General features: G+C 44.8%; 61 protein-coding genes, 1 tRNA gene and 1 pseudogene (1 of these 63 running past the window's edge). 30 read left to right on the top strand and 33 right to left on the bottom strand.

Annotation, left to right across the window (positions count from 1 at the left end; genetic code table 11):
- The 3 genes in view from DK846_RS13100 to DK846_RS13090 are tightly spaced (at most 41 nt apart) and all read right to left on the bottom strand, a layout consistent with a single transcriptional unit that may run on beyond the window.
- Positions 1–653 carry the 5' portion of an ABC transporter ATP-binding protein gene (locus DK846_RS13100; RefSeq protein WP_109969415.1) on the bottom strand. 37 nt of this gene lie to the left of the window's left edge, so only the first 653 of its 690 coding nucleotides appear in the window; it begins with the start codon at positions 651–653; its stop codon lies beyond the left edge, outside the window.
- Positions 650–1,774 (bottom strand): ABC transporter permease, encoded by a 1,125-nt coding sequence (locus tag DK846_RS13095; RefSeq protein WP_181391778.1) that lies wholly within the window; start codon positions 1,772–1,774, stop codon positions 650–652. Before DK846_RS13095 ends, DK846_RS13100 begins: the two co-directional genes overlap by 4 nt.
- Before the next feature lie 41 nt (positions 1,775–1,815).
- The gene (locus DK846_RS13090) at positions 1,816–2,196 is read right to left on the bottom strand and encodes a hypothetical protein (protein ID WP_146201226.1); all 381 of its coding nucleotides are present in this window, start codon (positions 2,194–2,196) and stop codon (positions 1,816–1,818) included.
- Positions 2,197–2,438: 242 nt separating this feature from the next.
- Between DK846_RS13090 and DK846_RS13085 the strand changes: the two genes are divergently transcribed.
- The 4 genes from DK846_RS13085 to DK846_RS13070 all read left to right on the top strand — a co-directional run bounded on the left by DK846_RS13085 (position 2,439) and on the right by DK846_RS13070 (position 6,109).
- The gene (locus tag DK846_RS13085; RefSeq protein ID WP_245926551.1) at positions 2,439–3,041 is read left to right on the top strand and encodes a thiamine-phosphate synthase family protein; all 603 of its coding nucleotides are present in this window, start codon (positions 2,439–2,441) and stop codon (positions 3,039–3,041) included.
- Positions 3,041–4,084 (top strand): AIR synthase family protein, encoded by a 1,044-nt coding sequence (locus DK846_RS13080; RefSeq protein WP_109969411.1) that lies wholly within the window; start codon positions 3,041–3,043, stop codon positions 4,082–4,084. Before DK846_RS13085 ends, DK846_RS13080 begins: the two co-directional genes overlap by 1 nt.
- Positions 4,085–4,243: 159 nt before the next feature.
- Complete coding sequence (locus tag DK846_RS13075) at positions 4,244–5,449, top strand: aldo/keto reductase (protein WP_109969410.1); 1,206 nt, start codon at positions 4,244–4,246, stop codon at positions 5,447–5,449.
- A gap of 57 nt (positions 5,450–5,506) precedes the next feature.
- Positions 5,507–6,109: a TetR/AcrR family transcriptional regulator gene (locus DK846_RS13070; protein WP_109969409.1), complete on the top strand. Its 603-nt coding sequence runs from the start codon at positions 5,507–5,509 to the stop codon at positions 6,107–6,109.
- 109 nt (positions 6,110–6,218) lie between these two features.
- Here DK846_RS13070 and DK846_RS13065 read toward each other — a convergent pair whose 3' ends face one another.
- Complete coding sequence (locus DK846_RS13065) at positions 6,219–6,923, bottom strand: MBL fold metallo-hydrolase (RefSeq protein ID WP_109969408.1); 705 nt, start codon at positions 6,921–6,923, stop codon at positions 6,219–6,221.
- A 225-nt stretch (positions 6,924–7,148) separates the two neighbouring features.
- Between DK846_RS13065 and DK846_RS13060 the strand changes: the two genes are divergently transcribed.
- Together DK846_RS13060 and cysS are read left to right on the top strand one after the other, a co-directional pair.
- Positions 7,149–7,222, top strand: a tRNA-Cys gene (locus tag DK846_RS13060).
- A 21-nt stretch (positions 7,223–7,243) separates the two neighbouring features.
- Entirely contained in the window at positions 7,244–8,503 is a 1,260-nt protein-coding gene (gene cysS / locus DK846_RS13055; RefSeq protein ID WP_109969407.1) for a cysteine--tRNA ligase, read from the top strand.
- Between the two features lie 92 nt (positions 8,504–8,595).
- On the opposite strand, the gene cysK is transcribed toward cysS, so the two are convergent.
- Positions 8,596–9,546 carry a cysteine synthase A gene (gene cysK / locus DK846_RS13050; RefSeq protein ID WP_109969406.1) on the bottom strand — a complete coding sequence of 317 codons (951 nt, stop codon included), beginning with the start codon at positions 9,544–9,546 and terminating at the stop codon, positions 8,596–8,598.
- 660 nt (positions 9,547–10,206) lie between these two features.
- Here cysK and DK846_RS18360 point away from each other — a divergent pair.
- Together DK846_RS18360 and DK846_RS18050 are read left to right on the top strand one after the other, a co-directional pair.
- Positions 10,207–10,476 (top strand): annotated as a pseudogene (locus tag DK846_RS18360) (tetratricopeptide repeat protein); the annotation flags it as partial.
- 169 nt (positions 10,477–10,645) lie between these two features.
- Complete coding sequence (locus DK846_RS18050; RefSeq protein WP_245926550.1) at positions 10,646–11,236, top strand: hypothetical protein; 591 nt, start codon at positions 10,646–10,648, stop codon at positions 11,234–11,236.
- Between the two features lie 89 nt (positions 11,237–11,325).
- Here the strand turns inward: DK846_RS18050 and cysE are convergent, their stop codons facing one another.
- The 18 genes from cysE to DK846_RS12955 form a co-directional block, all read right to left on the bottom strand.
- Complete coding sequence (cysE, locus tag DK846_RS13035) at positions 11,326–12,363, bottom strand: serine O-acetyltransferase (protein ID WP_109969405.1); 1,038 nt, start codon at positions 12,361–12,363, stop codon at positions 11,326–11,328.
- Positions 12,364–12,367: 4 nt separating this feature from the next.
- Positions 12,368–12,535, bottom strand: coding sequence for a hypothetical protein (locus DK846_RS17735; RefSeq protein WP_181391776.1), 168 nt, complete (start codon positions 12,533–12,535; stop codon positions 12,368–12,370).
- A 179-nt stretch (positions 12,536–12,714) separates the two neighbouring features.
- Positions 12,715–13,737: a tetrahydromethanopterin S-methyltransferase subunit H gene (gene mtrH / locus DK846_RS13030; RefSeq protein WP_109969404.1), complete on the bottom strand. Its 1,023-nt coding sequence runs from the start codon at positions 13,735–13,737 to the stop codon at positions 12,715–12,717.
- Between the two features lie 13 nt (positions 13,738–13,750).
- Positions 13,751–14,494: a tetrahydromethanopterin S-methyltransferase subunit A gene (mtrA, locus tag DK846_RS13025; RefSeq protein WP_109969403.1), complete on the bottom strand. Its 744-nt coding sequence runs from the start codon at positions 14,492–14,494 to the stop codon at positions 13,751–13,753.
- Positions 14,494–14,697, bottom strand: coding sequence for a tetrahydromethanopterin S-methyltransferase subunit F (locus DK846_RS13020; RefSeq protein WP_109969402.1), 204 nt, complete (start codon positions 14,695–14,697; stop codon positions 14,494–14,496). The genes mtrA (DK846_RS13025) and DK846_RS13020 overlap by 1 nt, the downstream gene beginning before the upstream one ends.
- Positions 14,698–15,435 (bottom strand): tetrahydromethanopterin S-methyltransferase subunit A, encoded by a 738-nt coding sequence (gene mtrA / locus DK846_RS13015; protein WP_109969401.1) that lies wholly within the window; start codon positions 15,433–15,435, stop codon positions 14,698–14,700.
- A 10-nt stretch (positions 15,436–15,445) separates the two neighbouring features.
- On the bottom strand, positions 15,446–15,733 hold the full coding sequence (gene mtrB / locus DK846_RS13010; RefSeq protein WP_109969400.1) for a tetrahydromethanopterin S-methyltransferase subunit MtrB: 288 nt from the start codon (positions 15,731–15,733) through the stop codon (positions 15,446–15,448).
- Positions 15,733–16,629 carry a tetrahydromethanopterin S-methyltransferase subunit MtrC gene (gene mtrC, locus DK846_RS13005; protein ID WP_109969399.1) on the bottom strand — a complete coding sequence of 299 codons (897 nt, stop codon included), beginning with the start codon at positions 16,627–16,629 and terminating at the stop codon, positions 15,733–15,735. The genes mtrB and mtrC overlap by 1 nt, the downstream gene beginning before the upstream one ends.
- Before the next feature lie 9 nt (positions 16,630–16,638).
- Positions 16,639–17,484 carry a tetrahydromethanopterin S-methyltransferase subunit D gene (gene mtrD, locus DK846_RS13000; protein WP_109969398.1) on the bottom strand — a complete coding sequence of 282 codons (846 nt, stop codon included), beginning with the start codon at positions 17,482–17,484 and terminating at the stop codon, positions 16,639–16,641.
- Positions 17,481–18,380, bottom strand: a complete 900-nt coding sequence (mtrE, locus tag DK846_RS12995) for a tetrahydromethanopterin S-methyltransferase subunit E (protein WP_109969397.1) — start codon at positions 18,378–18,380, stop codon at positions 17,481–17,483. Before mtrE ends, mtrD begins: the two co-directional genes overlap by 4 nt.
- 416 nt (positions 18,381–18,796) lie before the next feature.
- Positions 18,797–19,432 (bottom strand): hypothetical protein, encoded by a 636-nt coding sequence (locus tag DK846_RS12990; RefSeq protein WP_146201225.1) that lies wholly within the window; start codon positions 19,430–19,432, stop codon positions 18,797–18,799.
- A gap of 120 nt (positions 19,433–19,552) precedes the next feature.
- A complete protein-coding gene (locus DK846_RS12985) occupies positions 19,553–19,876 on the bottom strand; it encodes a hypothetical protein (protein ID WP_109969395.1) in 324 nt (107 codons plus the stop codon).
- Between the two features lie 210 nt (positions 19,877–20,086).
- Positions 20,087–20,722: an FmdE family protein gene (locus tag DK846_RS12980; RefSeq protein WP_109969394.1), complete on the bottom strand. Its 636-nt coding sequence runs from the start codon at positions 20,720–20,722 to the stop codon at positions 20,087–20,089.
- 8 nt (positions 20,723–20,730) lie between these two features.
- The gene (locus DK846_RS12975; RefSeq protein WP_109969393.1) at positions 20,731–21,516 is read right to left on the bottom strand and encodes an ABC transporter ATP-binding protein; all 786 of its coding nucleotides are present in this window, start codon (positions 21,514–21,516) and stop codon (positions 20,731–20,733) included.
- Positions 21,513–22,583 carry a FecCD family ABC transporter permease gene (locus DK846_RS12970; RefSeq protein ID WP_109969392.1) on the bottom strand — a complete coding sequence of 357 codons (1,071 nt, stop codon included), beginning with the start codon at positions 22,581–22,583 and terminating at the stop codon, positions 21,513–21,515. The genes DK846_RS12975 and DK846_RS12970 overlap by 4 nt, the downstream gene beginning before the upstream one ends.
- A 50-nt stretch (positions 22,584–22,633) precedes the next feature.
- Complete coding sequence (locus DK846_RS12965) at positions 22,634–23,770, bottom strand: iron ABC transporter substrate-binding protein (protein WP_109969391.1); 1,137 nt, start codon at positions 23,768–23,770, stop codon at positions 22,634–22,636.
- A gap of 36 nt (positions 23,771–23,806) precedes the next feature.
- The gene (locus DK846_RS12960; RefSeq protein ID WP_109969390.1) at positions 23,807–24,901 is read right to left on the bottom strand and encodes an FmdE family protein; all 1,095 of its coding nucleotides are present in this window, start codon (positions 24,899–24,901) and stop codon (positions 23,807–23,809) included.
- A gap of 443 nt (positions 24,902–25,344) precedes the next feature.
- Positions 25,345–27,732, bottom strand: a complete 2,388-nt coding sequence (locus DK846_RS12955; RefSeq protein WP_109969389.1) for a right-handed parallel beta-helix repeat-containing protein — start codon at positions 27,730–27,732, stop codon at positions 25,345–25,347.
- A gap of 646 nt (positions 27,733–28,378) precedes the next feature.
- Between DK846_RS12955 and DK846_RS12950 the strand changes: the two genes are divergently transcribed.
- From DK846_RS12950 to DK846_RS12925, 6 genes are all read left to right on the top strand, one after another.
- Positions 28,379–28,810, top strand: a complete 432-nt coding sequence (locus tag DK846_RS12950) for a DUF134 domain-containing protein (protein ID WP_109969533.1) — start codon at positions 28,379–28,381, stop codon at positions 28,808–28,810.
- A gap of 189 nt (positions 28,811–28,999) precedes the next feature.
- Positions 29,000–29,539, top strand: coding sequence for a hypothetical protein (locus DK846_RS12945; protein ID WP_109969388.1), 540 nt, complete (start codon positions 29,000–29,002; stop codon positions 29,537–29,539).
- Between the two features lie 256 nt (positions 29,540–29,795).
- Entirely contained in the window at positions 29,796–30,275 is a 480-nt protein-coding gene (locus DK846_RS12940) for a DUF2124 family protein (protein ID WP_109969387.1), read from the top strand.
- Between the two features lie 20 nt (positions 30,276–30,295).
- On the top strand, positions 30,296–31,900 hold the full coding sequence (atwA, locus tag DK846_RS12935) for a methyl coenzyme M reductase system, component A2 (protein WP_109969386.1): 1,605 nt from the start codon (positions 30,296–30,298) through the stop codon (positions 31,898–31,900).
- Positions 31,897–32,823 carry an MBL fold metallo-hydrolase gene (locus DK846_RS12930; RefSeq protein WP_109969385.1) on the top strand — a complete coding sequence of 309 codons (927 nt, stop codon included), beginning with the start codon at positions 31,897–31,899 and terminating at the stop codon, positions 32,821–32,823. Before atwA ends, DK846_RS12930 begins: the two co-directional genes overlap by 4 nt.
- A 205-nt stretch (positions 32,824–33,028) precedes the next feature.
- Positions 33,029–33,910, top strand: a complete 882-nt coding sequence (locus DK846_RS12925) for an Mrp/NBP35 family ATP-binding protein (RefSeq protein WP_109969384.1) — start codon at positions 33,029–33,031, stop codon at positions 33,908–33,910.
- A gap of 45 nt (positions 33,911–33,955) precedes the next feature.
- Here the strand turns inward: DK846_RS12925 and DK846_RS12920 are convergent, their stop codons facing one another.
- A complete protein-coding gene (locus DK846_RS12920) occupies positions 33,956–34,558 on the bottom strand; it encodes a hypothetical protein (RefSeq protein ID WP_109969383.1) in 603 nt (200 codons plus the stop codon).
- Between the two features lie 193 nt (positions 34,559–34,751).
- Here DK846_RS12920 and DK846_RS12915 point away from each other — a divergent pair, with 193 nt between their 5' ends.
- Complete coding sequence (locus DK846_RS12915; RefSeq protein WP_181391775.1) at positions 34,752–35,360, top strand: tetratricopeptide repeat protein; 609 nt, start codon at positions 34,752–34,754, stop codon at positions 35,358–35,360.
- 194 nt (positions 35,361–35,554) lie between these two features.
- Entirely contained in the window at positions 35,555–36,127 is a 573-nt protein-coding gene (locus DK846_RS12910) for a flavodoxin family protein (protein WP_109969381.1), read from the top strand.
- A gap of 140 nt (positions 36,128–36,267) precedes the next feature.
- Here the strand turns inward: DK846_RS12910 and DK846_RS12905 are convergent, their stop codons facing one another.
- Together DK846_RS12905 and DK846_RS12900 are read right to left on the bottom strand one after the other, a co-directional pair.
- On the bottom strand, positions 36,268–36,594 hold the full coding sequence (locus DK846_RS12905) for a hypothetical protein (protein ID WP_109969380.1): 327 nt from the start codon (positions 36,592–36,594) through the stop codon (positions 36,268–36,270).
- A 14-nt stretch (positions 36,595–36,608) separates the two neighbouring features.
- The gene (locus DK846_RS12900) at positions 36,609–36,836 is read right to left on the bottom strand and encodes a hypothetical protein (RefSeq protein ID WP_146201224.1); all 228 of its coding nucleotides are present in this window, start codon (positions 36,834–36,836) and stop codon (positions 36,609–36,611) included.
- A gap of 64 nt (positions 36,837–36,900) precedes the next feature.
- Between DK846_RS12900 and DK846_RS12895 the strand changes: the two genes are divergently transcribed.
- The 4 genes from DK846_RS12895 (at position 36,901) to DK846_RS12880 (ending at position 41,625) form a co-directional block, all read left to right on the top strand.
- Positions 36,901–37,764, top strand: a complete 864-nt coding sequence (locus DK846_RS12895) for an FHA domain-containing protein (RefSeq protein WP_109969378.1) — start codon at positions 36,901–36,903, stop codon at positions 37,762–37,764.
- A 12-nt stretch (positions 37,765–37,776) separates the two neighbouring features.
- Positions 37,777–39,033 (top strand): serine/threonine-protein kinase, encoded by a 1,257-nt coding sequence (locus DK846_RS12890; protein ID WP_109969377.1) that lies wholly within the window; start codon positions 37,777–37,779, stop codon positions 39,031–39,033.
- Positions 39,034–39,180: 147 nt separating this feature from the next.
- The gene (locus DK846_RS12885) at positions 39,181–39,720 is read left to right on the top strand and encodes a ferritin-like domain-containing protein (RefSeq protein WP_181391774.1); all 540 of its coding nucleotides are present in this window, start codon (positions 39,181–39,183) and stop codon (positions 39,718–39,720) included.
- A gap of 144 nt (positions 39,721–39,864) precedes the next feature.
- On the top strand, positions 39,865–41,625 hold the full coding sequence (locus DK846_RS12880; protein ID WP_109969375.1) for a PAS domain S-box protein: 1,761 nt from the start codon (positions 39,865–39,867) through the stop codon (positions 41,623–41,625).
- 9 nt (positions 41,626–41,634) lie between these two features.
- On the opposite strand, the gene DK846_RS12875 is transcribed toward DK846_RS12880, so the two are convergent.
- Positions 41,635–42,270 (bottom strand): class I SAM-dependent methyltransferase, encoded by a 636-nt coding sequence (locus DK846_RS12875; protein ID WP_109969374.1) that lies wholly within the window; start codon positions 42,268–42,270, stop codon positions 41,635–41,637.
- 177 nt (positions 42,271–42,447) lie between these two features.
- Between DK846_RS12875 and DK846_RS12870 the strand changes: the two genes are divergently transcribed.
- The 7 genes from DK846_RS12870 (at position 42,448) to DK846_RS12830 (ending at position 49,691) form a co-directional block, all read left to right on the top strand.
- On the top strand, positions 42,448–43,860 hold the full coding sequence (locus DK846_RS12870) for a hypothetical protein (protein ID WP_109969373.1): 1,413 nt from the start codon (positions 42,448–42,450) through the stop codon (positions 43,858–43,860).
- A 178-nt stretch (positions 43,861–44,038) separates the two neighbouring features.
- Positions 44,039–44,296, top strand: coding sequence for a hypothetical protein (locus tag DK846_RS12865; protein ID WP_109969372.1), 258 nt, complete (start codon positions 44,039–44,041; stop codon positions 44,294–44,296).
- Positions 44,297–44,308: 12 nt separating this feature from the next.
- A complete protein-coding gene (locus DK846_RS12860) occupies positions 44,309–44,614 on the top strand; it encodes a hypothetical protein (RefSeq protein WP_109969371.1) in 306 nt (101 codons plus the stop codon).
- A gap of 200 nt (positions 44,615–44,814) precedes the next feature.
- Positions 44,815–45,903, top strand: coding sequence for a 4Fe-4S binding protein (locus tag DK846_RS12855; RefSeq protein ID WP_109969370.1), 1,089 nt, complete (start codon positions 44,815–44,817; stop codon positions 45,901–45,903).
- Positions 45,904–46,840: 937 nt separating this feature from the next.
- Entirely contained in the window at positions 46,841–48,010 is a 1,170-nt protein-coding gene (locus DK846_RS12845) for an ABC transporter substrate-binding protein (RefSeq protein WP_109969368.1), read from the top strand.
- Between the two features lie 17 nt (positions 48,011–48,027).
- A complete protein-coding gene (locus DK846_RS12840; protein ID WP_146201222.1) occupies positions 48,028–48,606 on the top strand; it encodes a putative immunity protein in 579 nt (192 codons plus the stop codon).
- Positions 48,607–48,833: 227 nt separating this feature from the next.
- Positions 48,834–49,691 carry a type II CAAX prenyl endopeptidase Rce1 family protein gene (locus DK846_RS12830; RefSeq protein WP_146201221.1) on the top strand — a complete coding sequence of 286 codons (858 nt, stop codon included), beginning with the start codon at positions 48,834–48,836 and terminating at the stop codon, positions 49,689–49,691.
- Between the two features lie 11 nt (positions 49,692–49,702).
- Here DK846_RS12830 and DK846_RS12825 read toward each other — a convergent pair whose 3' ends face one another.
- Entirely contained in the window at positions 49,703–50,293 is a 591-nt protein-coding gene (locus DK846_RS12825) for a DUF2115 domain-containing protein (protein ID WP_109969364.1), read from the bottom strand.
- A 3-nt stretch (positions 50,294–50,296) separates the two neighbouring features.
- Entirely contained in the window at positions 50,297–50,716 is a 420-nt protein-coding gene (locus DK846_RS12820; RefSeq protein WP_245926549.1) for a winged helix-turn-helix transcriptional regulator, read from the bottom strand.
- A 100-nt stretch (positions 50,717–50,816) separates the two neighbouring features.
- Here DK846_RS12820 and DK846_RS12815 point away from each other — a divergent pair, with 100 nt between their 5' ends.
- On the top strand, positions 50,817–51,701 hold the full coding sequence (locus DK846_RS12815) for a 4Fe-4S ferredoxin (RefSeq protein ID WP_109969362.1): 885 nt from the start codon (positions 50,817–50,819) through the stop codon (positions 51,699–51,701).
- A 110-nt stretch (positions 51,702–51,811) separates the two neighbouring features.
- Here the strand turns inward: DK846_RS12815 and DK846_RS12810 are convergent, their stop codons facing one another.
- Together DK846_RS12810 and DK846_RS12805 are read right to left on the bottom strand one after the other, a co-directional pair.
- Entirely contained in the window at positions 51,812–52,645 is an 834-nt protein-coding gene (locus DK846_RS12810; protein WP_109969361.1) for a DUF169 domain-containing protein, read from the bottom strand.
- 2 nt (positions 52,646–52,647) lie between these two features.
- Entirely contained in the window at positions 52,648–53,082 is a 435-nt protein-coding gene (locus DK846_RS12805; protein ID WP_109969360.1) for a MarR family winged helix-turn-helix transcriptional regulator, read from the bottom strand.
- A 165-nt stretch (positions 53,083–53,247) separates the two neighbouring features.
- Here DK846_RS12805 and DK846_RS12800 point away from each other — a divergent pair, with 165 nt between their 5' ends.
- Positions 53,248–53,952, top strand: coding sequence for an epoxyqueuosine reductase (locus DK846_RS12800; protein ID WP_109969532.1), 705 nt, complete (start codon positions 53,248–53,250; stop codon positions 53,950–53,952).
- 297 nt (positions 53,953–54,249) lie between these two features.
- Positions 54,250–56,088 carry a methyl-accepting chemotaxis protein gene (locus DK846_RS12795; protein ID WP_109969359.1) on the top strand — a complete coding sequence of 613 codons (1,839 nt, stop codon included), beginning with the start codon at positions 54,250–54,252 and terminating at the stop codon, positions 56,086–56,088.
- 230 nt (positions 56,089–56,318) lie between these two features.
- Here the strand turns inward: DK846_RS12795 and DK846_RS12790 are convergent, their stop codons facing one another.
- Both DK846_RS12790 and DK846_RS17730 read right to left on the bottom strand, forming a co-directional pair.
- Positions 56,319–56,684 carry a hypothetical protein gene (locus DK846_RS12790; RefSeq protein WP_146201220.1) on the bottom strand — a complete coding sequence of 122 codons (366 nt, stop codon included), beginning with the start codon at positions 56,682–56,684 and terminating at the stop codon, positions 56,319–56,321.
- Positions 56,681–57,671 (bottom strand): hypothetical protein (locus DK846_RS17730; protein WP_181391773.1); only part of this gene is annotated, 991 nt, incomplete at its 5' end. The genes DK846_RS12790 and DK846_RS17730, both read right to left, overlap by 4 nt.

Genomic DNA, 57,671 nt, shown 5'->3' with positions numbered 1-57,671 from the left:
AGTATACCATCTCTTATTGTAATTACCCGGTCTGCCCGTTTGGCAAGGTCGGTGTTATGAGTGACAACGATAAGGGTAAGTCCTTTGTTTCGGAGTTCTCTGAAGAGGTTGTAGATCATTTCTGAACTTACAGAATCAAGATTTCCGGTTGGCTCATCTGCAAGTATTACCTCCGGATCATTCATCAGGGCACGTCCGATGGCAACACGTTGCATCTCACCCCCTGAAAGCTGGTATGGAAGGTGATCACCCCGGTGAGCAAGTCCGAGCATTTCAAGGATTGATTCTGTCTTTTTTGGATCTGGTTTTGTTCTGCTGAAGAGCAGGGGAAGTTCAAGATTTTCCCTTGCTGTCATTGTTGGAATTAGGAAGAACTGCTGAAATACAAACCCTATAGTGTCCCGTCTTAACACTACCCGCTGTTTCTCCTTCAGATGAGTCACATCGGTTCCGTGTACTTTCACGCTCCCACCAGATGGATCATCCAAAAGTCCCAGGATATTTAGAAGGCCGGTTTTTCCTGATCCTGAAGGTCCCACGATGGAGACAAATTCTCCTGCCTTCACTGAAAGACTCACCCCTTTCAGGGCATGAATCTCTTCACTTCCCCTGTGGTAAACCTTTGAGAGATCTTGGGCTTCAATCAGGTTCATTCAAACTCACTCCTGATGGCTTCCATCGGGCTCAGTCTTGATGATCTAAAGGCTGGATATAATCCACATATCAGCCCCAGCACAACCGAGAAGAGCAGGCACTCTCCTATCAGAAAAGGATCAACGGTTATCAGGCTTCCGACCGGTGCATATGGAATATTTGACCTGACAAACTTCTCAATCATACCAGCACCAACAAATGATCCATAGATCCCCAGAATTCCACCAGCAGTGGTTACGATGATTGTCTCTATCATGACCATGATTCCTATGTCAACTCCTGATGCACCGATTGCTTTCATCATCCCGAATTCACGGGTTCGCTCATGTACAGACATCAGCAGGGTGTTCATGATACCAAATGCACTGATAACTATTGCTACTGCAATGAGCGAAAAGAGCAATGTACGTGCTGAACCCACCAGATTCATAATGGTCCCGGATATCTGTGACATCGTGACGACCTGGGTGTCTGGTATCTTCTCGATCTCATCAGATACAGAAGCAACCTCTTTGGGATCCTTCACAAGTACCGCTATTGTGTTGATCTTGCCTTCTTTCTTGAAGATCCTCTGGGCTTCATCGATTGGTAAGAAGTGAGACTGATCATCCTGACCTCCAGTCCGCTCAAGTATCCCGACGATAGTGAAAGGTTCTTTTATTGGACCTATTGGAATTGTGTCTCCTACTTTGGCACCATCAAGTTCTGCGAGACCCGCTCCGATCACCATGACGTTCTTTTCATCGTCTGAGAAAAATCGCCCCTGAACTTTCCACCATGGCTTGATCTTCTGCATCTCGGCACTTTCGATGCCATACACTACATGGGATGTCCCGTTATTGGTAAATTGCTGCAATAGCATCGGAGTTGCTATCTCAACACCAGTGGTTTTCCTGATCGTCTGCAGATTAGATTCATTCAGATACTTTGGAATAACTCCTCCATGCATGACAAGACTTGCAGCCTCATACGGGCACCCTTTTGGAACTGCGAGAAGACTTACTCCAAGACTATTCATCTCTCCGGAGAGTTGCCTCTCGTATCCGGCATTGAATGATAAGAGTGAATAGAGGACTGCAATAGCGATGGCTACCCCCACTATGGTCAGCAGTGTTCGCATCCTCCTTCTGCTCAAGTTCTTAATCGCCAGAGTCCAGAAGTTCATGGGTAGGTTTTCCCATCCAGATTGACGCTGCTTCCGACCAGGGCGAGATCGTTATCCTTGATAATGACATTTCCAATAACGGTTACTTTTTTGCCCATCGCCGGTGGAATTACGAAGTTATTTGGTTTCAGATTGACATAGAGATCGCCGTTATCATCTGACATGATAAACCAGCAGCCAGATCCACATTGCGAGGAGATCTTCCCTTCTACCATGACAGGTTTATCTGCAAACTTATCCGCACTGTTTAACAGGTCACTGATGGTTACCTTTTCTGGTGCAACAGGGGTCTGGTTTTCTGATTGGTCTGCTAAACATCCGGTAATACAGATTGTAATAACTATAATGATTCCTGCTATGATCACTTTTGAATTCATGATTTCTCCTAGATTGAGTGAATAAACGATATTTCCATGGCTGCCCGGTTTCCTATCAAACTGGAGCGTTCGTTTATCACTCTGGTATGAATCAGATTCATTCTGTGTTAATAAATGAATTCTCACAAGTGTAGCTACATATTCCGGATCTGTTTGAATTGGGATGAATCTTCGTGTTCTGGGTATCTCTTGTAAGAACCTACAATATGGATTTTCACCAATCTGATAATGAGTGAATGTTTGTGGCAGATGATCTCATTGAATTATATGGAAAATTTTCCCTGGCCCTGGAAAAGATTGAGCAATGCAGGGAATTCGTCTCATTTATCCCGGAAGTGAGAACCAATATGGTGTATGCAAGGCAGGGTGCAAAAACCAGGGCTGATGTCCTTGCAGTGGACGGGAGAATAACAGTGGTGCGTAATATGCCATACGCTGCAGGACGCCCCCGGTTAGGTGCATCCAGTCATATGGCCCGGTTGATCATCGAGCTTGCGAAAGTAGATCCCTCATACCGGGCGGGAATTGATTTCATGAACAATCCTGCATTTGCGGTATGGCTGAAACAATATTGTGCAGAAAAAGGATGGGTCTTTTCAGTCATTGACCGGAGTAATGAGCCTGAAGAAGTAAAAGAGAAAGAATGTGGTTCGATGCCCTGGAAAGTGGCAGAAGCTGTCCGGGCATGTGGAGGGGTTGCTCCCAAAATCTTTTATGAAACCGGAGCGGTTGGCAAGGAACCGGTCACCGTTCTGGTAGGCAGAGATCCTATCGAAGTTGTGGATCAGATTATCGAGATTGCGCAGAGATATACCGCTGAATCGGCATCTCAGTCAGAGGTATAATGACTGGCAACGGGCAGAAGATTGGAAAGATAGATGTTGGGATCTTTAATTCATTTCTTCAGCACCGGCTTGGTGCTCCCGATTCATCAGTTATTGTTCCGCCTAGGACCGGGATTGATGCAGGGGTAATCTCTCTTGGTAACGAAGAGGTCCTCATTGTAGCAGAAGATCCGATATTCGCGATACCCGGTCAGCCTCTTGAGATGTTTGGGTGGTATACCGTTCACATTGGTGCAAGTGATGTTGCAGTGATGGGTGTTCGCCCCCGGTATATGACCTATTCACTGCTCCTCCCTCCTGAAACACCAGATGAGGATCTGAAAGTCATTGTTCAATCAATTCATGAAGCTGCAAAAGAACTTGGAATTGCAATTGTTGGTGGTCACACCGGATATTATCCGGGTTTTGCAGCACCAACGATTGGAGGCGTAACAGTATTTGCAACTGCAAAGGAGGGCTCATATGTCACTCCGGCTGGAGCACAACCCGGAGACGTGGTTATTCTAACCAAAGGTCCGGCAATCGAGACTGCAGGGATTTTATCAGTTCTCCGGGAAAAGGATCTCCTTGAGCATCATGATCCCGATCTTGTGAAGCGGGCACAGGCACTCTGCAGGAAGATGAGTGTTGTTGAAGATGCCCTGACTGCAATGGATACCGGTGGTGTAACCGGGATGCATGATGCCACAGAGGGTGGGGTTATCGGAGGATTATTTGAGATTGCTGATGCAAGTGGTGTCGGAATGGAGATTGATGAATCACTGTTTGTATATCCTCCAGAGGTCAGGATGGTATGCGACCATTTCAGGATTGATCCCATCAAAGCTATTGCTGAAGGTTCTCTCCTCCTCACCGCGAAGAAGGAATATTCAGATGCTATTCTTGCATCACTCGCAAAAATCGGTATTGCGGGATCGGTGATAGGGACAGTAACCATCAATCCGGAGCACCGTATATTAAAGCGTCTTGATGGTTCCACAGTCCCCTTGGAAGTTCCAGCCCAGGATCCCTTCTGGCCGGTTTTCTTTGAAAGTGTCGCATAATCTTTCAAAATCTCTTTTTTTCAGTCCTGATTGTTACACCATCTAATATGGATATTTGATTCATACGATACCAGAAAATATATGTGGTTCATTCTGCATATTGAGTAGTCAGTCTATACCTCATACTCTTACACGTATCGGGTATTTCAGGAGAGGCATATGCAATATCGGCAAGTCCCAAAAAATGGTGATTTATTATCTGTTCTTGGATTTGGAGCAATGCGACTTCCAACAAAAAGGGGCCGGATTGATGAAGAGCGTGCGAAGAACCAGATTCGAAGTGCCATCGATGCAGGTATCAATTACATTGATACTGCGTTTATGTACGGCGAAAGTGAGCGGATATTAGGCCAGGTTCTTCAGGATGGATATCGGGAAAAGGTAAAACTTGCAACCAAACTTCCTCCTTGGCATCTGCAAAAGCCTGAAGACATGGAGACAATTCTGAATGGTCAGCTCAAAAAACTTCAGACCGATCACATTGACTACTATCTTCTCCATGCCCTGGACTCAAGTACCTGGAAAAAATTTCAGGATCTTGGAGTTTTTGAGTTTTTGGAAAAAGCCAGGGAATCAGGGAAAATTATCAACATCGGGTTCTCGTTTCATGGGGATCGTAAAACATTTAAAGAGATTATTGACGCCTATGACTGGGGTTTCTGTCAGATTCAGTACAATTTTCTGGATGAAGATATTCAGGCCGGGAAAGAAGGGCTGCAATATGCAGCATCCAAGGATATTGCAGTCATAATCATGGAACCTCTGCGGGGGGGTGTCCTGACCCGGAAAATCCCTTCTGAAGTTGCAAAGATCTACAATTCTGCAGATAAAAAGCGTTCACCCGCAGAATGGGCTCTCAGATGGGTCTGGAATCATCCTGAAGTAACTGTGGTGCTCTCCGGGATGAATGATGAAGCACACATCGCAGAAAACATTGCAGCATCAGAAGATGCTTTTGCTGGATCCCTGACTCCTGAAGAACTCTCCATGATGAATGAGATAAAAAATGTGTACCGAAAACTGATGAAGGTGTCATGTACTGGTTGTTCATACTGTATGCCCTGTCCGTTTGGAGTAAACATTCCTGAATGCTTTTCATTTTATAATACATACCACATGGCAGGAAACCGGCTGGTTACAAGAGGGATGTATGGGTTTCGACTCATGGGAGCGATGGGTGGAACGCCTTCTCATGCCTCGCTCTGTAAAAACTGCGGTAAATGTGTCTCACTTTGTCCCCAGCACATTCCTATACCCGGTGAACTTAAAAATGTATCAAAGACGCTCAGTGGCTGGAGAACAAAAATACTACTCCCACTGGTGAAAATGATGTTTAGCAGGAAAAAACTGGATGACTCAGCATAGACTCAGGATATTCTCCTGGAATAAGTTTTCAGTAAAAAAAAAATAATTAATAAGAAGATGAGTCCACCCCGAGCTGAAAGGCAATCAGAAACCGGAAACATTCCACTTGGTAAACGTGATATAATATTGAATGTTGCCCTTCATCTCTTTACAAGCCAGGGATTTCATGCAACCCCTACATCACAGATAAGCAAGGAAGCCGGGATATCTACCGGAACACTGTTTCATTATTTTCCAGATAAAAATACACTCTTTGATCAACTCTATCTGACGATAAAAAAAGACATGGCAGAAGCAATCAGGATCTGTGATAATCCTGCTCTTGATCCAAGGACCAGGCTTGAGCGGTGTTTTCATGGTTTTGTCACCTGGGGGATTTCTAACTACGAGAAATTTCTCTTTGTCGAGCAGTTTTATCACTCTCCAAGTATCTCTGAAGAAGTCAAGCGTGAAGCCCATGCTGAATTTGCCTGGATGAATCAGATATCTGAAGAAGCGATTGACAAAGGACTAATCCGTGATCTCCCTCATGAGTTCTATCTTGTCATGGTCTCCCAAATTATGTTTGGTATTATAAAGTTAATCAAATCCGGGAGTACAGGTTTATCTTCTGAAGAATTGATCAGACTCGGGCTCGATCTGGTAATGAAACAGCCATAAAAATCTAATTGAAGTCCTTTCAAAGTATTTATGGCCGTTTTTTAGTTATCACCATGGAATAAATTGTTTTTTCAAATTATGAGTTAAAAATAATCATTTTGGTTAAAAATTAGAATATATTAATAAATTTGTTTACAATATTGGAAGCATTTTCCAAAATGGGATCTCCATGACCAAATAAAAGAATATTGTAATCTAATGCACGTAATTTTTTCATTGATTCCCTTGTAATGTCTAGCGTTCCCATGGTTTTCATTCTCTCCTGTATTCCCTGTGGAATATCCACTTTTCCATCTATTCCAAAGATGGTATCTCCACAGAAGAGTATCTTACGTTTTGAGTCAAAAAAAGCAACATTTCCGGGCGTATGGCCTAGTACGTGAATACATTGCATCCCTGCAATTATTTCGCCATCATTCAAAAGGATATCCGGAGTAAAGTTTAAGAATTTCTCCTTATTCAAAATCTCCTCTTCAGATTTTATTTCTTTTTGTTGAAAATTCTGTTTTATTTGATCAGATAACAGTTTAGCATCTGCTATATGAATAGCTATTTTAGCTCCAGTTATCTGCTGTAATTCGATTATATTGCCTGTATGATCCTGGTGGTAATGAGTGAGGATAATGGTATGGATATCTTGCGGATCCAAGTGAATAGTCCCGGTGATATATGAAAGAATTTTCTCTGTGTTTCCAGGAAGACCTGTATCAATAAGAATCAGTCCATCCTGCTCAATAAGAAAACAATTTGTGTAAAAACCAAAATCAACTGTCTTTCCTGCTTCTATTTGATGAATTCCCTGAATAATTTCCATTGATGTCGTCCTGCATTATATAATTATTTTGAATAATATTATATATTTCATAAAAATGAAGCCTAAATATGGCCACTTCTGAAAGGATTATTATCTGAAAAAACCTACATTTGACGTCGTACTACGGTACGCACGATATATATGTCAGATGAGATTGTTGAATTAATATCTGTATTCCGATCTTTGCACAATGTAACAGCAGAATAAAAACTGAATGTCCTTGGTGCCGGTGTGGCAGAGTGGATTAATGCCTTCGCCTGCAAAGCGAATGTTTGGGGGTTCGATTCCCTCCGCCGGCGTATCAAACAGGAGAGATTTTTTTGAATTTATACAGCACACTCACGCGATCTGTTGAGCCTTTTGAGACATTGTATCCAGACCGGGTTTCACTGTTTGTCTGTGGTCCGACAGTGTATGACTACTCTCATCTGGGCCATGCAAGAACGTATGTCGTCTTTGATGTGCTGGCTAAATATCTCCGTTCAACCGGAAAAGAGGTATTTTATCTGCAGAATATCACCGATGTCGATGATAAGGTCATTGATCGTTCTGTTCGCGAACAGGTGTCCCAGGCATATCTGTCACGAATGTTTGAGCGTGAATATCTCAACGACATGCAGTCACTTGGCATCGATGCTGTAAGTTACTACGCCCGGGCAACAACCCACATTCCTGAAATAATCAACCAGATTGAACGGTTGGTTCGAAAAGGAGTTGCTTACGGTACTGAAACCGGAGTTTACTTTGATATCGATACATTTGAACGGAATGGTGAGTTGTCAGGACAGAAGCGGGATAACCGGGTAAGTCGTGTTAAAGACACTACCAAGCACAATCCTGAAGATTTTGCTCTCTGGAAGATTGGGGAGTATGGAGAATACACATGGGATTCTCCCTGGGGAAGAGGCAGGCCTGGCTGGCATATCGAAGATACTGCAATATCAGAAAAGTACTTTGGTCAGCAGTATGACATTCATGGAGGAGGCCTTGACCTCATCTTTCCTCATCATGAGGCTGAAATTGCCCAAATGGAATCCCTTGAGGGAAAGCACCCCATGGTCAGATACTGGCTCCACACCGGTTATCTCACCGTTGAAGGGGAAAAGATGTCTAAATCACTGGGCAATTTTGTTACGATAAGGGATGCCCTGAAAAGATGGAGTAAAGATGTATTGCGATATTATATTCTCCTCTCTCATTATCGTTCCCCGCTGCAGGCGACTGACGAAGGCCTAGCAAACGCTGAAAAGGCCCTTGAACATATCCGGGCAGTAGCTATCAAAGATAACGGTGTTTCCATTGAAGGAAGGAAGGCATTTGTTGATGCAATGAATGCAGATCTCAATACGCCAATGGCACTTGCAGCAATCCAGTCTCTTGCAGCGGAAGGGGATCTCACTGCGCTTGTTGAATATGGTAAAATTCTAGGAATTAACTTTTTGCGGGAAAACAGTGTTCCGCTCACAATATTACAGGAGATCAGGGCAGAACTGAGAGCACGGAAACAATTCGAACTAGCAGATCTTATCCGAGAAAAGATGGTTGGTTCGGGAATTACTATTACTGATCCCCCTTTGTAATTACATTTTTATTTATGTAATTATTTTAACGAAAATCTTTGATTATGGGAACCTTCAAAAAAAGATTGGTTTGTTCCCTGTTTCTATCTACTCTATTCTGAATATTCAAAGAGATCTGTTGAGAGATACCGTTCTCCCGTGTCCGGGAGGATGGCAACAATCAGCTTTCCGGCGTTTTCCGGAAGAGATCCGAGTTTCATTGCTGCTGCCACTGCTGCACCCGATGATGGCCCTGCAAGAATTCCTTCTTCTGATGCTAGTCGTCGTGCATACTCGTAGGCCTCTTCATCTGTGATCTGAATTACCTGGTCAAGCAGATTCACACCAAGAACATCTGGAACAAACCCCGGGCTTATACCCTGGATCTTGTGCTTTCCTGGTTTTCCACCCGAGATTACGGGAGATGCTGCAGCTTCCACAGCGATTGCCCTGAATGATGCCTTTCTGGACTTTAATACAGAAGCAATGCCAGTGATGGTTCCCCCTGTTCCTGCTCCCGCAACAACGATGTCAACCTGCCCGTCTGTGTCATTCCAGATCTCTTCTGCTGTTGTTCTCCGGTGGATCTCCGGATTTGCTGGATTTTTGAATTGTTGCGGGACAAGATAACTGTCAGGGTGCTCACTATGAATCTTTTCAGCGAGGTTTACTGCACCAGTCATACCCTCTGTCGCCGGGGAGAGGATAAGTTCTGCTCCAAGTGCCTTGAAAAGTTTCCTCCTCTCAATACTGAATGATTCTGGCATCACGAGGATCAGGCGGTACCCTTTGGCAGCAGCAACAAATGCCAGTGCAACCCCGGTATTCCCACTTGTGGGCTCAATAATTGTCGTTCCCGGTTTAATGAGACCATCTCGTTCTGCTGCCTCGATCAGGGCAACGCCTATCCTGTCCTTCACACTCCCGAGAGGGTTTCGTGACTCCTGTTTTACCAGGATTGTTGGTGGAAATGTCTGTGTGTTTAATCCCTTGGTTATACGGTTAAGGCGGATAAGTGGGGTATTTCCTATCGTTTTGGTAATATCATTGTAAATTCGTCCCATAATGCCCTCCGGCAGAATACTACGTTCTCCAGGATGATTAAATGCCCTGGCGTAATATCACAATTGTGACATTCAAACATAATATTCTCAAGGTTATGGTATATACTATTCCAAACCGGAAAAAAAAGCCTCGATGCCTGTGGCAGTATCTCGGTCAAATTGGGCCCATAATATGGCTTTTAACGTCTACATGAAGAGATGGTAAGGGAGGTAATAACCCAATTATTATGTCATAATCAGATGAAGCAATCAGTAATAGTTCACCACAATTATTGAATTCTGGTTTTTTCTAAAAGTAGGAGTTGCATCTATATCGATCCTTATTGTTTCATAAATTTTTACGCGATTTTTTGGCAGATACTATTTCCGTTCAAGTAATTCTGGTAACTGTTCAATACGTATCCTATTCACTACCCAGTCGGTATCAATCTCTTTTCTTTTCCGATGGAATTAAAAAAGTTTAGAATTCTTCTGGTTCATTTATTGATTATGGGATAAGGTATATGTTCGCATTTTCCAGAGATATTCCATCTGTAGGTCTGACTACGCCATTTATTGCTTTTGAAGTAATATTATGACGAAATTCATCTTAAATGGGGAGAATGGAACGAGTGTTATAATGATATTTTTTAGTTTTCGACGAATCATTTTTATATTTTAATGATAAGGGAGGTTATGATTCATATGAATTCGGTTTCAAAGTCATACCAATCTATTCAACAAATGTTTCCATCTGTTGTATTAACTCTCATTATAATTTGTTTACTGCTCTCCATCGGGTTCAGCTCTGCTGATAGGACTGCTACACAATGGAATGAAAGAGGGAAGCAATATTACAGTGAAGGTAATTATGATGCTGCATTGTCTTCTTTTATGAGAGCTATTTCGATCGACCCTGTTGTTCCATCAGTATGGAATAATTTAGGATTCGCATATGGAGCTAAAAATATGCAAAACCAGGCCTGGTTTGCATTCAGGCGTGCTGTAGAACTAAGTGGGGGATATGATAACAGATGGTACAATGTTGGATATGCTTATCATATGATAGACACATCTAGCGATTCGTCCGAAACAACATCTACTGGCCCCGGTCTTGGTAATGGCTATTCCGGCATGGGTCCCGGTTCTGACAGTTACCGTTCCGGTACTAGCCCTGGAATTGGTAATGACTATTCCGGCATGGGTCCCGGTTCTGACAGTTACTATTCCGATACTAGCCCTGGAATTGGTAATGGCTATTCCGTCACTGGTCCCGGCTCTGGCAGTTACCGTTCCGATACTAGCCCTGGAATTGGTAATGGCTATTTCGTCACTGGTCCCGGTTCTGACAGTTACTATTCCGATACTAGCCCTGGAATTGGTAATGGCTATTCCGTCACTGGTCCCGGTTCTGACAGTTACTATTCCGATACTAGCCCTGGAATTGGTAATGGCTATTCCGTCACTGGTCCCGGTTCTGACAGTTACCGTTCCGGTACTAGCCCTGGTCTTGATAATGGACATTCCAGTAGGGATTCTGGTTCTGTTAGTGATCGTTCCGGCACAGGCTCAAGTATTGAGAGCGGTTATTCCGGTAGGGATTCTGGGTTTGGTAGTGATCGTTCCGGTACTAGTCCCGATTCTGGCAGTAGTCATTCAGGCGGAAATTTTGGATAAAAACCTGTCGATATTACGGGAGTTTGAAACCTGAATAAAAAAAATTTTAAAGTGGAAAGAGACTGATTGGTTATTGTCCGTGATTTTCTGGATATTACGCACACCCAATTATTTCATTATCATTCATCCAACTGAAGGAGGATGGTTCTGGTTTAACATTTCGAAATCTTCAGGTTGTTTCTCACCTTCAGATTTTTCATTGTAATGAATTAATGTATTCTGGCAAGTTTCAGATTCCCAAGGGTCATGAATTACTTCTACCTTGACAATACGAACCCATTCGATGAGTTTAAGCCTGTTTTCTACCTGATTTACCAGGTATTCAAGTAGTGGACATGACTCGGTATTGAGTGACATTTCAACATTAACATCTTCCTCGGTTATCTCCACCAATTTTATCAGACCCACATCGACAATATTATGACCGATCTCAGGATCAATGATCTGTCTGAGTGCTGCCCAGATTTCGGCTTCACGATCTGATATCGGAGTAACAGGTGCCTGTTGTCTGATACAGACCAGATCCTTCTCAAGTTTTTGGATCTTCTCCTCAAGTGAACTCTGGCGTTCAAGCATTCTGCTGATAACCCGGAGTGTGGGATCAGGCATTTCATTATCCCTGATATCATCCTGAGTAGGGTGTCTCTTGAGTCCGGCAATTCTTCCTGGAACACCGACAACTGTAGCACCTGGTGGAACATCCCTGACAACAACAGCACCTGCCCCAACCTTTGCATAATCACCAAGAGTCACCGGGCCAAGAACTGCAGCACCCGAACCGATAACAACACCTTTTCCAAGAGTTGGATGCCTTTTAACTTTAGTTAATGTTGTCCCACCCAGAACAACTCCCATGTAAAGTAGTACTTCATCACCAACTTCTGCAGTCTCTCCGATAACAACCCCCATACCATGATCGATAACAACTCGTCTTCCTATTGTTGCTCCCGGATGGATTTCAATACCTGTAAAAAATCTGGAAATATGAGAGAGAAAGCGTGCAGCAAGCCGGTGTTCTCTTAACCAGAGCCTGTGAGCCACCCTGTGTATTGTTAGGGCATGTAGACCCGGGTAGCAAAATAATATTTCAATTCTGCTCCGTGCTGCAGGATCTTTCTGTAGGATACTACTAATATCTTCCCTGATTTGTGCACCAATCATTCTTTCATATCCCGATATGGCTCATGAAGAGATGCTCATCTCTGAAATTCGGCACAAATATCAGAATTTGTTTGCCCGCAATATCAGAACGTACCAGAGGTAGCACTTTAGAGACTACCATACCAGATGAGCGTTCTGCAGGGATTTCATGGTCATTATTTATTCGTGGCATGAGTTACTCCGGTATGTTATCCTGACAACCGTTTCGGGTCGCGTCACAATTGTGACTATTAGGGTACAGATTACCGTGATATATGAATAATAATTCGCATCGCGGAAAAGAATTACCTTACAGATCAGCAGGACTCAATCGTGTATACAATTGACCGTGTATCAAAAAAAGAGCTGGGATTATACCAGCTTGTTGATTGGGTGGTTTGGCTCTTTGATGTCGCCACCAAGTTCACGGAGGGTCTCGGCGAGAACGATATCAGTGAATGCCATTGAGGTTGCAGCGGCTTCACAGTTCTCGATTGGACCGAACATAAGCAGATCTGCACCGAGCGTTCCTGCCATAATGTTACATCCGATATCTGGTGCGGACCAGGCTGCCTGACGGATACCCTCAACACCGCCGAAGTGGTGGTGGCCCATCTGTTCAAGCAGTACGCCTGCATCTTTGTACCGGTCAAGAATACCGTTCTTTCTCCAGCGCTTGAGCCAGGTCCAGGACACGGTCATGTTGTGGTATGCACCACCGGTTGGCAGACCGTGGATTGCCTTGCATGCAAGGATCTCACGGAATGAGCCACCAGAACCGAGACCGAGCGGGGTTGCTGCTGTGTCGAGGATTGGGCGTTTGATACCTGCTTCCTCGGCAATTGCAATCATGGATTTCTCCTGACCTGCAACACCACCATCAGTCAGCACCTTCTCACGACCACGGACACTTGCGTCACCGGGGTTGAATGCGAGAACGATTGCTGCATCGACATCGGACTTCTTGATAGCCTCGATGTTCTCTGGTCCGATTGAACCGTTGATAGAGTTGTAGACTGCACGGTCTGCGATACCGACTTCGGTAACGTACTTGCATGCATGTGCAAGTGCAGAAGGTGCAGAGGAGTCCATCAGGAATGGGAACTCATCATCGATCTCGGTGAACCAGCTGAAGTAGCTCTCGAATGCCTCGCCGTACTCGGCGATGATCTGGCAGAAGTACCAGTTGCCGGTAGCGTCGTAGAGCTCGAGACACCTGTTCCAGAGAGCCTCTGCTTTAGCCTTGTCAATCTTGCCGGTGTGCTCGTCGAGCACGGTTTCGTGCTTGTTATAGAATATGGATGCACCAAGCACGCGTGGGTATTCTCCAGGCTGTCCTCCGATCTTGTGACCGTTGAAGTCAAGGACCGTCTGTTCCTTCTCAAACATGAACATCTAACATCACCTCTTATTTTGCGATCAAATGAAGCAGTTTTGGCAGTAATTCTGTCACAATGACATATGTCATCAGACCTGCAACGATACCGTACAGAATACCGATATCACGTCCGACCTTGCGGCCTACACGCTGGGTCATTTCTCCGTTAACGAACTCAAGTTTCGTCTCGATTGCATCGAGTTTTGCCTCGATCTCAAGGAATTGTGGATTTGCAGTGGCTGCTACAGCGGCTCCGCCTCCCCCTTCTTCCTTGATCTCAACGACCATTGGTCCGCCTGGGAATACCCCTGGGTCACGTGCTTTAAGTTCGTTGATCTTTGCGGAGATAGCGCCGATATCCTCGGCCTCCATGATATCAACGATCTCAACCTGCTCCTGGAACCGCTTGATGTTGTCTGCAGTGAGGTTCTCGATGAACGGAATAGCACCCTTGGAGCCGACGATCTTTCCGCCGTTAACTCCGTCCTTGTGCAGAGCGATAAGACTCTGACCGGAAAGGTGACCCTTCACTTCAGTACCACAGGTCAGGACAAACCTGATGTTCGGGTTTGAAATGACGTTTGCAATTACCTTTTCAAGTCCGAGGTTCTCGGTCTTACAGGATCCGGCGATTGCAGCTCCTGCATTGCAGATTGCCTGCTCGTCAAGGTGTGAACCCATGGTGATAACTGCAACCGGACTTTTTACGTCACCGGTATGGAAATCACCCTGTACGATTGGCCAGCCAGATGCTGCGTCTCCCTTGTCTGCCATTACAGTACCCCCAGAAGGACTGGAACAACCATCAGAAGTGCTACTGCAAGACCGATGGCAAACCCGATAAGACCGGAGTCCATAGCACCAGATTCGAGTTTGTTTGTTCGTGCAAGGATCTGACCCTTGTATTTGATATCAGAGACCATGGCCTCGATTGCTGCCATTCTGACCGGGCCTGCTTTCTTCTCGTCGTCTGCCATTTATGCCACCCCGTGTCCCATGAGAAGGAGTCCGACAATCACAAACGAGACGATGAGACCGATCATCAGACCCTCGACTTTTCCTCCATAGACACCAGCTGCAAATTTGTCCTGGTATCCAATGTCGGTAACGAGCATCTGGATGGTCTTCATCCGGGCGTGAATGAGTGCAACTTCAGCAGACATCGGACGGACTTCTGCTCCTTCCGCGTCGCCACTTCCGCCGCTTTCATCCTTGATCTCAACGATCATTGCCTCAGCGTCAAATGCGCCTGGATCTTTGGCCTTGAGTTCATTGATTTTTGCTGAAATGGCACCGATATCTTCTGCTTCCATGATATCGACCATCTCAACCTGATCCTGGAACCGCTTGATATTCTCAGCGGACAGGTTCTCGATGAACGGAATAGCGCCTTTGGATCCGACGATTTTACCGCCGGTAATACCACTCTGGTGCAGAGCGATAAGACTCTGTCCTGAGAGGTGACCCTTGACTTCAGTACCGCAGGTGAGTACGTATCTGATGTTCGGATTTGAGATGATATTTGCAATAACTTTCTCAAGTCCGAGGTTCTCGGTCTTACAGGATCCGGCGATTGCCGCTCCTGCATTACAGATCGCCTGCTCGTCAAGGTGTGAACCCATGGTCACGACTGCGACCGGGCTCTGGGGATCTCCTGTGTGGAAGTCACCCTGAACAATCGGCCAGCCACTGGCCGGTGATTTTTTGTTTGCCATCTATATCACCTCACTTCAATAAGGCCAGTACGATGACACCTGCCAGCAGAAGTCCGACTGCAAGCCCATACCACAGAGAGGTAATGGCTCCTGCATATACGAGGGACTTCTCACGGTGTGGGAATGACTCAAGGAAGTTACCTTCTCCGGAGAGCATTCCAACGATATCATCAGCAGTCTTGTCCAGTTTGTCAACCTGTGCAATGATGGGTGCAAGTGACTCACCCTGCTGGGAGACAAAACCTGCGAACACGTCACATCCGAGACCAAACTCGGGCAGTACTGGGACCCAGGTCATTACTGGTCACCTCCGACCTCAATGATTGGCTTTGAATCAAGCCATGCATAGGCGTCACGCTTGGAGAGGTCGATGTATGTCTTGTAGCAGTAGAACCAGGCGATCAGTGAGATGACCAGGTTGATTACTCCTGCAAGGAGTCCAAGGAACACAAGTGAGATGACGGCTACGACGATCATAGAGAGGAATCCACAGGAGAGTGCAAGCATAAGCGTGCGGTCCTGTGACTCATTCGGACCAAGGCAGGCGTTGAATGGGTGCTGGAGTGCGAGTGCACCGAGGAAGAAGATCACTGCGAGTGCTGCACCACCAATAAGGGAGTTTCCGTACTGTGGGATTGCAGTGACAAGGAAAGTCTGTGCCCCACCTGCTGCTGCTCCGGCATTCTCTACTGAAAGGGACATGCTTCCGATGATCAGCTGGTTGAACTCAAACGAACCGGTTGCCATTGATGCAAACCCGAGCATTGTCAGTGCACCGACAATTGCAAGTTCCATCAGGGACATGATCATCACCGGGATGTTCATGTTGATGATGTTATTAGCGGTGTATCCGATGACTGCTCCGAGAATTGCTGCCAGGATAACGGTTACAATCGGCGATGCAATGCCGAACTTGGTACCGACAATCATGGCGATTGCCCCGGAACCGAATGCGATCATACCTGCTGACGGAACACCGGTTCCAAGACCGTAACTGCAGAGGTGCTTGATCGTGTCAGAACCCCACCAGATGGCGGCGACTGCAGCAATTCCTCCGAAGAAGGAGAATACCGCAACGCCGGTGAGTACGTTGAGATAGGTGAGGTATGTGCCTACGACAGCGATGACCAGTCCATAGGTCAACAGCTTGTTGTGAGGCATTTTACCTTCTGATGCTTCCATTTTTGCTGTCATGTCTTCTCCTCACATTCCGATGTTGGTCACCAGCAGCAGTGAGATGAGACCACAGAATGCAGATGCAACGGCACAACCGATGATTGCACGGGGAACCCGCTTGAATTTGGGGTCATGTGGTCCTTCGATGGTACCGGTGATGTTGTATGCTGCGAGCACTGCGTTGACCAGGAAGAATCCAATTGCAAAGATTCCTGCAAGAGATATTGCAAGTGGAGCAATTGCTTCTGGTTTTGCCTGCATAAGGGTTGCGAGACCAGTGCTGTATGCATCCAGAAGTTCGATATAGATGATCGTTCCTCCAAGACCAGCGATAAGTCCACCAATTACACCACCAACAAAGGAGATGAATGGCAGACCGTGTCCCTCAGTTCCCTGGGATTTGTATTCTGGGAAGGTGTCACCAGTGATTGGGTCCTTTGCGATCTTTCCAGATGCTGCAGGAATACCCATGGCAAAGACATAGGTTGCGTTCACCATCAAACAGGTGATTGCCATCATAAGGCCACCGCCGACTGCTCCTCCGATGATGGAGATTAAGAAGTCGCCAGTGGTCTCAAATGCCCATGCCCCACCGAACAGACCGGCAAGACCGGCACCTGCTGCGAGCATTGCCACACCAGTTGCGATACCTGGTGCCTGACCCATTGCTGCCGGTGCTCCACCGACAGGGACGAAGTGAACACCGAATGCAATCAGTGCACCACCGACGATAATCCCGATGAGGGGAATAACGAGGGATGAACCGAGTACAGCGGTAATTCCAATTGAAACCAGAATGATAACTAGACCGACAACGGTTCCAACAGGGTTGATGCTGTCGCCACCAGCTGCCTTTCCTCCGAGTGCACTCATGATGAAGTCTCCTCTGGTTCAGTGTATGGTCCGTAGGTCTTGCGTCCCCAGACTTCAATCCAGCGATCGATGAATGTGAAGACCAGAATAAGAACGATTCCTGCGATGACTGCTCCCCATCCGGCTAGTGCCTTCTCAAAGAGAACGGTACGCCAGAGTTCAAGGAACACAATCAGACCAAAACAGATCCCTGATGCCGGACCGGCAAACTTGGTGGTAAACCATCCGTTGTCAAGGGAAGACCGCTGACCTGCTTCTGCATACCGGACAATGTTACCGGATGCAGAGATTGGAACACCAGCTCCGAACTTCTGGTTCTGGTACTGGCGTTCCTTTCCGTAGAACGGGTTTCCTGATGCTGACCCTGCTGCACCAAGCGCTATACCCCAGATAAGACCGAGGAGCGGAAGTGCGAACGGGTGGTGCAACGCTGCCGACATCAGGTAACACACTGCTGTGGTACAAAATATCGCGACAAACGCATGAGCCATCGTCACTGAAGTCAAAGACTTCAGAATGTCGATATAGACCGGCTGCTTGAACTTGGCCAGACTTGCGGTACGTCCGAGGTAACCTGATGTACAGTAGATACCCTGAACAAACACCGCAACTATTGAACCAAGGATGATAGCAAGAGCCGGGTTGTAGTTAAGCTGCAAGAAAGCCCAGGCCACTCCAGCTCCAATGGCACACCAAAGCCCGTATGCTGGTGGCTCACCGGAGACTGCCTTGTTGAAGATGCGGTGGATATATCCCATCTGCGGAGCGAGCTGAACCTGTGAGTTCGGGTCACCCTGTGATCCGATATCAGATTCAGTATCTTCCGCAGCACCGGCAACTGTGGCAAGTGCTCCCGCCAATGCAGTAATACCAATGCCTAATACAATCTCTTCCATGTAAACCTATCTCCTGCGTAACTCTGATCAGACACAAGAGTACTCACTATGCAATACCACACACATAGAGCGTTACAATACCGTTGTGGTAATTGCTTAGTTGGTCAGTATTTAGTTAAATGTTTCGAAATCATGTCCCGTTATAAAGAAAATCGGTCATAATTCTGAAAATGGGGCGAAATGTGCAGGTTTTCAATACACTCAATTTGATCTAACTAAGAAAAAATGTTTTTGCGAGCAATTTTTTTTGCTCATCATTTTTTTGTTGTGTCCACACAGCAAAAAAAAGGCAGACTGATATCGATCAATATTTATAGTAGAATGAATTTGGGGAAAATTCTTACCCTTCTTAGTCCGAGAATCTGCGTTCACGCATTCGCGAGTGGGTCGGCAATAGCGCGGCAGGAAATCGACAATCACCGATAATACTGATCATAGATCGCATCTTCTTCTGTATATGATGAGAATGGGTTGTTGGGCTGCTTGAAGGTTGGATCCTCATTTACGGAGAATGGTTTTTCCTCTGTAGTTATCCGGTATGGTTCCACACCCGGGAAGAGATCCTGTATCTGATTCCACATCGTCTTTGATGCTGCCTGATATTCCTGAACTTCACTCAGTGCAGAAGGGTCTTCGTATACTGGTGAATATGCTTTTCCAGAGAGGCTCATTGCATCTGAATATGCATCACCAGCCTGTGCGGTATAATACAGATATGCATTTATCTTACGTGCCTTTTCATAGAAGTCAGGGCTGATGTTCATTTTGGCTAGTTTCTGCTGGGTGCTCTGTAAATCCCTGAGTTCAGTTCCGTTTGGGATGGTTGCATTTGAAAGGCCGTAAATTGCAGAAGAAGCCAGGGTCAGGAACTCATCATCCTGATACGGTCCTGTTGCGGGCGAATCCTTTAACGGAAATAATATCGTAGGAAGACTTGAAGCATGTGCTATACAAAGCACAATTATTAGTACACCTGTCAGCAGAATCCGGGAGGGTCTGGTTCTTTTGCGATCTTTCCCAGGTGAAGAGAAAATACCGTATGTTTTCGTCATGATAAATCCCATGGGTTCTCTCTCATAAAAGATTGCTTGATATCATGTGATGCTGAAAAATTCCAATGATGCCCGTTGAGGGCTCCTTGAAGGGCTGGTGTGACTCACCGTTCTATACAATTAAAAATGGAAAAATACTGGCCTGTACCGGGTTTCATTAAAGACCTGGTAACGGTTCCCCTGCTGGAGATGGTATTCAGGTACAAATCTATGGCCAAACTGAATGGGTCGATCATCAGATAATCCAAACAGTGGTCTTTCCTGAACTGTTCCAATAATATTGTTGGAGACTGATGGATCCATCCGAGAGTAAATGTCAGCAGGAATGCCCATGTATCCGCCATCCAGGTATTCGTTGTCAGCGATTGCCGGCAAGATAGAGACTGTGAGGAGAGTCAGCAGAATTATCATACCCCTGATCTGATACGTGTTCCATACCATCATATCGCCTCTGTGTTACTCATGTGTGCACAAATATATATTCCTTCTGTATAGTTTCAGATTAAATCTGGAATTTCAGGGTATTAATACATGAAAGTGATGTGTTTTTTTGTAGTTTGAAGGATAGTAGTAGCGAATTGAGTAGATCTAAAACCATCCAGCGGGAACTATAAAAAGGAGGTTATCCTGAAAATTCCTCCTGCAAGATGATTATTATTGATTTAATTTCAGGAAACACGGCATGCAGATTCGTTTCCCTTCATGTTCCCGGGTCTTTGCATCTGCAACCATCTCTCCACAACATCCACATGGGATTGAGGTAAAAATTCGTGCCTTTTTTGGAGGTTCCATCTGAATGAACTCCAGTTTTACTACTTTTTCAGGTGGAGCATCAAGAATGGCTTTTGAAGCATTTTCAGTCATTGCATGAAACCTTGCTTTTTCTTCTTCAGTTGCTTTTCCTGAAAATACTCGGGTCCTGAGTCCTTCGGCTTCGGGGTCTCTCGGCATGAACTCTTCAAGGCAGGTCATAGCCCGTACGGCTTTGCCACTTTCCCGGCAGTAAAAGGTGAATACATGTTTGCCGTAGTCATGGATGATCAGGTTTCCTTTTCCTGCAGTGCATCCGGTGACCACCTGGATGGCATCAACTCCGCAGGCGTCTGTCTCTGCGATGGCAACGAGTTCTTCGTCATGGGGTCTTGTAACACCAAGTGCCTTCATTGCTGCAATTGCAACCTGATACCCGCTTGAAAGGCCGATGCATACGTGGCCGTGAAACTCTGCAGCATCTTGAAATGATGCGTATTCAGGCTGCTGGTCTGGTTTTGTTGAATCGTTTGAACACATGTAAATCTTTAATTCTCCTGGTGTACTACCACGGTGTCTGAACACCCGGGCATGATACAGGTGATACCTTCTATGGTTCCCATGACAACCGGCAGACCATAGACCTCTTCGATCATCTTCGTGGTGACAGAGCATCTCTCTCCCTGGAAATGGATTCTGCCATTTTTCAGGAAGATAAACCGATCTGCGTACCTGAAAGCCTGGTTGAGATCATGCATCGTCATGACGGCAGCTATCCCATGTTCACGCACGATTCCATGGATCGTTGAGAGGATTTCAACCTGATTTTTGAGGTCCAGGCTGCTGGTGGGCTCATCAAGAAGGAGAATCCGTGGTTCCTGGACAAGGGCCCTGGCGATTGCAATCTTCTGGAGTTCTCCACCACTCATCTCATCGATGTATGAGAGACGGAGTTGCTCCATGGAAAGCCGGGTGAAGACAGCATCAACGATGCTCAAATCATGAGGAGTAACATCCCATTTGATATGAGGACGGCGACCAAGAAGGACCGCATCAAAAGCGGTCAGTCTTCCGGTTTCTACCCGCTGGGGAACATATCCTGCACGTCGTGCGATCTCAAGATTGTCAAGACTGTTGACATCTGCACCATCCAGATAGATATGTCCGCTCCTTGGTGTCAGGATACGGTTGAGACATTTAAGGAGTGTTGTCTTTCCAACCCCGTTTGGTCCCAGAATCGCAACAATCTCTCCATGATTTACTTCAAGTGCGACATTCTCAAGAACGGTTCTGTTTCTGTACAGGAATTTCAGTTCGTCTGCATTGAGAATCATCTGCGGTACCCCCTGATGATGAGGTAAATGAATGCCGGAGCTCCCATAAACGCGGTGAGAACTGCCACCGGGAGTACATAAGGGGCAACGATAAGCCGTGCCACGGTATCTGATGCAAGCAGAAGGATTCCTCCCATTACGCATGATCCCGGAATCAGAAACCGCTGGTCATCCCCGATGATCCTCCGGACCATGTGGGGACAAACCAGACCTACAAATCCGATAACGCCGAGGAATGCGACTATCACTGCCGTAATCAGGGCTGAAACAGTCATTCCAATAATGCGGACTCGCTCAACATTCACACCGAGCCCTTTTGCAGTCTCGTTCCCTGCATCAATGGCGTTGTAATTCCACCGATTTGCGAGAAAGTAGGTTGTAGAGAGCGTGACGAGCACTGTCATAAGCCCGAGTTCAGGCCAGTTTGCCCTGCTGACATCACCAAATGTCCAGAATACTACTGCTGCAAGCTGTGTGTCTGAAGCAAAATACTGCAGAAACATGGTACCAGCAGTAAAGAGCGAGGAGAGAGCCACCCCGGTGAGCACCATCACCTCCGGGGATGCTCCCCTGATATGTGAGATCATCAGGATGATACCGGTTGCAATCATGCAGAAGATGAATGCCATGATGGTCGTGGTATACGGGTTGTTAATGGTGACAGCATTGGCAGCAGTCGAATGCATCTGGCCGGATCCGAGAATGATAACCGACATAGCCGCACCAAATGCCCCGGCATTTGAGATACCAAGAGTAAATGGTGAACCTAGGGGATTTCTCAGGATTGATTGCATTGCCACTCCTGCAACAGAGAGGCCTATGCCAGCTACGACTGCTGTTAATGCCTGGGGAAGACGGATGTTCCAGATGATGGTATCCCATTTTGAGCTCACGTTGTGGCCCAGAAGAGTGAATAATACTTCTCCGGGAGGAATAGATACAGCGCCAACTGATATCGAGAGAATCAGAAGAAGGAACACCAGTACAATTCCTGCACAAATGCAGAGAATTTTCGTTTTTATGTAACAGAGATAATCAACAGGAGACTTTCCATCAGCAAGATGCATGTACTCTTCTCCAAAAATTGAGGGTAATCAGGAAGTTTTTCATTCCTGATTCAGATGGTCAGTTTGGTCAGTCCCAGGTTCTTGTACTGGGAGTTGATATCCTTAAGCGGAGATGATCCAAGGAACTTGGTCATGATCTCATCTGCTTTTGCCTGTGGATCAATGTCTGCAAACTTGTCTGGATACACAATCTTGCCGATATAATAGGCATCAGCCAGGACATTCTCGTAATTGGTGCTGTAGAAGTTGTATGGCAGAACTCCGTAGACATTTCCGTTCTTGACTGCTTTCAGACTGGCAAGGGCTGGATCATTTTTGAGTTCACCAATTCCTCCTTCATTGTCGGTTTGGATGGTTCCGATATCCATGAAGAGATAATCTGGATCCCAGTCTACAATGGCTTCCTTGGCAACATCAGCATGCTGTGTTCCCATCTTTCCTGCCACATTCTTGATGTTATCCCAGAGGAATGGCGGATATGCAGGTTCAGTTGAGATGATACCATGAGCTCCTGCATAACTGACTCCACCAACATAGGCTGTCTTCTGATCAGATTCAGGGATATCTTTGGTCCTGCTCTGTAGATCTGCGATAGTATCCTTGATGTAAGAGATCAGTTCTTCTGCCCGGTCCTGCTTCCCGGTGGCTTCTCCCATAATGCGAAGGGTGCTGAACATCTGCTCCTGTTCTTCTGCAGTCCGAAGTGATCCATATGGCATCATGATGACCGGGATACTCGTCTTTGAAGAGAGCTTGTCAGCTTCATCTTTTGTTGCTGCGTCAGCCTGTCCGGATGAACTGATCTTGAAGATCAACTGGGGATTAATTGCAATAATCTTTTCAGGATCATCCTTTCCCCGGTATTCACCAAAGAGAGGAAGATCCTTGAACTGGGGATTGAGAAGTGCGTATCCTCGTGCATCCATCTTCTGAGGTTCTTTCTCAATACTGTCAACACCGGCAGCGAGGTTTTGTGCTCCCAGATATGTCAGGTACCGAAGACAACCGGAGCCTGAACAGATAACCTCCTTAGGTTCTGACGGAACGGTTACTGTTCGTCCGTAACTATCGGTAACAGTCTTGTCAGCAGTAGATGCTGCAGCCATCACTGCCGGAACTGCGAGCAGTCCGAGCAGTGCAATGAGTGTAAAAATTTTCCATGGTACAGTAATCGATAATCGTGTCATGTTTTTCCTCTTCAAAAATAGTGGATTAGTATCTCCTTACAACATCCCCAGCACTTTGTAGGGATTATTTCCTGCTGTCTTCAGTTTTGTCAGGTTTGCTTCATCAACCGGGAACTCTTTGAGTGTGGTAATGTAGTCTTCGGTTTTGTCCACCATCGGCATCATTCCGATGTCCTCAACCAGTTTTGGAGCCCATGAGGGTCCGGTCCAGTTTGTAACTCTTGTCTCATCACTGACTTTGTCAAAGTCAAACCCAAGAGCAATTCCTGTTCCTTTCTTGGCCCCATCATTCCAGCGGATGATGATTCCTGCCGGTCGTGTTCCGTATTTTGCTTTAAGGGCTGCCTCATCTTCAGCACTTAATGCCATCACGAATTCGCTGTTCTTTCCGGGAGTGGAGTCCCAGATCATCTGGAAAGCATCCTCTTTACACCAGTTTGGAGATCCAATATCGATGTAGGTCTCGGATGCGTTGGTTATCGGGAGGTTCTTCTCCATGTACTTGATGATCATGTATCCAGAGGTCACACCCGGGCAGAGGTGGTCATGGAATGCAGCAGCGTTCATGAAGTCATATGAGGCCCCCTTTGCCCAGACGTTTGAGAGTCCAATCAGGGAGAACTCATTGCCACTGAATTTTTTCTTATTAAATGTGACATTTGCGTCATCAGGCCTTGCAAGCATCTTGTCAAGATCTACCATCATCAAAGAGATCTGAGAGAATACTTTGTCAGCGTCAAGAGCTTTACGTTCCTCACCCTTTATGCTGTTTGTTGTGGCATCGACCTCCATGTAGACTGCAAGCCCGGTCTTCTTATTGTAGAAGTAGAACCAGAGTGGTTTCCAGTTTGGTCTGTTCACCTGGAAGAGGTTCCCGTTTCCATTCTGAAGGCCGGTCACATTAGTTATGCCTGAAAGTGCCCGTTCAGTTGTCTCTCCTTTGATCAGTGCATGACCTGCATTCGTAAGGGCAAGGATGTTCTCGTCGCCGGGTTCGAACTTGAGCAGGTCCATCGCAACCGTGGCTGCCCTGGATCCGAGATCATATGCAAGATCAGAATCTGCGAGTGCCAACCCTGGTAGGATACTGCAGCACAGGGTCAGAATGACCAGATATGCTAATTTTTTCATAATACTCCTGCATGTATGGTATGATGTTTAGGATTCATTAATGCAAATAATTCTAGTAAATTCTAATTTGTTGTATCTTATACAGTTTATTGCATGATATATCACAATTAGTTATACTAAATTAAAGCTTATTATTATTTTTGAAATGAATCTGAAAAATAATAATGCAGGGGGAACAAAAGTTTCCGGGTATTATCTAGAATCGATGGGTTAAGTGATCGTTATCAATGTTATGGGACGTTCGTTCTGATATCGGGCTGGAACCTCGACTGTATCCTGGATTCCAACTGATATAAACTGATATCCTGGTTTCACCGGCCAGGAGATTTGGAATGCATACCTAATACATCAGCCCGATGAGAACTCTACGTATAAACTTCAGGTTTTTTCTGAATATACCGGTAATGTGTCAAAAAAAAGTGAGTAATATCAGGTGCTGATTGTCAGGTAATGATGATATAACCTGTTTTCACGAGTTTTCCTGTTGATATACCATTCTGTGCAGTCAGGCTCACCGAAAACGATCCCATGGATGAGTAGGTATGAGTGACGTTCTGCAGTGTTGAAAGATTCCCGTCCCCGAAATCCCATATCCAGGATGCCGGATTTCCAATTGAGTGATCAGTAAACCGGACTTGAAGGGGAGCACCCCCGGTTGTCTGATCTGCTGAGAATGCTGCTGTGATCTCTCCCGGCACCGGTGTAGGAGTGGGAGAGGGAACATCTCCTGCAGTCACGGTCACTGCGTTGTTGAGCATCACAATTCCCCCGGTCTGGTCATTGAATGCTTTCAGCGAGACTGAATACACTCCCGGAGTGGTGTATGTGTGAACCGGATCCCGGTCTGTTGAAATGTCCCCATCCCCGAAATTCCAGAAATACGAGGTCGGACTGCCGAGAGATTGGTTAGTAAACGCAACCGTGAGTGGAGCTGATCCCCATGTGGCATTCAGTGCAAAGAACGCATGCACCTGTCCGGGTGTCGGTTGTCCAGAAGAGGAGATGGAGTGGTCTGAAATGATATTTTTAAATGTCCAGTTACTCACCGGTCCGACTGGTTCGTTGTCTATTGAGACATTCAGAATATCGGCACCAGGTTTTGCCTGTATTATGTATGTTGCGTTCGAGAGATGCAGATACGATATATTTCCATGTGGATAGTTGATCGTCCACTTATCATTGGTTGAGGAGATGGTATTGAGTGATCTGACGAGTGGTACGGTGTCATACACCCCGGACTCCCTGACTATTTCATATGGTATAGAAGAATACCCGGATACATTTGGTTCCTGGAGATCTGACCAGCCGGTCCCATTCAGGTTACCCCAGTAGTTTCCAGCGATGTATGGCCCTCCTATTACATTTGTTCCTGGTTGTGGCCCTTTTGGATTAGTCCAGGTGAAATAGGGCAGGTATCCTGTTCCTCCGACTGAAACGGTATTTATGAGATTGTTGTTGTAGATGTTTCCAGATCCTGCGTTCCAACCACCACCATCGATATATATTCCTGTATCAGTGGATCCGGATATGGTATTTTCCGTAACGTTTACATTGACACTGTTATCTGGCAGGAAAAGACCGTACGTGCTATTTTTTAGCATATTGTCTGTGATATTTGCTGTACCCCAGCCGTTGATACCACAATCATAGTTGTTGGTTATAGTATTGTGGTGTATCTCTGCACCATGTAAGGAAAAAACTCCAGTGCCAAGGTTATCTGATACGGTATTATTGACAACCTGTGCATTATTTGAGACATCAATGCCAGATCCCTGATTGCCGTTGACGAGATTATTTAAAACTCCTGCATAATTTCCTGCTACAACACCGCCCCACGCATTTCCATTTACAATACTGTCAGATATATTTGCGTAATTCCCTGCATAAAGGCCATATTCCTCGTTGCTTGAGATGTTGTTGTCAAGAATAGTGGCATAATTTCCTACATAAAGGCCATATGCCAGGTTATTGAAGATATCATTGCCAAAAACATACGCATTTTTACCGGTAAAGATACCATCTTCATGATTGTAATTGACCGTATTCTTCAAAAAAGTTACATTATTAGTCGTTTTCATGCCATATCTCTGATTCTCACTCACAGTATTTTCAGAGATTGTGGCATTATCCCATGTCAGGATACCATCTCTCACATTGCCGGTCACCGTATTTCCAGTAATGATGGCATCATTCTGACAAGCAATACCATTCTTCAGATTATTTTTCACCTGGTTGCTGGTGATATAATTATACAGCCCTGTGGTGTTGATTCCTGACCACGTATTATCATTTACAATATTTTCTGTGATATGTACGTTGTTACCGGTCACATAGATGCCGTTCTCTGAGTTACTACTGGCATTGTTCCCGGTGACCAGAGTGCCAGTTCCTTTGACAACAATTGCACACCCGTTGCTATATACCGAATTATCAGATATTTCTCCCCCGGTACCCTGTGAATAAATTGCGGTTCCAAACCCGGCTATCATACTGAATTGAGTAATTGTGGTATTATTGCCCTCGGGTGTACTCCGGATCCCATTCTCTCCGGTTCCGGTGACTGATTTTCGATTTCCGTCCACCATAACATCAGAAGTATTGACCTGTATTGCATACTCTGATAAAGAAGCAGTCAGATTATCAGTGAGATAATATGTACCTGCTCCGGTTACGGTAATCTGACCGGATGAGTAATTCCCGGAAAAGTTGTAATCAGGGCCGGTGTGACCTGGTTCAAAAGAGATTCCGGACCCAGATGCTAAACCACCCAGGACAAGAACAATCCAGACACTGATCAAACTGGTAAAAAACCGAGAGGGATTGATATTCATGATGCCACCCCGCGAACTCCGATGTATGTTCTCTGCACATAGCAAGAAAACCTACTGATTCTCCTTACATCGAATTTCCTATCATAAAGAAAGTTAATCTGATAATGTGCCTCACATGTATCTGTTCGGTTCACCCAATTATTAATCCGGATTTCTCTGTCCATCCCTGTACCCCCGTATCTGTTACAGATACTATGCTTGTTACTCCCTGAGTATTATATTTTTGCTTAAATATTATCTGTAAAATTGAAATTGCAACCTCATTTAGAAAAAATGTGGGAAAGAAATAATACCCTGGATTCATTCGGTAACAGGAAGATCAGGTATGATGAAAACAATCCTTTGTTTGTGCCTGATTTGTGGTATGAATTGATAGATAACCTTCCGTGTCTTATGGTGAGTTAAATCCAGAATGCTCATCTGTGAAGAATTTATTCTTCCTTGCACGACTGTTTCATCTGCCTCCGTATCCGGGTAATATGTATGCTAATTTCTCCTGCCATTATCATGGGGATATATCGTGGTGAAGGCACCTTGCAGCTCCCGGACTTGTTGGTTGTGTAGCGATGAAGAGGTAAACTCATCCCCTGGTTATCATGTTGCCGCAGATGAGTACTAAAAAAACAAGAAGTGACCATGTATGAGCATGGCCGTTGATCCAGATGATTATGAGCTGAATGCTCCACGGCGGGGGAGACCACGGGGGAGGCGGGGACCGATAGGGTGCGGCCCGCTCAAGTGTTATGGTCCTCAGTGCGATATCTGGGATGAAAAACTGCGGGTTTTGCTTCGGCCTGATGAGGTCGAAATTTTACGCCTTGTTGACCTGGAGGGGCTTGAACAGGAAGAAGCTGCCCAGAATCTGGGAATTTCCCGAAAAACTCTCTGGAAAGACCTTCATGAAGCCCGGAAAAAGGTTATTGACGCTCTTGTAAATGGAAAAACCATAGAAATTCTGGGATGTTCGCGTCGCAGTGAAGGGATCTGTCCCAGAAAGGATGAGACCGTTTGTCCAAAGCATGACGGAGGCGTATGTCCCAGAGGGTATACCATTCGCCAGGGTGATCAATCTGAATAATTTTCAGAATACGAAATTTCAGGATATGTGCTTTCAAATTTGCCATCGATGACAATCTGAATCAACACTCAATACATGAGAGTAATCTTTAGAATAATTTACTTTTTATAAATACCTCATCATCTGTCTAACGGATGCGATAAATTATATATTGTAACCTGTAAGAGTGTTCTATCCTGAGGGATAGAGATGAAGAGAGGTATATTAGTATTACTCGTTGTTCTCATGGTACTCGGAACCGGGGCTATGGCAGCGATAGATTTTACCGGGTGGAAGCAGGTTACTGTTGATGAATCTTCGGTAAACAGCTCGTCAACCACTGTGTTTACTGTGATGATACCACCGGGAACCACGGAAAAAACAAAAGATTCCAGTGTGGGTCCAACTACCTTTATTACTAATGATACGGGGTCACTCCCTACATATGCGATTTATGTAATGGACAACCCAATCCGTCAGAAACTTTCAACCGGAAATGCAAAGGATTTCTTAGACAACTTTATGATTGGGGCTGGAATTACTCCTTTTGCTGCGGATCCGATTGTGGTCTCAGATGGTGTTGTAATGTACGGTACGATGGAAAACAACACTGCTGGAGTCTATGTTCTCAGTACTGACGAGAAAGTTTCGATTATAGTAGGATTCTATTCATCTATGGACGATGCTACAGCTGGTATTGATAATCTTGCAATGATTGCAGGAACCGTTTCAATCACCCCGGCAATATAAGGAGTTCTCCCGGACTCGTGTACCTGGAGAATGGGCACTCCTTTCGATCTTTTTTATATGATCCTTTCAATGAGGGCAATCATCCGGTATCAGGAACTTAGAAAAACCCGATTGGGTTTGTGTCTCTTCTTTATGGGGTGTTAAGGCTCATGTGGGTAGAAGTATATAAATCTTATTTGTACAAATCTATTCACATGTGTGGTTGATTGGAGTTCGGCATCATGCCGATCCCGATCAGGTAGAATGGAGGATAGATATGAAAAATAGTACTCTTCAGGGAATCCCTGGAATGCTGCGGCCGTTTAAAGAATATCTTGAAACATGGTCCCTTCCGGAGGGTGCTGAAGTGGTCTTTTTCGGTGTGCCCGGAACCTGCACTCCTTTTGTGGAGCTGCTCTGTTATGCTGCCCGATCACTTCCGTGTACGTTTCTATTTGCTCCCTATCTCCATGAGGATGAGTCACGAAAGATGGTGTATACAGAGGGTCTCGGGTTTCAACTTGGAGAGCCCTGCAAGATTACCAACCCCTCGGTCTTTATACTGATGGGAGGGCTCTCTATGCCTGGTGTACCGGTGAAGATCGAGGAGGCAGAAGCATTACTTGCAAAATATCCCGGTGTTGCATGTGCAGGGATCTGTTTCATGCACATGTTTCAGAAATCAGGCTGGCTTGATAAAATCTCCTTTGATCTTCTGATAGATGCAACCATAAGTGTCGATATAACCGTTGAATAATCCTTATTTATTACATACATATGACCCGCCTTATTACAATAGAAAACCTCTCTCTTTCGTTTGATGGAATATATGCCCTGAAAAATGTCTCCTTTACTCTTGATGAAGGAGAGATCCTTGGCGTCATCGGCAGAAGCGGGGCAGGAAAGACAACTCTGATTCACCTGCTTCGTGGAATTGACCAGCCACCTACCACGGGCAGAATCATCTACCATATTGCGGCCTGCCCATCATGTGAATATGTCACTGTTCAGAGCCATTCAGGTCAGAAATGCCCTAAATGTGGGGGTATCCTCTCTGCAATAGATGTTGACTTCTGGAACCCAGATCAGGAACTCCTGAAACGGCGTATCCTGGCCAGGAATGCGATCATGTTCCAGCGGACCTTTGCCTTGTATGGAAATGACCGGGTCATTGATAATGTTCTTCACGCTCTTGATGATATCGGGTATCCTGCCGGAAAAGCCATAACCAGGGCTGCAGATCTCATCGATCAGGTCAGGCTCTCACACCGGATGATGCATATTGCCCGGGATCTTTCTGGTGGCGAAAAACAGCGTGTGGTTCTCGCCCGTCAGCTGGCAAAGGAGCCGTTCTGTCTCTTTGCAGACGAGCCGACCGGAACACTGGATCCAAAGACTGCCTACCTGGTTCACAAAATGCTCAAGGAGGCTGCTGCAGCATCAGGAATGTCAATGGTCGTAACCTCTCATTTCACCCAGATTCTTGATGAGGTTGCAACTACAGCCATTCTCCTTGAAGATGGCGAGATCAAAGCATCCGGGTCTCCAAAAGATGTCATGGCTGTCTTCATGAAAGGATTCCATGATGATGAAGTGTTCTGTGGTGTTGAGTGTGGTAAACCGATTCTCCAGGCACGCGATCTGGTAAAACAGTATGTCTCACTAGATCGCGGACTTATCCGTGCAGTCAATAACATTCAGTTAGAAGTAAACCATCAGGAGATCTTTGGAATCATCGGTACTTCGGGAGCCGGGAAAACGACTCTCTCAAAGATGATTGCCGGTATCATCGAGCCGACCAGTGGTGAACTGAACATAAGGGTCGGTGATGAATGGGTTGATATGACCAAGCCCGGGTTTGACAACCGTGGTCGGGCAAAACAATACATCGGACTTCTTCACCAGGAATATGATCTCTTTCCACACAGGACGGTGCTTGATAACCTAACCGATGCCATTGGCCTTGAGTTTCCCAAAGAGCTTGCGAAGCAGAAGGCGATTATCACCTTGAAGATGGCAGGGTTTACAGTAGAAAAGAGCAAAGAAGTCTTGAACCGCCTTCCGGGAACTCTGAGTGAGGGTGAACGTCACCGGGTTGCCCTCGCCCAGGTTTTAATCCGGGAACCGACAATTGTAGTCCTTGATGAGCCGACAGGGACGATGGATCCGATAACAAAGGTTGATGTGAAACATTCTATCCTGCATGCCCGTGAGGAGATGGAAGATACGTTCATTGTTGTGTCTCACGACATGGAGTTTGTGAGAGACATATGTGACCGCTGTGCTCTCATGCGATTTGGAAAGATCATCAAAATAGGTCCGACTGCAGAAGTCCTTGCTGAAGTAACCGAGGAAGAACGTCAGGTCATGGCTAACGAATGAGACTTCAGGAGATAGACAGAGCCGAGATAACGGTCCTTGTTGATAATTATACTGACCTCCTCAGGTCAGATTCATCATCTGTTGTAAAAAGGCCACCCCTCTCAAATGGCGAGGTTTTGCTGGCTGAGCACGGTCTTTCACTGTATATTACAACATGGTCAGGTAATGAGTCGATATCGATTTTGATGGATGCTGGTGCCTCAAAGATCTCTCTTCAGTATAATGCTAACCAACTGGGCATATCCCTGAAAGATATTGCTGCTCTGGTGATCAGCCATGGTCATGATGATCACGTGGGTTCTCTTATTGAAGTTCTGGAGTGTGCAGGCCGGCCGGTTCCGGTATATGTTCACCCTGGTTCATTTTCAAGGAGGCAGAAACGGTTCTCTAATGAACCCTTCATTGATATTGCTCCTCCGGATCTGAATGCATGCAGGAATGCAGGAGCAGAACTTCTCTTTACATCAGGACCTACCATGTTTTGGCATGACCGGATCCTGATAACCGGTGATATTGAACGAACTACTGAATTTGAACAGAGTAATCCTGTTTACTATGTTGAAGATTCTGACTCATGGGTTCCTGATGAGTTTCATGATGATCAGGCTATTATCCTCAATCTCAAAGAAAAAGGCCTGGTGATTATTACCGGGTGTGCTCATGCAGGAGTCATCAATACGATCCGGTATGCCCGCATGATCACCGGGATGGACCAGATCTATGCAGTTATCGGAGGATTTCATCTTTCTGGTTCGTTCTTTAGCAGGATAATTAATCCAACCGTTGCTGCCATGAAAGAGATTGATCCTGAATATGTAATTCCATTACACTGCACCGGTTGGGAAGCAATAACCCAGTTAACTGAAGAGATGCCGAATCAGGTGATACTCAATACGGTTGGATCAACATACCAGTTTGGGTAAATGAAAAACCAGTTTTCTCTCACTTACTGATCCTTTGATTCTGGTTTATAATGCAAAGTAATTATTACTCATATGTGTAATTATTATGTGCCCACAAACATGGACACTATCATCTGGAATTTCAGATCAGACATCTGATGTCAGCATCCTTTTCTCTGAATTTGTAGAGTTGGTTTCCCTGTTGCATGAATAACGGAGTCCTAACATGGCTGATGGTTCACCTGAAAAAATAGATTCTCCACATGAACCGAACGTTGATGATCAAATTCAAACCCCACGTCCGGTTCCTGCACATAAAACTCCAGAAAAAGCGAAAATTGATGTCAAGCATGTAATCCTGGTTCTTTCAGGAAAAGGAGGAGTTGGGAAGTCCACGGTTGCTGTCAACCTGGCATATGCTTTTTCTGCCCTTGGAAAGCAGACCGGATTATTAGACCTGGATATTCATGGACCAAATGTTCCCAAGATGCTGGGGCTTGAAGAGTATCAGCTCCTTGGTGATGGGCAGATGCTGGTCCCGGTCAGGATGACAGGAACCCTTCAAGTCATTTCAATGGCTTTCCTGCTGGAGAAAAAATCCGATCCTGTAGTATGGAGGGGAGCAATCAAGATGGGAGTGATCAGACAGTTCCTTTCTGATGTCAGGTGGGGAAGTCTTGATTACCTGATTGTGGATCTACCACCTGGCACCGGGGACGAGGCTCTTACAATTGCACAAATAGCGCCAAATATCAGGGGGGCTGTGATTGTAACAACACCGCAGGATGTTGCAACCCTGGATTCAACCAAAGCAATCACCTTTGTAGGGATGCTTGAGATTCCGGTCCTTGGTGTTATTGAGAATATGAGCGGGCTTACTTGTCCCCACTGCCATGGTACCATTGATCTCTTCGGAAGCGGTGGGGGTGAACGGATAGCACAGGAACATCATGTTCCATTCCTTGGAAAGATTCCCCTTGATATAAAAATGCGGGAAGCCGGGGATTCCGGCCATCCGTTTATTGGAAAAAAACAGGATTCTCCAACCTGGAGAGCAATAGACGAGGTTATGGATCGGTTGATGGCAGAGATTGAAAAATCTGATTAATATTTTATCAGCCTGATCCCTTTTTTCGTCGAAAGGTACCTGAATTTACCAGAGGTCACCAATGGCATATGTCTGCACTGGATCATACGGCCATTTGAACGTTGGATCTTCGTTTGGTGAGTATGGTGTCTTCGATGTTTCAAGCCGGTATGGAGAAACCCCTGGATAGAGATCCATGATCTGATTCCAGATAACCTGTGATGCAATTTGATACTCTTTTGCTTCACTGGTTACTGAACTATCAGTATATGCTGGTGAATATGGCTTACTTGCCAGACTCATGGCATCTGAGTATGCATCCCCGGCTTTTGATGTGTAATAGAGATATGCATTAATCTGCCTTGCACGTGGATAAAGATCAGGGCTGATATTCATCTTTGCAAGTTTCTGCTGGGTGGTTTGGAGTTCCCGTAGGGTTGTGCCATTTGGTATCGTTTGATTAGATAACCCGTAGATTGTCTCATTGGCAATAGTAAGAAATTCAGCATCCTGGTATGGGCCAGTTATCGGGGAAGGTTTGAGTGGGAACATGACCGTTGGCAATGCTGCAACATGGATAGTGCATATCATCATGATGATCAGTGCAATGAGAAGTACCCATCCTGTATTGGTTCTGTTCAGAATCAATACTGCCAACATTTTTTTCATATTCTTGTCATCTCCCTCATTGACTAAATGACCCCTCGGTGTAGAAGTATAACAAATTTGTGCAATTGTTCTTGAATATAATCCCGATATTGTGTGACGATAGTGGCGGTAGAAAGTATTTCTCATTTCCCGTCAAGGTGACCCTATGCATAATAAGAAAACGAGAATTAAAATCGGTTATATGGAGAGTGTAATGCTCTATATCTGCGGTTTCCTGGCAGTGATTTTTTCAATCGCTCCCCTCGTTTTAGCTGAAGAGGGGTATACCCAGGGCTGGCTCGGTGCTCCGGACTGGGTACTTGACCGGACTGATACCAGTATTCTCCCTGATTTCTACATTCCCAGAAATATTTCAGGTACTAATGTGGAGATCCCGACTGTTTCATCATCAATAGCCAAAGGTAATCAACTTATTGCAAGTGAATCATTTCTTGATGCTAAAAAGCAGTTTGAAGAAGCAATCAATCTGGATTCAAATTCATATGATGCCTGGTTGGGTCTTGGGTATGCACTAGAAGGTTCGAAACGGTACCAATCAGCAATAGACGCGTATAAGACAGCCAGCTCTTTGTGTGGTGGTGAAGATTCAGCATGGGCAGCATATGCTGGTCTTGGCCGGGTCTCATTGATCCTTGGGCAGTATCAGGCTGCAGAACAGGCGTTTCAGACAGCAATTGAGATGATCGACGATACCGGATATTCAGAAACAGAGGATAGGCAGGCTCTCGAAAATGGACTTGCTGAAGCCAGGCAGAAACTGGGAGGAGGATATGGGGCGGTTTTCTCACGTAGTACGGCATAAGCAGAGAACAAGGATTAGCATTAATGATACCGGTAATTTTTAAAAAGGTGTATAGTATTGCCTGGTATCTCTTTCTTATATTATTTCGGGATGAACTCGCGTACACCCTTACAAGTGCAATTCAGCCTTATTGGTACCGGAAAACAATAGAGTGACAGAGATATAAGATTTCTCAGAAGGTTCAAGAAGGTATAATGAAAATCATTGGATTTATTGCTAGCCCGCGAAAAGAGGGCAATACTGCCTGGACAGTGCACAAAATACTCGAAGGTGCGAAAGAACAAGGTGCCAAAACTGAATCCTGGTGTTTCAATGATCTTGACATCATTCCGTGTCGAGGTTGTTTTTATTGTAAAAATAGCGATAGGGGTTGTGTCATCAACGATGATATGCAGATACTTTATGATGCTATTGAGTGTGCCGATGCCCTTGTTCTTGGTTCACCGGTTTATATGGGACAGATGAGTGCACAAGCGAAGATATTTACCGATAGGTTGTTCGCACAATTCTCTCCACGGTTCTCCCCGTATTTCAAGGAAGAAAAAGCCGGAAAAAAACTGATACTTGTATTTACTCAAGGCAATCCTGACTCAAATCTATTCCGGTTGTATTTTGATTACACGAAAAAGATGTTTGAGCTACTGGAATTTGATGTTAAAGAGGTGTATGTCGTTGCCGGAATGCGAAACAAACCGGCACACGAAAGAGAAGATCTCCATTCTTCCATGAAGAGTCTCGGTTCATCGTTGGCTTTAGAACAATTTTAGAAATAATTGAAGAACAATAGCGATGACAGGGGTATCATGTGGTTTCCGATGATTTGCGAACTATCTGATGCATAGTTCATATGATATTCTAAATGTATAGATAAACAATGAGTTACATATTCCAGTTTTATTTACATTATTTATCCTTTCATCGAATATCCATGCCCCCGGCTTTCTGATCCTGAATGCATACCATTTCGATGTCCGTTAGCGTATGCCTCACACTCCATGCGGGCTCCGTCCCGACCTGATGACCCGTAATGCGGGCATTTCTCACTGATACAGGATCCGGTCCCGGACCCACTCTGCTGCCCAGAACCATACTGATGGGCATGATATCCACCCTGGTTACCGACTCCATCACGCGGGCCTGTATTACCTACACCCGATGCCGGAAGGACGATAATCAGAATGATCAGAACAGAAATAAGAGTAATTCCAAGAATTCCAAGGACTCTTTTGTTCATTAACTCAAACCTCTTTATTGTTCAGATTTTCCATACTGTATTCCAGTCCCATCTCTGGGTGGAGTCTGGTTATTTGGACAATCAGCAAGATTACAGTCGGGGTTGGGACACACACCAGTACCAACTGTTCCTGTACCATTCTGTAGCATCTGTCCATTTCCATTCTGTCCGGCTGCTGATACCGGAAGAACAGTTGCGAGGGCGATAAGGCCCACGATGAGGATTAATACAATTGCTTTCATGATGTATCTCCGCCTGGGCGGTGTATAGATACACATACTTCAGCCTGCAATATCAAGGCCTAAAATGGGATCTGTTCTCCCTCTAAACCCGAAGGTTATCAGGGGTAGAGATGATATGATGAAAGGACCAATCAAGAAGGAACTGATTGATATGACATCTGAAAATTCCCAAGATCGGACGATCCTTTCAGGTTCAGATCCTGAGTTCATCGCTGAGCTCTCTGAATACCTTGATGTTCTGGCAAGTCCGGTCAGGCTTCAGATGTTGTCTTTCATGGGAACCAAACCCCGGACCGTCAGGCAGGTGGCCCATGAGATCTCTACGAGTTATGAAAATACCAAAAAACATCTGACCCGGCTTCTCTCTCTTGGTCTGATCAGAAAGGAGATAGGGGTATCTGATGACCCGGTAAACCATGGTCAGCCGGTATTTTATTACTCTCTCATTCCCGGTGGTCTGGATCAGGCCACCCGCAACCTTGCCCTTTTCTCCTCTGTATCAGAATCAGGAATATCAGGCCTTTCTGACAGGATTGAGGCTGCAAAGAAGGGACTGCGGGAGATCTCTCCTGGAACCGGACCTGCTCTTTCCCTGACCAACGGCTCTGATAGTGGACGAAGGTATGAATTAAAGAGCGAATTATACCGGATTGGAAGAGGTGAGGAGACAGAGGAGGCTCTCTTCACTGAACCGGCAATCATTCTTGGAGATGAATACCGGTCAGTAAGCCGTGCTTCGCGGCCTCATGCCTGGTTGCGAAAAAGGGTCGGTGTCTGGACCCTTGAGGATGGTAACAGCAAAGGTGGTACATATCTCAATGGCAAACCTGTATCACATGATCCTGTAACACTAAAAAATGAAGACCTTATTGAGCTCTCACCAGGACCTCTGGGAGCAGCCTTTTTATATCTCTCAGGAAATTCCTGATCAATTACTTTCATGAAGACCACTATCTTTCCAGGATCTCAAACTATCAAAACAAAACCTGAGTTACACAATCAGGTAATCCGGGCTCTCAATCTGATACTTGCCGGGTTGTACGTGGTCGTGATACTCCTTCTATTATCTACTCCTGTACAACATGGAAATAGAGGTATGGGTGGAGAGATGGAGCATGGAGGAAATGCAGGGATGGGTAATGCGGCGAATGTGTCTCTTCCTGTAATGTATATCTTCTTTTCATTGCTTATTGTCCTGCATCTGGTCATGCTGCTTAAGTGGTATCTTTCATGGCATCTTATTATGTCAGTCGGGCTTGGCCTGATCATCTCCTCGACTCTGATACTCTGTCTTCTCTTTTTTGTCAGGCAGTATGCTAATCTTCTTCAGTTTACGTATCCGCTCCCTTTATTGGTCTATGGTTCACTGGGACTCTCGTTTATTCTCGGAATGTACGGGGTGACCGAACTTGTCAGGAACAGATACCCGTTTGAGGGATCTGAAAAAACCTTAACACCGTTGCCGTTTCCTCTTCCAGCAAACCGGTACAGAAATGTCAGGATCCTAACGGAAGGAGGAGTTGGTATCATCTGGTATGCAGAACGGATCTCTGATAATCTTGCAGTAGTTGTCAAAGTTCCACGCAGGGTTGATGAAAAGACCGGGATGTCGTTTATGCAGGAGATAAGTGTGTGGAAAGATCTCGATCACCCGCATATTGCAGCGGTGTTATCAGCAAACATACTCCCTGTTCCCTATATTGAAATTGAATACCTGCCCGGAACTCTTGCAGATATTAAAAAACCAGTAGATGTTGTCAGGGGACTGCAGATCGTCAGAAGCCTTGTATCAGCCCTGGTTTATGCCCATGAGCGGGGAGTGGCTCATTGTGATATAAAACCCTCAAATATCCTGCTCACAAGCGATGGATCTGTGAAATTGACCGACTGGGGGCTTGCAAGGTCAGGCCCATCCCGGTGGTCTATATCCGGGTTTTCTCCACGATATGCAGCACCAGAGCAGCATCAACAGGCACCGGACTGTGGGTATGGCACTGATATCTGGGAGATCGGGATGGTATTTTCAGAGCTTCTGACAGGCAAAGCAACCATTCCTTCAGGAAAGGAGCCGGTTTTTTTACAGCGAAAAGGTGCTGAAATTCTCCCGATTATCCAGAAATGCCTGGCATCCAGCCCCGGTGATAGATATTTATCTGCAAAGGCACTTCTGGAAGATCTGGATCACATACTCAACTGAATCAGAGTGAAAAGTACTAATTTGTAGTATTGTAATGGTATACTCCCCTCGGTAACCTCATTATTCGGGGGGAACTGGATCAGACTCCTTCATTTTAATACTTCTATGATGTATGGTTTCTTCGGCATCATCGGAGGTGAAAAGAGTTTGATACAAATTGAGTTACTCATTGGTCTTTTAACCATTGCAGTCATTCTCCCGGCATCAGTATCGGCACAGGGATATGGCGGCATACAAGGAGGAAATCTTCTGAACATTCCAGACCCTCTGGATTATAACCTGTCAGAGATTGAAATTGCTGATTTGCGTTTCATGCACAGCGAAGAACAGATGAGCCATGATCTCTATGCTGAATGGTCCGAAAAGTATTCCCTGCCGGTGTTTGACAACATAGCACAGTCCGAAACAACTCATACCCAATCGGTGAAGTTCCTTCTGGACCGGTATAACCTTACACCCGGTAGCGCTCCAACGGAAATTCAGGATTTTTCTGCCTCATTAAAAGAACTTGGCAATAAATCACTAGTAGATGCTCTGAGCGCTGGTGTGAAGATTGAGGAACAGGACATAGCAGATCTTGATAGAGCAATTGCAAACACAACCAGAGAGGATCTGAAGACTGTGTACGAAAATCTCAAGAGTGGATCTGAAAACCATCTGGCTGCGTTTACCAAACAACTCTCTTAATTTTTCCAATAATTATCACCGCATCCTGGATTATTTCGACTTTTTTAACCCGGATCCTGTTAGGTTTGGTGTGATCATAAAACCGTCAAACCTAAATGATCTCAAAGTAAGTTCTACTCTAGGCTTTCAGAATACAGGTCTATAATGTCCCAACCTGATATCACCCCGGGTAGTCTTGATTTCAGACAGTTGCCTTTTGTAGCCCTGGTATTTTCTACCCTTCTGTGTCTTGGAATCAGCCTCTATTTCCTGCAGATGGGAATATCCATTGTTTTCCAAAATCTCTATTACTTTCCGATCTTAATCGCTTGTACATTTTATCAAAAGCGTGGGTTTGTTTTTTCAGTTCTTCTTTCGTTGATCTATTTTTCTCTTATTATTCTATTTTATCAGGATTTTGATGTTGTTTTCCAAGCATTAGTCAGAGTATTCATTTTTATTATAATAGCCTCAGTCATCACGATTCTTTCCCAGATGAATAAAGAAAGTAGAGAACGATTGCAAGAGAAAGAATCCCTCTTCCGGGGGATTTTTGATACAATGCCCAGTGGGGCTGCTATCTATGAAGTAACTGGTGATGGAAAGGAGGACGTTGATTATAAGATTAAAGATATCAACTCCACTGCTCTCAAGTACGAAAACAAACAAAAATCAGATGTTATTGGCAGGACTTTGGATGATATCGGCACTGTTATCCATACACCCGATCTGGTTTCACGACTACGAGAAGTACACAAAGGAACAGAACCTGTTCTCTACCAGGCTGAAGTTAAGACACCTGATGGTCGAATGAGATATTATGACACTTCTTTGTTCAGGCTTCCTTCCCATGAGGTTGTCTCGATATCCACTGATGTGACTGACAAAAAACTGATGGAAGAGGAACTTAAAGCAAGTGAAGAGACATTCAGGCTCGCTATGAATGCAACTTCAGATGGTCTCTGGGACTGGAATATGAAGACCGGGGAAGTGTATTACAGCCCTGCATTTGCCAAAATCCTTGAAGAAGAACATATTAAACCAGTCTTTGATTCCTGGGAGAAACGAATACACCCGGAAGATCGTGAACGGGTTCTTTCCTCACTGCATGAGCATATTTCTGGCAGCACCAGTCGATGGAGAGTTGAAACCCGGCTTAGGACCTCGAACGGGTCCTGGAAATGGGTGATGGACAGAGGTTCCGTGGTTTCATGGGATGAATCAGGAACTCCAACCCGGATGATCGGGAGTATTGTTGATATTTCTGAGCAGAAACGGATTGAAGAGGTTATCAGGATAGAACGTGACCGTGCCGAACAATATCTCAATATAGCTGAAGTCATGATAATCGTCCTTTCCCGTGATGGAACCATCGTCCTTATCAACCGGAAAGGGGCAGAAATGCTTGGTGCATCTGTTGATGATATCATTGGGCTCAACTGGTTTGATACGTTTATTCCTGTTGAAATGATAGAGTCCACCAAAGAGGTGTTTCAGAATATCATTCATTCTACCGGTGAAATGTACTTTTCAAATGAAAATGAGATTATTACCCGGGAAAATAAAATAATCACGGTTTCATGGGTAAATACTCTTATAAGAACTCCGGAAGGTCAGACCCTTGGCACACTCTCTTCAGGTGAAGATCTTACAAATAAAAAGAAACTTGAAGAGGAGAAGAATCAACTTCTTGATCAGATCCAGCGTAATCTCGCTCAAATGGCATTTCTGAATGATAATATCAGAAATCCTCTGTCTATCATTATTTCGCTGGCTGATATTTATCTCACTGAAGATAAGAGTCAGGTTGTTCAGAAACAGGTTGATAAAATATCAGACAGTATCACAAAACTCGATCAAAGGTGGAGCGAGTCTGAAAAAGTCCTGAATTATATCAGGAAATATTATCAGATCAGTCCCAAATAAGGATATTATTTACGAGACTTTATGTTCTCGCGTTGCTGTCATCAGAAAAACTGTGAAATCACGTGCAGTTTTTGTCTTTGAACCTGTTTTACTGATCGTAACAATATCTTCAAACTCGATTTCTGAAAAACCTGCAGATCTGAATAGGTCGGCCAGGAAATTTTGCGAGAATCCGTCATGTTCTGCAATTCCGGGTTCATGAAATTCACCATCATCAGGTTTTAGGTCAGCGATCGCTATTCTTCCTCCAGGCTTTATAAGTGAGTAAAAGACCCGGGCTGCCTGTTCAGTATTTTTGATATGATGTAGGACCATAGAGGATGTAATAATGTCTACTTGTGGCAGAATGGTAATATCATCTTCTATGCTCCAGTGCCGTGGTTCAATAATTGTGTCCCTCTCATCTGTGAGTTTCTTTTTCAAAACATCAAGCATAGCCTCTGCTGAATCAACAGCAATAATTTTTCTCACGAACTTTGCAAATTGCAATGCGATGGCACCGGTCCCGGTTCCATAATCCAGAAGAATATCTGTTTTTTCAGGGTTGATCCTGTGAACCATTGCTTTACCAATGGCCTCTGACATCAGAACACGTCTTGGATCCTTATCCCAGACTATCGCTCTTTTTTCAAAAAATTCAGACATAATGTAATAGTATTGTGGTTTTTAAAACAGTTGTGAGTTTCTCCCCACTATGATTGTGTATCTTCTCACAGTGATGAAAAGATCAACGACCCTGGAATAGTATAATCACATAGAACTACAGAAAGCCCTGGCAATTTCACAATATCTATATATTCAACGAACTTAAAAACTCTACAAATGAGCAATTTTCTAAAAAATGTCATCATTTTTTTTGTATTAACCACATTATTGCTTGTTCCTGCTCTGGCTGATACAATACCTGTCACCAAAAATGCCACCATCCAGGCATTTGAAAATGCAGGATTTCAAGTGAATGACGGGAAAATGGAGACTGTGGATGTCCTGGGCATGTATAATGCTGGTATATCTCCATCCTGCTATGGAAATAATCCAACAGCGCCATATATGACGTTTAAGGTTCCAAAAGCTCCCGGACAGACCGGTAATAATTCTCTTTCTGATGCAGCTATTGAACCGGACAATGCCGGGTTATGGCTTGATTTCCATATGAGGCCTGATGAGGCTTTTGTCTATGTCGGTGTTACTCCCCCGGAATGTGAATATTTTAGTTATGCTGATTTCCTGAGCGTCAGGTACTTCCCTGATACTGATGAGCATCGCAGGGTGTATGCAAGTCTTGAAGATACGATCAATCTGGATAGGCTGAAAGCTGAACCAGCGTATCAGTCTGGCGTTTTCTCAAAGCCAATTATCGTGATATTAACTGCAGATAAACATGCAGACCAGAAAGCACGTGATGCTCTTCTTTCGGCTGGTTATCCTGAAAATATTATTCATACCCTGACGGTTCCCGGACCGCTGGTCCACTTAGGGCTTGACAGCAAAACAGATACAATAAACTCCCTGCACCGGGTTGCACTCTTTCACAATGAGACTGAAGGAGATGCCTACATGAACAGTACACCCGGCATTGTATACCGGTTGACTCCTGAAAATGAATCTGAACCTGACTATTATGATGTTCCAAATCTTATTCCCCGGGGGACGGGAGAAACCAGGGAACTAAACCTGATGAAGGATGTGGAAGAACTCAGGGCAGCCATCATAGCCAGGCACGGAACAGATCATGTGGAAGATCTAACCACAAAGGTCTGGCTTTTTGACGGATATGATGCCATTCAACGGGGAATCGATGTACTTGGAGAAAGCAGGGATACCGTCTATCTCAATACCACCGAAACAACTCTGGGCGATAAACCGGGTGAAGAGATTATTGTATATGGTGTGAACCATGCTGCAACAGGAAAGGCAACCTATGCAAACTTCGGCCTTTACGGAGACTGGGCACTCAACGGGATCGGCGGTATTTCAAATAAGGATTATACGGGATCTGCAGAAGAATATTTGCCAAATAATCCGAATGCAAAGTACCTCTATGTAGCAAAAATATCCCGGAACGATGATGGCAAAAACACAACCTCTGTTATACAATCCGGAGTAGGGGTTTCAGGAATAGAACCTGATGAGCCTTGTTTTGTTGGATACCGGGCGTATGTAGAGCCTGAAACCGGCGTTAGTCCGGCATGGAGTGAACTTGTGTATGACCGGGCTATGAAAATAACCCCCTAATCATCCTTTTTTCAGGATATTTCGATGGTTAATTTCGTTTCCTGACGTTTTTCTCTCTTTTTATCCAAATAGTCACTGGTTTCTTTATCTGCATTCCATCCCCCGGTAACCTCCAGGTTCAGGGGAATAACCAGGCTCATTTTTGCCCTTTATATGACATTGTGCATATTGTATGTCTATGCACCGCAAAAGCGGTGAAGAGGGAATTATGAAAACAATAGCGTTAGTCCTCATTGTGGGCCTCATTGCCCTGATGTTTGTCCTGCCGGTTTCAGCAGCCGGACAGGGAGGTAATGGAATGATGGTACACAGTGGGTCCGGATCAGCTGGCACAGGTGTCTGCATTAACCCTGATTGCCCACAAGACTGCCCATATGACCAGACTCAACCACGTGATGGAACCGGAGTCCAGTACGGAAAGGGTGGGTTTCAGTAAAAGATTGGTGAAATGATGAAACAAAAAACGCTTGGATTTGTAGGAATCAGTATTATCGCGGCTCTGGTAATCCTTTCCGTGACCCTCCCGGTCTCCGGGGCAGTACAGGCTGGTCCACAGGATGGAACCGGCAATCAGTATGGTGGACAGGCGTACCAGAATGCAGGTGGACAGTATGGCGGGTATGGGAATGGAACCTGTCTTCGCGATGACTGCCCAAACAACGGGACACCACTCCGTGATGGAACCGGAATGAGATCCGGTCAGACCGGGAATGGTTATGGTGGCCAGGGACATGGCTGCCGGTTCAACCCCTGATTCTTTTTTAGGTTAACCCTATTACCAATGAGTTAATAAGGAACAAAAGAGAGTATCAATTCATATTCTAAAAATGATGAGAATACTCGGCTGGAAAAGAGCGATCTGATATGATTCGTTTATCTCCAGAGATGTAGATATCAGGTTTTTTCTCTGAAATACCCCATCCTGGGTCATGGGTTATTGAATATAGTAGTATCATGAACGTACGATATATCCGATGGGCTATTCTTGGGATCATCGTGGTCGCTTCCCTGATCCTCAATTACCTGCATATCACGCTCGGTAACGTCTTTCCGTCAGTTCATGCAATCTGTCCTCTTGGAGGGCTTGAAAATCTGCAGGTGTGGATGTCAGGACATGCGAATCTCCAAAAACTCTTCTCAGGAACAATGACCCTGTTGTTTCTGTCGCTTGGGTTTACCATCATTTTCGGCAGGGCTATATGCGGGAATATATGTCCGTTTGGAGCCATTTTTGAGTTTATCGGGAAGATATATCCTAAACATTTCTCAGTTTCGGAAAAATATGATCTTCTACTCAGGGTACTGAAATACATTATCCTCGTGATTGTCATAGCCATGGCCTGGATTACCGCTTCAATATGGATTTCACCATATGATCCCTATGTTGCATATGCTCATATCTGGTCTGGGGCGGAAATTCTCAATGAAAATGGGATTGGACTCTTTATCCTTGTTGTTGTCCTTCTGGTGTCACTTGTGAATACCCGCTTTTTCTGTAAATATCTCTGTCCGGCTGGTGCCATGTTTGGTATTTTTTCACTGATTAGTCCGACAAAAGTTACCCGGATTGACTGCATGGAATGTGGGAAATGTGCCAAGTCCTGCCCTATGGGGATTGATCCAGGGAGAAAGACAGTAAAGAATACCACCGAGTGTGTCGGATGCACCACGTGTGTAGAGGTCTGCCCATCTAAAACACCTGTAATTTCTATGACTTTTGCCGGGAAAAAGGTTCAATCCCTGCTCTTTGTAGTTGGTACTGTGTGTATTTTCCTTGGTGCGATTGCACTACTCAATACTGTCGGCCTTATGCAGGTCACGGTTCCATCGTTGGAGAGTGTTCAGCAGGGGGGCAATTACCTGAATTTGATTGATCTTAAAGGATCCATGACAATTGAGGAAGGGGCAACCTATGTCGGAATGAGCCTTGAGGATTTCTATACGATGATGGATATCCCGGTAACAGTTCCGGGAAGCATCAAGTTAAACGAGATAAAAAATTATGTTCCTGATTATGATTTCCATGCAATGAAGGCAAAGTAACTCATTTTTCCTTATCTTTTTGTTCTCCTTATATGCCCATGACTGTTTTTAAGATATTCATGGATTATCTAAATTCTGATATGATGTTTGGACAAATTGTAAATTCAATTTCCAATTTGTCCACTATGAGAAAAATCATGATTTTGTGAGCAACTGGATAAAAAGACGTGTTTTTACATCCGGATTTCATACAATCGTTATTACATGACCAGGTCAGTCAGAAAAAAACCTGTTCTTGAAAACCATGGTGAAATCCTCCAGATCTAAACAAATAACAGGAACTAGCGACCGATATTACTGCATCAAGTGTTCCAATAAGGCCGATTAATAAGCATTCAACCCACAATCCCCTTGTCTCCTCTTTAATATTTACATTTTTATAGAATAACGAACACTAAAATACATATGGATGGCGACGTCATTGGGTCAATCCTGTTACCGGTTTTCGGACTGAAAACGATTTTTTACGTATTTATCATAATCTTTATCGGGGTTGTCCTGTTCATGTTTTACAGAATGATCAGGGTTTGCTCTTCTGGAAAAAAGTCGCAACAGGAAAGGCTAAATGACTGCTTATACAACAGAAAATACGTAAAAAAGGATAGGGATACAACTCTGTCTGAACTCAATGATGCCATTGGATTAAAACTCTCCAGACAGGAACGGGAGTTTGGTATCAAAGGCAAATCCCGGTGAACTCTGGTTGTGATATTGACCTTACCATCAGATAGGTCTGATTTTTTGAAACCATGAGCATGAAAACCGGTACACCTATTCAATAATCTGCATATGTATCCATGCTTTCTGACCTTTCTGTTTCGATTTTTTATATATCTCAAAAATTATAGGGATCCTCATCTGGCCAGCATATAAAAATGCAGAGCATTTTCAGGATAAATCCCGAAGTTTTTAACTCATTTGAATAGAATGATACTGTATGAATCGGTGGAGATATGTGCTTGTACTATGGGTATTACTCTGTCTATCCGGCCAGATTGGCCTGGCAGATCAAAAGGCAACCTCAAACCCTGACGTCTTTAAAATAGGAGCAATTTATAACCTGAATGGTTCTCAGGCAAACCTTGACATTCCTTCTTCACAAGGGGCACTCACAGCAGAGCGATTAATCAATGCAAAGGGTGGAATCGATGGTGTCAAAGTTGATGTTATTGTAAAGGATGGAGCATCTGATCCAGAAACTATCAGAAAAGTGACCGAAGATCTCATTGCCAATGAATCAGTGCCTGTTCTTATTGGATTATCAGATACTGATATGGTCCTTCCTGCAGCACAGGTTGCAGCTGCACATCACATACCTTTCATCACATCAGGAGCAACATCCCCAAAACTCCCTGAACAAGTGCCTGATTATCTGTATCTGGCATGCTTTGGTGATAATGCCCAGGGGGCCATGGCTGCTGAGTATGCATACCAAAATCTGTCATATCACACGTGTATTGTGGTGTACGACACTGATATGCAATACACTACCCTGCTGGCACAATATTTCTCTGAGCGGTATACAGAACTCGGGGGCACAATTGTATCGCAGGTTCCCATCCATCCAAAGACAAATGTCTCTGATGTATTCTCTAACCTCTCATCAGGGAATCAGCCTGATTTCTACTACATTGCGGTAGGACCTGAAGATGCTCCCGGTGTAATACAGACAGCCCATGGACAAAATAAAGTGCCAATCATTGGTGGAGATTCTTTTGATACAAAGAACCTCTCCAATGCTGTTCTTGATACTGATGGGGATGTCTATTACACCACTCATGCATATTTTGGTGGAGAAAATATCAGTTCCGAGATTCAGAATTTTAAAACTGATTACATATCTGAATATGGAACTGAACCAACCCCATTTGCCGGACTTGGATATGATGCTGTCATGATAGCAATCAGGGCAGCAGGAAATAATGACCTTGGAACAGATCTGAGAGAAGGAATAAACCAGATACATGACTATTCCGGGGTGACTGGATTAATCTCGTATGTCAACGGAACAGCAATACCCAAAAAATCTGTTCATCTCATATACACAGATGGGCTAAGTCTGACACAGGTTGACAACAATGTGCCTGAAAAGGTTCCAAATCCCTAACCACTTTTTTGGAGATCGTGAGTTTCATTGATAACCAGGATGAGGAAAATCATGTTCAACGTTCTGGAACCGGTATCTTATGTAAACATAGTACAGGGAAGCCATTGAGAGACAAACGATTTGTTGCCATTCATCGAGGGGGCAATCTCTCACCAGAAAATCACAGAAAACTCATGAAATGGGCCATAACCTGCTTTGAGCATGTATTGCCGTATTATGGCAGGGAACCGGAACCGGTTTTAAACGAGGCAATACATTATGCCCGCGAATGGTCACGGGGAGCCTGCTTAACCGGTGATCTTATCGTGGCATCACGGAACGTTCACAGGTTTGCAAAAACGATTACCGATCCTGTTGCATCCGCAGTTGTGCGATCAATCGGACAGGGGGTGGCAACAGGCCACATGGCAGACCATTGCGTTGGAGCAGCCCTGTATGCTCAAAAGGCTGTCCTCCTGGCAGGTAATCAGGTACAAGATGAGAAAGCCTGGCAGATTAGCAAATTATGTTCTGAACTGCCGGAGGATATAACAATCCTCGTAATCCAGACAATGCAGGTGAAGAGAAAAGGTCTTGGGTTACCGGATGATACGTAAACAAAGGGAATAGAACATTATTCAATCTCTCTCTCTCTCTCTCTCTCTCTCTTTCTTTCACGCTTCTCATTTACAAATCTGTGTTGACGTACAGATTCTAACCGGGTTTTTGATCCATCCCGGAGTTCTCTCCAGGAATTTTTTTGAAATATGGATCCCGGGTCCGGTTTCTGTGGGTGGCTTGTATGAACGGAATAGTTTTCTATCAGTATGGATGAACCAGGTACATGGTTGTTTACCCTGGAGTTGAAAAAAAGCATCAATACCAGGGCCGGATTGTTCTGCTACTCATGGTTTTTGGATATGCAGGCCTGTATATTCTCAATATTCTCCTGCCCCTGGACTGGTCCTTTCCTTTTCAATACTCAAACCTGACCTCCCGGATATGGTCCTTGACTGAACTTCTTTTAGGAATTGGAGCCTTCATCATTCTTGCGCAATCCCGGTTTGCAATAAAGAACCGGGAATTCTTCACCGGATTGTTCCTTGGAACAATCAGTGGGACAAGTCATTATTTCATGAACGATAGCCTGACTGATGGAGTACTCACCGGGATACTGGTCCTGGTCTGTTATACATCTGCAGTGCTTCTGATTCGTACCAGGTCAGGAAAATCGATTGAAACCTTTCAGCAGCCACCTCGAAGTATAGCATGGCTCATCCTCTTTGGAATCATCATTTCAGTTCCATTCGCCACTCTCAATCTTACGTATTTTTACTTCACCAGTGGATTGCAACCCTTTTCACATGTCATATCTGCATTTATTTTGGCATGTAACCCAGCCCTTTCAGAAGAGATCATCTTTAGGTTGTTTCCATTAATCCTGGTCTTTTCGTTGCTCCGGGCAAAGAGTTCAGAGCGATGGGTCTGTCTCACTGTTGTGTGCATCGGGGTTATTCCTCATAGTCTGAACCATCTTCCAGATCTATTTGTGAGCAATCCGGGTATGGCAATCAGTATGGCTATTCTGACCTCAGTCTTCTTTGGACTTCCCCTCTGCCTGCTTCAATTGTATAAAGGGCTGCCATCGGCCTGTGGATTTCATTGGTTTGTTGACATGACCCGGTTTCTGTTTGGGTATTGAATCTGCCCGGTTCAATCATTTTCAGACTGAACAGCCGGGCAGAAATTGCATAGTGAGTGCGGAACCTCTTTTTCTTTGTCTCTTATCAGGCAATAAAAGACCCCATCTCTATCCTCCACTTTGAATCCGCCCGGAAATGGCATTCCAACCGGATGTCCTGGTTCTTCAAGAATAAACATCGTAAATGCAGCAATAAGATAGTAAAAGAGCCGGTGTCTGAGAGTATACGGGATTGGCATCCTGCTCGAAGTATCATCCCATTGTGTACACCCGGTCGGGATTATTTTACAGAATGCGTTGAATGTCTCAAGATCCTGGATCGGGTTTGACATGGTTTTAAACCTGCCTGACCGCTGAAATGTCAATAAGCGGTGATATCCTCCCAGGATCTGATCGGTCAGGTATGGGCCTACCTGCTCGCGGTACGATCTGGGAAGCCTAATGAGTTCGGTATGAAGTCTTCCTCCGATTACCTGGAGATCCTGGAGCGTGTACCTGGTTATCTCTGTACTCAAAATCTCTCCAAGTTCTCCTTTCGTTCTGGCCCGGGAGAGATGCTCCGAGACTTCAACGATAACGGCCATATCTTTATCTTCATCCATTATTTATGACTCCGTACTTTGAAATCGCACGGATTCCGTGTTTTCATAGAGGGATGGATACAATTCTTTCATGGTTCGTGGCTTGTGATCTTCAAAGACATCGTCCGCACACCATTTTACGCCGAATTCAAGAATACTTAATAGAACCGGGATGGTATCAAGTCCTTTTTCTGTAAGTTGCCATTCAACGACCCGTGGCTTGTCTTTTATCAGGTCAGGCCTGATGTAACCTGTCTTTTCAAGCTCCTGGAGCCGGAGAATCAGAACCCGTGAGGTGATACCTGGCAGGGATCGCTTAATCTGGTTGAACCTGTTTATTTTTCGCAGTGCAATATCACGGAGAATGAGTATTGTCCATTTCTTTCCAAGAACATTGATTGTAGCATGGATCGGGCAGATATTGTATGCCACAGCGGGTTCCATGGGTTTCCTTTCCTGTGGTCTGGAACAGGATACTGGCATAGTATAGTTTTGGTGTCTGCCTGCTTAAAGTGGTATCCTTAGTATACCACTATGGAAGAATATGAGATCACATGATCATCACAATCCGGTCCACACACAAGACCTGGCTGCATGGATTATAGAGATAATAGAAGACTTTCACCTGAATTCTCCAGAGAACAGTCTCCGGTTTGAGCATCACGAGAGAATCTTTGATGGGCCCCTGGTTGGGTTTTCAAATGGTGGAGACCCTTTGTATGATTTTTTCAAAGAGGACATTGGTTCACCATATATGACTCCGATTGAGTTTTTTCATGGTTCGTTCCCTGATAGTTCAGCATGTGCTGATGATCTCACTATCATCAGCTGGATATCTCCGATTTCAGAGCAGACCAAACTGGATAACCGGCGTAAAACGGATTTCCCATCTGAACGTGGAGCCCGAACCAAATATTATAGTGAAACCTTTCAGGATGCATTAACGGCACATCTGGTTTTAAAGTTAGAAGAAATCGGTATCCTGGCAGCAGTGCCTCCTTCGAAGATTATACAGATCTCAGCCCGGTATGGATTGGCATCAGCCTGGTCTGAACGCCATGCAGCCTATGTCAGTGGTCATGGAACATTTGGGCTTTGTGACGGGCTTATTACCAGAAAGGGAAAAGCAGTTATCTGCGGCTCGGTTATAGCACAGGTAGTCATTCCTCCTACAAAAAGAGAGTATACTGATCACCATGCCTGGTGCCTGCATTATGCAAAAGGGAGATGTGAAGGTTGCATAAAACGGTGTCCTGCCAGTGCTGTCACTTCTAAAGGACATGACAAAATGAGATGCAGGGAGTATTGTTTTGGTCCGGGAAAGGATTACATGAGAAAGGAATTCGGGTTTGATGAATATGTATGCGGGTTATGCCAGAGTGCAGTGCCGTGTGAGTCCAAAAACCCGGTGATCCCCTCTGTTCTCTGATGGGCTCATTCATCAGTCCATGGACTCTCCCCGACACTTGAGGATCAATCACTTCTCATTCCTTTTATCCCACAGGTTGATTAAAAATGTTTTACATATTAGGAAGAGGTTTAGGAGTTATCTCTGAGTTCTATCCAGAGTTCAGAGTCAAGTATGCTTCCCGGGGCATTTGCTTCCATCTCCAGAAACAACTTGTATGGAACTGAAAACGTGAACTTGTCAGATCCCAGTGTCCTTCGCACAGCTTTCCGTGCCATCAGATCGGTAAGCCCGACAACAGCCCTGGGATTTTCTGACGTTTCTTCATCATATGTACAGACTCCAAATGCCTGGCATCCCGAAGCGCCGGCTGCAACAACGACTCTGTTAGTAATCTGACCATGGGTATAGTTCGCAAGAATTGATAAACCGGATATCTGGTCAGGATTTGCCAGGAAGATGACACTTTTTATTGTTTCATCGGGGTCTGTGAGAGAGAGCGGTTTAAAGAGAACATACTCTGTTGAAACATCATAATCAGGCAATGAATTGAGAAACTCTTTTGCAACTGCCGGGTTCTTCTTTATCCTCTCTCCATTCCTGAGCATCTCTTTCTGGTGCGGATTTGTGAGAGTCTCAAGCCGGGCATCATAGGCCTTCGTATCTCTGCATCCCTCCCTTCCATTTGAGAGGAAACAACAGAAATTCTCTTCACTTCCTGAAGAATGGTGCTCAAACGGGCGGCCGAAACCAATACCTATGGCACCTCCGACACAACCATATGCATTTCTGGATAATGCGGTAATCTTTCCATCAAGGACAGCCTTGGCGTAATACCACATGAGACATGCCCAGGTTCCAGGCCGTATCTCTAGTGCATGTTCAGGTTTTGTATCGCTCCACACGATCGCGACCGGTTCGGTTTGTATTCCAGCCTTTTTGGCAACGTTGCTAATGATAGCCATTATCAGTCTTCTCCAGTGTCCATATTCGAAATGACACGTTTGATGAGAGTATAGAGGGCCTCTTCTTCTTCAGATGATAATCCACCCAGAACACTATCATTGACCTGTTCTCCAATCCTGATAAGATCTGGTTTGAGGGCAAGCCCGGATTCTGTGAGTGTGCAGATCCACTGCCTGTTATCTGACTGGTGTTTAGTCCTGGTGATGAGTCCTGCGTCCTCAAGTTTTCTGATCTCACGTGAGCAGAGACCTTTGTCTATCTCAAGATCCCCGGCAATCTGCTCCTGATTGGAACCATCATGCTTGTAGAGATATCTGAGGATTGAATACTGGGTGATCTTTATCCCAAATCCCTTAAGTTCGATGTTCAATCGTTTTTGGATAAGCCAGTATGCAAGTGACACATACTTTCCAAACGGCCCGTCCGTATCTCTCATACAATAGTTGATGAGTCAACAAAGTATATGATGGTGGTGGGTCAACAATTTGAAGAGGTGAAGTATTTGAAATACGAGCAAAGGTACCATATTTTCCCTGTCTGACCCAGAAATCCTTATGAACAACCAAATAATTTTCTCTCCAATTTACATTGCATGAATTCTATGGAATACAATACTCACCTTACAGATACGATCAGATCCATGGCCCTGGAATCAGGAGCTGAACTTATCGGTTTTGCAGATATTCAGGCATTTGGCGATTCGAAATACCAGGGCAATAACCCGGCAGAAATTTCAGATACTCTGAACACTGTCATCCTCATCGGTATACCTGTTCCAAGAGGAGCGTTTCTCCCTCTTCCCAAAGGTCGGGCAGAGTATACCAATACCCTCATGGCAGGAACAGCAACACTCAGGATTATGGCATATCAGGTAGCAAGAAAACTGGAGCAGGAAGGATACCTTGCCAGTATTGCGCCAAGTGAAGGGAGTGAGTTCGGGTACTGGTATGCAAATAAAGAGACCCTGATGGCTGACTTTTCCATGAAATACACGGCCTATATTACCGGACTTGGATCATTTGGAAAGAACCATCTCTTCATATCTGACACGTATGGGTCCCGGGTCAGATTCTCTGCAATCCTCACCGATGCCAAATTGAAACCTGATTCCCGGTCTGAACATTTTATTCACCCCTCGTGCAAGGATTGTGATGCCTGTATCCGGGCCTGTCCGGTGCAGGCGATCAGTCCATCCGGGACCATTTCCAGGCAATTGTGTGCTGAATATATGTTCAAGACCCTGGGAGGACTCCGGTGTGGGATGTGTATCAGAGCCTGTCCCTTGTCGTGTACATTCATGCAATAACCAGGTACTGATAGTGCACCCGCTGAGAGTCACAGGAGTAACATTCACAATCACTTTATCTGCTTGAATTGGAAGTTCTTTGAAAATTTGCTTATAATTGAGTGAGAACAGTCTCCCTTATTTGCACCTTGTTTGGCATACTCAACTGTCGTCCTCTCTTGTAAAAGGTGATTCAGGATATTTTACTTCATCCCAATGAAAATCCTCAATTTTCAATTAAAAATTGATACGATTCTATATATAGCATCAAACTAATCTCGATAATATCCGAGAGTTTATTCAAGGTGATGACAGTCTATGACAAGTGCAGAAATTGAACCCAATTCGAATATGAGAGTGATTTTTAATATTTCTCCGTATGCCATGCTAATCATTACGAATGGAGTTTTTATTGATGCAAATAAGGCTGCTCTAAACATATTTAACGCAAAAAAACCTGAAGATATTATCGGTAAACCTCCGGCCATACTTTCTCCTCCTGTTCAGCCAAATGGACGCTCATCTGATGAATCTGCCGGGGAAATAATAAAACGGGCCCTTTCAGGCTCGCATGAAATATTTGAATGGGAACACCAGACACTTGATGGCAAATCATTTTTCGCACGAGTTAATCTGAAATTATTTGAATATCTCGGTAATCCATCACTTATGGTTGCTTTTGAAGATATTACGAGCCAGAAGGTAAAAGAAGCAGAACTTCAGGCATCACAAAAAAATTTGCAGATAATTTTTGATAATACCCCCTATGCAATGCTTGTTATCACCGACGGCGTTTTTGTAGAAGCAAATGCGGCTGCAGTTCATCTCTTTGGTGCAAAAACCAAAGACTTTTTTAACGGAAAACCTCCTGCCATATTGTCTCCTCAATTTCAAAAAGATGGCATACCATCTGAAAAACTGGCACCCGAAAAAATAAAGCAGGCGATGTCTGGAGATGTTGTATCATTTGACTGGATTCACCAGAAGTTTGATGGAACAATTATTGACTGTCATGTAACTCTTGCTGGAATACAATACAATGGAAAACCATCTTTGATGACAGTAATTGAGGATCTGACCCATCAGAAGAAGGCGTTATCTGATATTATCAATGTGATTCAAATTGCAAAAGGAGGAAATCTTACTGCAAGAACGAATGAAAAAGAGTATGCCGGGGACTTTTTTGAGATCTGCAGTGGTATAAATCAGATGCTCGATATATTTACGAATCCTTTACGGCTTTTCCAGACCAAGATCACGAGTATTACATCTAATGCAGAAGAGGTAAACGCCAGTGTTGAACAGGTATCTGGTGGAACCGGGCTCCTTGCTGATAATTCGAATCTACTGAGTAAGAATGCAGAGGATGGAGAAGAGGGTGTGAAGCAGATCCTCAGTGCTATGGAAGATCTCTCAGTTACTGTCTCGAATCTGGCAGTTAGCAGCCAAAATATCGCTCAAATGTCAACATCAGCTGAAGAGATGGGTATTGCTGGAATCCACCTCGTTCAAAATACTGAAAAGGCAATGGCTGAGATTACCAAATCTTCCGAGCACGTCGATAGCATCGTTTTGGATATCAAGAACCAGATGGATCAGATTGGAAAGATCGTCAATTTAATATCTGATATCGCGAATCAGACAAACCTTCTTGCGTTAAATGCAGCAATTGAAGCGGCACGTGCAGGAGAAGCAGGGAGGGGGTTTGCTGTTGTGGCTTCTGAAGTGAAATCGCTTGCTCAGGAATCACGCCAGTCTGCAGAAAATATCTCTGATATGATTAGAAATCTGCAGGATAAGTCACATAAAGCTGCTGAAGCGGTTAGTTATTCAACAGAGAATGTAGTAAAGGGAAATCAGACGTTATCTGAAACAATCAAGGTGTTCAATAGTAATGTTGAATCGATTAAGAATATCAGTCAGAAGGTGACTGATATGGCTTCGATATCAGAAGAGCAGGCAGCATCAGTTGAAGAGATTACTGCAAATGTGAATGAAGTAGCAAAAATATTAAGTGGTACTCTTCGCCAGTCGCTTGATTCTTCAGCTGCAACCGAAGAGATCTCTTCATCTCTCTCACAGATTTCTCAGGCGATGCATTCTGTCACTCGTGATGTAGAAGAGATATCATCAGAGATGATCCAATTTAAATTTTAAATGCATATCCTGGTATAAATCCGGTATATTGCTTCAAATTTGGTTTTTTAGAAAACCCCTGGCCGGACCCTTTTGCTGCTCTCGATTAGAGGGTCCGGAAACAAAGAAATACGTTCATTACAAGGGGCATCCTTTTTTTATCATCAGGAGTATCAGCATTTATCCATCCTTCGTGGCCCTGCATGTCAGAGCCTTATTTTCCCTGTCAACTGTGGGTTTACTCGCATTGGTTAATAACCACCCTCAAACAACGCTGCCTTCTTCCTCGGCCATTTCTCCAGCATATTCCAAACCTTCATAGCAACCGCTACAAACCTTCCTCCACCTTCTCCCGGAATCTCGATCACAACCCCTCTACCGGACAGCGATAACCCTACCGTTCCCCCGGGTTCTATCTCTATCCCCTCTTCCCGATCCAATACCGCCCGGGCATCATTCCGGGATATCCTCCCGATCTCACCCGGACCGTCGATGATCACCCTCAATTGCTCTGTAACCGGATCAGGCTTCAGCCTCCCAACCTTCCAGAGCACAGAGCAGCCGAACAAGAACCAGAAGAGATGAGGCAGGTGAAACCGAAACACCGGAGAAATCATGATCCCTCCCGGAGAATCCTGGACCGGCATGAATCACAAACTGCAACCCCGGAATCTGAATCGTGCCATGTTGCCTTGAACGTATCACATACCTGGCATCGTCCGATATCAGAATTCAGCCTCACCAGTGAAAGCGGATCAATCACACCGGGAAGAGCCCTGAACGATGCTGCCTCATCACGTTTCGCCTTCTCAAAACATGATCTGCAGATCTTCCTGTTCATCCGGGGAGGAGCAGCCAGCCGTTCCCGGGTCATCCTCTCCTGGTAATGTACCCACTCTGACCCACAGCAGTCACACGGGCCCTGACCAAAACCCCGGTCAATCTCACAGAACTCAGATGTTCTCACCTTCAAAGATCCTGACGGTCCATTGCAGAACGCTGCCGAACGTTCTGACAAACCGGGCTCATTTTGAGGAGTTGCAAATGAGTTGCTGAAATCAGTGCAATTATTATATTCTGTATTTTTACAATCAGGCGTTAATAATTCATCAGAACGATGATCCTGATCCCTAATTACGGATCTGCAATTTTCAGATGAAGAGACACAATCACATTCATGATCATCTTTCCTGCTCTCTGTATCTTCTCTTATTCCGTAATAAGTACATAAAAAATTATTATTATTATTTAATTCCTGATCTGATGTGCAATCTGAACCCGAATTCGTTGCAGAACATTCTGCAGTCAGCCCGCAACCATCAGCAGTTCCGAATTCTTCATGAACATTCTTCAGATCATTCCCATCATGATCACCAGGACTGGTTTTATCATCAGAAGGCGGGTCATCTCTGTCAAGCCAGCATCCTCCTCCATACTTCCAGGCTTGGTACACCTGATCATCCCAGGAATAGGCTTTTGCTCTCCGGTGAGCAGAAGTCGTTCCGCTCTCATCCACAACGAGCGTCCGGTCACAGACCGAAACAGCAGGACATTTCGTGAGAAGACCCTCATAGTGATGTCCTCTGCTTGATGACCCCTGGAGC

This window comes from Methanospirillum lacunae (genome assembly GCF_003173355.1).
Classification (GTDB): Archaea; Halobacteriota; Methanomicrobia; order Methanomicrobiales; family Methanospirillaceae; genus Methanospirillum; species Methanospirillum lacunae.
This window is presented reverse-complemented; position numbering and strand designations above follow the sequence as displayed.

Coding starts and splice junctions, on each gene's coding strand:
- DK846_RS12860 (WP_109969371.1), top strand. CDS start 44,309: ATGATGAAACAAAAAACGCTTGGATTTGTAGGAATCAGTATTATCGCG.
- mtrB (WP_109969400.1), bottom strand. CDS start 15,733: ATGACCTGGGTCCCAGTACTGCCCGAGTTTGGTCTCGGATGTGACGTG.
- DK846_RS12880 (WP_109969375.1), top strand. CDS start 39,865: ATGTCCCAACCTGATATCACCCCGGGTAGTCTTGATTTCAGACAGTTG.
- atwA (WP_109969386.1), top strand. CDS start 30,296: ATGACCCGCCTTATTACAATAGAAAACCTCTCTCTTTCGTTTGATGGA.
- DK846_RS12990 (WP_146201225.1), bottom strand. CDS start 19,432: ATGACGAAAACATACGGTATTTTCTCTTCACCTGGGAAAGATCGCAAA.
- DK846_RS12970 (WP_109969392.1), bottom strand. CDS start 22,583: ATGCATCTTGCTGATGGAAAGTCTCCTGTTGATTATCTCTGTTACATA.
- DK846_RS17735 (WP_181391776.1), bottom strand. CDS start 12,535: ATGCCACGAATAAATAATGACCATGAAATCCCTGCAGAACGCTCATCT.
- DK846_RS12855 (WP_109969370.1), top strand. CDS start 44,815: ATGAACGTACGATATATCCGATGGGCTATTCTTGGGATCATCGTGGTC.
- DK846_RS13070 (WP_109969409.1), top strand. CDS start 5,507: ATGAGTCCACCCCGAGCTGAAAGGCAATCAGAAACCGGAAACATTCCA.
- DK846_RS12820 (WP_245926549.1), bottom strand. CDS start 50,716: ATGGAACCCGCTGTGGCATACAATATCTGCCCGATCCATGCTACAATC.
- DK846_RS18050 (WP_245926550.1), top strand. CDS start 10,646: ATGGCTATTCCGGCATGGGTCCCGGTTCTGACAGTTACCGTTCCGGTA.
- mtrA (WP_109969401.1), bottom strand. CDS start 15,435: ATGGCAAACAAAAAATCACCGGCCAGTGGCTGGCCGATTGTTCAGGGT.
- DK846_RS13080 (WP_109969411.1), top strand. CDS start 3,041: ATGACTGGCAACGGGCAGAAGATTGGAAAGATAGATGTTGGGATCTTT.
- mtrH (WP_109969404.1), bottom strand. CDS start 13,737: ATGTTCATGTTTGAGAAGGAACAGACGGTCCTTGACTTCAACGGTCAC.
- DK846_RS13095 (WP_181391778.1), bottom strand. CDS start 1,774: ATGCGAACACTGCTGACCATAGTGGGGGTAGCCATCGCTATTGCAGTC.
- DK846_RS12920 (WP_109969383.1), bottom strand. CDS start 34,558: ATGAAAAAAATGTTGGCAGTATTGATTCTGAACAGAACCAATACAGGA.
- DK846_RS12965 (WP_109969391.1), bottom strand. CDS start 23,770: ATGACACGATTATCGATTACTGTACCATGGAAAATTTTTACACTCATT.
- DK846_RS13020 (WP_109969402.1), bottom strand. CDS start 14,697: ATGGCAGACGACGAGAAGAAAGCAGGCCCGGTCAGAATGGCAGCAATC.
- DK846_RS12915 (WP_181391775.1), top strand. CDS start 34,752: ATGCTCTATATCTGCGGTTTCCTGGCAGTGATTTTTTCAATCGCTCCC.
- DK846_RS12895 (WP_109969378.1), top strand. CDS start 36,901: ATGGGATCTGTTCTCCCTCTAAACCCGAAGGTTATCAGGGGTAGAGAT.
- DK846_RS12805 (WP_109969360.1), bottom strand. CDS start 53,082: ATGAGAGATACGGACGGGCCGTTTGGAAAGTATGTGTCACTTGCATAC.
- DK846_RS12830 (WP_146201221.1), top strand. CDS start 48,834: ATGGTTGTTTACCCTGGAGTTGAAAAAAAGCATCAATACCAGGGCCGG.
- cysK (WP_109969406.1), bottom strand. CDS start 9,546: ATGGGACGAATTTACAATGATATTACCAAAACGATAGGAAATACCCCA.
- DK846_RS12925 (WP_109969384.1), top strand. CDS start 33,029: ATGGCTGATGGTTCACCTGAAAAAATAGATTCTCCACATGAACCGAAC.
- DK846_RS12945 (WP_109969388.1), top strand. CDS start 29,000: ATGAAGAGAGGTATATTAGTATTACTCGTTGTTCTCATGGTACTCGGA.
- DK846_RS12815 (WP_109969362.1), top strand. CDS start 50,817: ATGAGATCACATGATCATCACAATCCGGTCCACACACAAGACCTGGCT.
- DK846_RS12875 (WP_109969374.1), bottom strand. CDS start 42,270: ATGTCTGAATTTTTTGAAAAAAGAGCGATAGTCTGGGATAAGGATCCA.
- DK846_RS13075 (WP_109969410.1), top strand. CDS start 4,244: ATGCAATATCGGCAAGTCCCAAAAAATGGTGATTTATTATCTGTTCTT.
- DK846_RS12795 (WP_109969359.1), top strand. CDS start 54,250: ATGACAAGTGCAGAAATTGAACCCAATTCGAATATGAGAGTGATTTTT.
- DK846_RS13065 (WP_109969408.1), bottom strand. CDS start 6,923: ATGGAAATTATTCAGGGAATTCATCAAATAGAAGCAGGAAAGACAGTT.
- DK846_RS12975 (WP_109969393.1), bottom strand. CDS start 21,516: ATGATTCTCAATGCAGACGAACTGAAATTCCTGTACAGAAACAGAACC.
- DK846_RS13090 (WP_146201226.1), bottom strand. CDS start 2,196: ATGAATTCAAAAGTGATCATAGCAGGAATCATTATAGTTATTACAATC.
- DK846_RS12900 (WP_146201224.1), bottom strand. CDS start 36,836: ATGAAAGCAATTGTATTAATCCTCATCGTGGGCCTTATCGCCCTCGCA.
- DK846_RS12825 (WP_109969364.1), bottom strand. CDS start 50,293: ATGGATGAAGATAAAGATATGGCCGTTATCGTTGAAGTCTCGGAGCAT.
- DK846_RS12890 (WP_109969377.1), top strand. CDS start 37,777: ATGAAGACCACTATCTTTCCAGGATCTCAAACTATCAAAACAAAACCT.
- mtrC (WP_109969399.1), bottom strand. CDS start 16,629: ATGACAGCAAAAATGGAAGCATCAGAAGGTAAAATGCCTCACAACAAG.
- DK846_RS12800 (WP_109969532.1), top strand. CDS start 53,248: ATGGAATACAATACTCACCTTACAGATACGATCAGATCCATGGCCCTG.
- mtrE (WP_109969397.1), bottom strand. CDS start 18,380: ATGGAAGAGATTGTATTAGGCATTGGTATTACTGCATTGGCGGGAGCA.
- DK846_RS12930 (WP_109969385.1), top strand. CDS start 31,897: ATGAGACTTCAGGAGATAGACAGAGCCGAGATAACGGTCCTTGTTGAT.
- DK846_RS12810 (WP_109969361.1), bottom strand. CDS start 52,645: ATGGCTATCATTAGCAACGTTGCCAAAAAGGCTGGAATACAAACCGAA.
- DK846_RS12865 (WP_109969372.1), top strand. CDS start 44,039: ATGCACCGCAAAAGCGGTGAAGAGGGAATTATGAAAACAATAGCGTTA.
- DK846_RS12980 (WP_109969394.1), bottom strand. CDS start 20,722: ATGTGTTCAAACGATTCAACAAAACCAGACCAGCAGCCTGAATACGCA.
- cysE (WP_109969405.1), bottom strand. CDS start 12,363: ATGATTGGTGCACAAATCAGGGAAGATATTAGTAGTATCCTACAGAAA.
- DK846_RS12950 (WP_109969533.1), top strand. CDS start 28,379: ATGGCCGTTGATCCAGATGATTATGAGCTGAATGCTCCACGGCGGGGG.
- mtrD (WP_109969398.1), bottom strand. CDS start 17,484: ATGAGTGCACTCGGAGGAAAGGCAGCTGGTGGCGACAGCATCAACCCT.
- DK846_RS12845 (WP_109969368.1), top strand. CDS start 46,841: ATGAATCGGTGGAGATATGTGCTTGTACTATGGGTATTACTCTGTCTA.
- mtrA (WP_109969403.1), bottom strand. CDS start 14,494: ATGGCAGACAAGGGAGACGCAGCATCTGGCTGGCCAATCGTACAGGGT.
- DK846_RS12870 (WP_109969373.1), top strand. CDS start 42,448: ATGAGCAATTTTCTAAAAAATGTCATCATTTTTTTTGTATTAACCACA.
- DK846_RS12960 (WP_109969390.1), bottom strand. CDS start 24,901: ATGAAAAAATTAGCATATCTGGTCATTCTGACCCTGTGCTGCAGTATC.
- DK846_RS12985 (WP_109969395.1), bottom strand. CDS start 19,876: ATGATGGTATGGAACACGTATCAGATCAGGGGTATGATAATTCTGCTG.
- DK846_RS12790 (WP_146201220.1), bottom strand. CDS start 56,684: ATGATTTCTCCGGTGTTTCGGTTTCACCTGCCTCATCTCTTCTGGTTC.
- DK846_RS12940 (WP_109969387.1), top strand. CDS start 29,796: ATGAAAAATAGTACTCTTCAGGGAATCCCTGGAATGCTGCGGCCGTTT.
- DK846_RS12905 (WP_109969380.1), bottom strand. CDS start 36,594: ATGAACAAAAGAGTCCTTGGAATTCTTGGAATTACTCTTATTTCTGTT.
- DK846_RS12910 (WP_109969381.1), top strand. CDS start 35,555: ATGAAAATCATTGGATTTATTGCTAGCCCGCGAAAAGAGGGCAATACT.
- DK846_RS12955 (WP_109969389.1), bottom strand. CDS start 27,732: ATGAATATCAATCCCTCTCGGTTTTTTACCAGTTTGATCAGTGTCTGG.